Here is a 57,671-nt window from a genome sequence, read left to right as displayed (position 1 = left end):
CGGCCAGGGTCTGCTCGCCGTAGGAGTCGGCCTTGCCGTACCAGGCTCCTTCGCAGGTCACCTGCCCCATGCGACGCACCCATCCGGGCAGCCCGAGATCGGCCTCCACCGTCCCGGCCACCTCCACCCCCAGAACCCGCAACACCCCCGCCTCCGGCCGCGCCTCGGATTCCGCCTCCGCACCCGTCTCGGATTCCGCCTCCGCTCCTGTCTCGGATTCCGGAGAGGATTCCGCCCCAGGCCATCCGGTCCTGTCGACCGCGGCCAGGGCGGCGAGGGTGAGACGCGACTCAGCGCTGCCGTCCTCGGCCAGCTCGTGCAGGAACGGCCGCACCTCATCGGGCTCCAGAGCGGCGGTGAGCCGGGCCGCCCAGAGCTCGGTCCGCAGCGGCGAGCGCCAGCGAAGCAGGTCGCGGGCTTGGCCGACAGCCATGGAAAACACAGTTGTCCTCACCCTCCGACCGTATCGCCCCCACCGGAAACCCCCCGCCCAGTAGGTGGCTGGGTCAGCTTGCACGGTGGGCTGGTGCCCGAGGCGGCCTCATGGGGGCGGTGGCTGGGCCGGCTTTGGACGGTGGGCCGGTGGCGGGGCGCAGCCCTGACGGGGGGCCGGTTGTGGGGCCGGCCCGCCGTCAGGGGGTGAGGTCAGCGGTTGTCGTTGCCGAGGCCTGCCTTGCGGAGGGCTTCGGCCATCGCGCCCATGGGAGCCGGACGGTCCTGGCGGCGCTGTCCGCCACGCTGACCGTCGCCGCGGCCCTGGCCACGACCGCTGTCGCCACGACCACCCTGGCCGCGACCGCCGTCACGACCGCCGTCACGACCGCCACTGCCGCGAGCACCGTCACCCCGGCCGCCGTCGCGGCCGTCGCCGCGGGAGCCGCCGTCGCGGCTGCCCTCGCCACGGGGGGCGGAGCCGTCCCGAGTGCTGCCGTCGCGGCGGGGCTCGTTGCGGGAGCCGTCCGAGCGGGCGCCCGACTTGCGGGGCGGGCGGCCCTCCGAGGACGGCTGGGTCCCGTCGTCCTCCAGGCGGAGGGTCAGGGAGATGCGCTTGCGCGGGATGTCCACCTCAAGGACCTTGACGCGCACGATGTCGCCCGGCTTGACCACGTCGCGCGGGTCCTTGACGAACGTGTGGGACATGGCCGACACGTGGACCAGGCCGTCCTGGTGGACGCCGATGTCGACGAACGCGCCGAAGGCGGCCACGTTGGTGACCACGCCCTCCAGGATCATCCCCGCCACCAGGTCGGAGATCTTCTCCACGCCCTCCTTGAAGGCCGCCGTCTTGAACGCCGGACGCGGGTCGCGCCCAGGCTTCTCCAGCTCGCGCAGGATGTCGGTGACGGTCGGCAGGCCGAAGGTGTCGTCGGTGAAGTCCTGCGGCCGGATGGTGTGCAGGGCCGAGGTGTTGCCGATCAGCGACTTGAGGTCGGTCTGGACCGAGCTCAGGATGCGCCGGACCACCGGGTAGGCCTCCGGGTGCACGCTGGAGGCGTCGAGCGGGTCGTCGCCGCCCGGGATGCGCAGGAAGCCGGCGCACTGCTCGAACGCCTTGGGCCCGAGCCGCGAGACGTCCTTCAGCGCCGTGCGGGTGCGGAACGGACCGTTCTCGTCGCGGTGGCGCACGATGCCCTCGGCCAGCGTCGAGCCGATGCCCGACACCCGCGTGAGCAGCGGCGCGGACGCCGTGTTGACGTCGACCCCGACCGCGTTGACGCAGTCTTCGACGACGGCGTCGAGCGAGCGGGAGAGCTTGGACTCGGCCAGGTCGTGCTGGTACTGGCCGACGCCGATCGACTTGGGGTCGATCTTGACCAGCTCGGCGAGCGGGTCCTGCAGCCGGCGCGCGATGGAGACCGCGCCGCGCAGCGACACGTCGAGCTCGGGCAGCTCCTGGGAGGCGTAGGCCGAGGCCGAGTAGACCGAGGCGCCCGCCTCCGACACCACGATCTTGGTGATCGACGGCATGAGCTTGACCAGGTCGCCGGCCAGCTTGTCGGTCTCGCGCGAGGCGGTGCCGTTGCCGATGGCGATGAGCTCGACGCCGTGCTTCTGGGCCAGCGCGCCGAGCACGGCCAGCGACTGGTCCCACTGGCGCTTGGGCTCGTGGGGGTAGATGGTGGCGGTCTCGACGACCTTGCCCGTGGCGTCGACCACGGCCACCTTCACGCCGGTGCGCAGGCCGGGGTCGAGGCCCATGGTCGCGCGGGTGCCGGCCGGGGCGGCCAGCAGCAGGTCGCGCAGGTTGGCGGCGAACACGCGCACCGCTTCGTCCTCGGCGGCCTGCCACAGGCGCATGCGCAGGTCGATGCCGAGATGCACGAGGATGCGGGTGCGCCAGGCCCAGCGCACGGTCTCGGCCAGCCACGTGTCGGCCGGACGCCCCTTGTCGGAGATGCCGAACCGGGCGCCGATGCGCAGCTCGTAGTCGGCGGTCTCGTCGGGCTCCAGCGCGACGTTGAGCACTTCCTCCTTCTCGCCCCTGAACATCGCCAGGATGCGGTGGGAGGGCAGCTTGGTGAACGGCTCGGTGAAGTCGAAGTAGTCGGAGAACTTGGCCCCGGCCTCCTGCTTGCCCTCGCGCACCTTCGACACGAGCCGGCCGCGGCTCCACAGCCGCTCGCGCAGGTCGCCGATGAGGTCGGCGTCTTCGGCGAACCGCTCGATCAGGATCGCCCTGGCCCCTTCGAGGGCCGCGCCGGCGTCGGCCACGCCCTCGGTGACGAATTCCGCGGCGACCGTGGCCGGGTGGAGCGTCGGGTCGCCGAGCAGCTTCTCGGCCAGCGGCTCCAGGCCGAGCTCGCGGGCGATCTGCGCCTTGGTGCGCCGCTTGGGCTTGTAGGGCAGGTAGATGTCTTCGAGCCTGGCCTTGGTCTCGGCCGCCATGATCTGCGCGCGCAGTTCGTCGTCGAGCTTGCCCTGAGACTCGATCGACTCCAGGATCGCCGCCCTGCGCTCGTCGAGCTCGCGGAGGTAGCGCAGCCGTTCCTCGAGCGTGCGGAGCTGCGCGTCGTCGAGGGCGCCGGTGACCTCCTTGCGGTAGCGCGCGATGAACGGCACGGTGGCGCCGCCGTCGAGCAGATCGACCGCCGCCTGCACCTGCCCGTCGCGCACGCCGAGCTCTGCCGCGATCCGCTGGTGAATAGAGAGCACTTGCCTGCCTTTCGATGGTCCCGCCGGTCAATTGTGCAGGACTACGCCGTCTTTCATGACCAGAGTGCGCCGAGGGTGAACGACCACGGCCTCTCCGGGGCCGCTCGCGGGCACCACGACGAGGTCGGCGCGGTCGCCCGGAGCCAGGCCGTAGCCGGGTAACCCGAGGGCCAGCGCGCCGCCCACGGTCGCGGCCTCCAGGGCGAGCTCGATGTCCTCGTCGCGGCGGAACGCGCTGCGGTAGGCGAGGTGCATCGCGCGCTCCAGCATGTCGCCAGAGCCGTAGGGGCCCCACAGGTCGCGGACGCCGTCGTGGCCGCAGGCGACGGTGACGCCCGCGGCGTGCAGCTTCTTCACCGGCGGCACCGGGTAGCTGTAGACGGCGGCGGTGGCGATGGCCACGCCCGCGTCGACGAAGCCCTGGATCAGGCGATCCTGGGCGGCGTCGCCGAGCTCGCCCAGCGCGTACGCGTGGCTGACCGTGACCCGGCCGCCGAGCCCCAGCGCCTTGGTGCGCTCGGTGATCAGCTCCAGCTCCCAGCCGCCCAGCGAGCCGCCGTCGTGGAGGTGGATGTCGATGCGCGCGCCGAACCGGTCGGCCAGCCCGAAGATCAGGTCGAGGTGGCGCACGGGATCGCGGTCGACGCCGGCCGGGTCGAGGCCGCCGATCGCCTCGACGCCGCCTCGGAGCGCCTCGGCCAGCAGGTCGGCGGTGCCGGGGTTGGTGAGCACGCCGTGTTGCGGGAAGGCGACCTGCTGCACGTGGACGGGGGAGCGGGCGGCGGCCTCGCGCACGGCCTCCACGCCCCGCAGGCCCACGGACGGGTCGATGTCGGTGTGGGTGCGCACGTGGGTGGTGCCGGCCTCGCTCATCCGGGCCAGCAGCGCGGCGGCGCGCTCGGCGCTCGGCACCCCCAGCTCGGCGCGGCGGCCTAGGTCGTTGGCGATGCGGCCGGCCAGCGAGTCGTCGGCCGAGTGGGGGATCCAGGGGCCGCCGTAGAGCGTCTTGTCGAGATGGCAGTGGGCGTCGACGAGACCGGGCAGGACGAGCTGACCGGACACGTCGAGGACGAGGGCGCCGGGCGCGTCGAGGGACGGGCCCACCCGGTGGATGCGGCCGTCGCGGACGAGCAGGTCGGCGGGGAACGCGAGCCCCCAGGGCCGCCCGCCGCGGATCAGCACGTCGGTCATGCCCAGCACCCTAGAGGGCGGCACCGACGATTTCCGTGCCCCCGGACGTGAGGATCGTGAGCCGCCCGCGACGGCGCACGAGGCTAGTCGGGGCGGGTGGCGAACAGCTCGAGGTGGTGGCAGGAGCGGCAGCGGTAGGCATCGATCTCCCACTTGGGACGGCCCATCAGCCGGGCGCCGCCGAAGATCCCGCGTGACAGCGCCCCCTCGACCCAGCGGGCGTACCCCCGGGAGTGCTCACCCTGGTCCGCGACGAACCCGGGTTCGAGCCCCTCCGCGCCGCAATGCGTGCACCGTAAGTTGTCCATGCCGAAGAGCCTAGATCTCCGCGAGGTGCGCCACGTTGGCCACGTCGGCCGGATCGGTGCTGGGCCGCCCGCCGAACCAGGCGTCGAGGATCTCGCCGAGCACGACGTCGGAGGTCAGGCGGAGGCTGAGGGCCAGCACGTTGGCGTCGTTCCACCTGCGCGCCCCGTCGGCGGTGTAGGCGTCGGCGCAGAGCGCGGCCCGCACGCCGGGCACCTTGTTGGCCGCGATGGAGGCGCCCGTGCCCGTCCAGCAGCAGACCACCGCCTGGTCGGCCCGGCCCTCCGCGACGTCTCTGGCGGCCAGCTCGCAGGCCCACGCCCAGTCGTCGCGCTCGCCGTCGTCGAGTGCGCCGTGGGTCAGCACCTCGTGACCCCGCCCGCGCAGCTCGGCCACGATGCGCCCGGCCACCCCGTCGTTGCTGTCCGCCGCCACCGAAATCCGCATGGGCCCATCTCTACCAGCAATGTGGTGACGGGTGCGGGGATCGAACCCGCCTGGAGCGGCTTATGAAACCGCCGGGCACACCAGCGCCCCCACCCGTCTGGAACGGGCCGGGGGCCGCCGACTCAGCGGCGGGAGCCCCCGGACGGGTGCGGCATGCGCATTCGCCGGATGACGAGCCGGCTGACCAGCTGGATGACCATGGGCACGAGCATGCCGCCCGCGCCCCCGGCCCCGCAACGCGTTTTCTCAGGTGTACCGGGCGCGCATGCGCTCGCAGAAGTCGTCCGACAGCTTGGTCATCAGCCTGGACAGCTCGACCCGCTCCGGCTCCGGCCAGTCGGACAGCACCTCCTCGAACCACTCGGTGGTGACCCGGCGGCACCTGCTCGCCACCTCGGCCCCCTCCTCGGTGAGCGCGATGCGCCAGGCCCGCCGGTCGTCGGGGTCGCGTACGCGCTCGACCAGCCCGCGCTGCTCAAGGGCCGCGACGTGCCTGGTCACGTGCGGGCTCTCGACCTGCAGCCCCTCGGCGATCATGCCGATCCTGCGGGGCTCGCCCGCGTCGAGCAGGTAGACGATGATCTGCACGTCGGGCCGGTCGAGCCGGATGCCGGCCGCCTCGGTGAGCCATTCGTGGGTCTTGGCGCGGTTGAGCGTGACGACCAGCCGCCGGAAGGCCGACACCGTCCTGTTGAGATCTTCGCCCATCTGTTTGCTTACCTAACTTACGTATGTATCATCATTGCTCGGTTACTTACCTAAGTTATCTAAAGGAGCCGACATGGCGACAGCCGTCGTACCCGCGGCGCGTGAGACGTCGATGCGCAATCCCTGGCCCACGGTGGTCTCCCTGGCGTTCGCGGCCTCCATCGCCGCCCTCCAGAACACCGCGGTGGTCCCGTTGCTTCCCGTGCTGCAGCGGGAGCTGCACGCCTCGCTCTCGGCCGTGAGCTGGACGCTCACCATCAGCCTTCTGGTCGCCGCGGTCTCCACGCCGCTGCTGTCGCGCTTCGGCGACATGTACGGCCGGCGCCCGATGATCCTCGGCGCGCTGGGCCTGCTGGTGGTGGGCTCGGTCATGGCGGCGCTGGCCACGTCGCTGACCTGGTTGATCGTCGCCCGGATCCTGCAAGGGGCGGTGTCCGCGCTGGTCCCGTTGTCGATCGGGGTGGTCCGCGACCTGCTGCCCAGGCAGCAGCTCGCGACCGGCATCGGCGTGCTGAGCGCGACGATGGGGTTCGGCAGCGGCGGCGGCATGATCCTGGCCGGGCTGGCCGCCGGTGACTACCACCTGGTGTTCTGGATCACCGGCGGGATCTCGGCGGTGGCCGTCGTGATCCTGGCCTTCCTCGTGCGGGACGTGGCGCCGGCCGGCAAGGGCCGTCCCGACCTCGCCGGGGCCGCGCTGCTGACCGCCTGGCTGGTCGCGCTGCTGCTGGCGATCAGCGAGGGCGGCTCGTGGGGCTGGACGTCGCCCGGCGTGCTCGGCCTGTTCGCCGCGGCCGCCGTGCTGGCCGTGGTGTGGGTGCTGGTCGAGCGCAGGGTGGCCGAGCCGCTGGTCGAGATGTCGATGCTGGTGCACAGGGGCACGATCGGCGCGACGGTCTCCTCGATGCTGCTCGGGTTCTCGTTCTTCACGATGCTGACCGGCATGTCACAGTTCGCCCAGGTTCCGAAGGCGACCGGCTTCGGCTTCGGCGCCTCCACCCTCCAGGTCGGGCTGTTCCTGCTGCCGAGCACCCTGTTCATGCTGGTCATCTCGCTGTTCGCGGGGCGGATCATGCGCCGGTTCGCCGCCTCGTTCATGGTGGCGACGGGCGCGGGCGTGACCGGGCTCGCGGGGGTGTGGCTGGCGTTCGAACACGGCACCCCGGCCACCCTGTACGTGGCCTCGTCCCTCATGGGCATCGGCCTCGGCATCGGCTACGCCGCGCTGGGCACGATGGCCGTCGAGCACGTCGAGCCGTCCAGGACCGCGCTGGCCGCGGGGGTCAACGCGCTGGTGCGCATCGTCGGGGGCAGCGTGGCGGGCGCGGCCATCGCCGCGATTCTGGCCGCGCGCCCCGGCGTCCTGGGCTTTCAGTGGGTGTTCGGCACCGCCGCGGCGGCCGGGCTGGTCGCGGCGGTGTTCGCCACCGTCTACGGAATGCTGAACAGCCGGGCCGTCACAGCGCCTTCAGTCCACTGATCACTTCCAGCAGCACCTTGGCGTCCGGCGCGGGGGGCGGCAGCTCGACCTGGACGAGCTGCCGCGCGTGCAGGTCGCCGACCAGCACCCGAACCACGCCGATGGGCAGGTTCAGCTCGGCGGCCACGTCCACCAGCCGGGTCGGCTTGGTGCACTTCTGCATGATGATCAGGTGCTCGGGCCCGAGCCCCACCGGAGGCGTCAGCCCGCCGGCGGTGACGATGACCGCGATGAGGTCGATGGCCTCGCTCGCGGGCACCGTACGGCCCCTGGTCAGCAGGTAGGCCGGGACGATCGGACCGGCGTCCTCGTCCAGCCAGCGCTCGTCACTCACTTGGCACCACCCGCATCACAGGCCGGGCGGGCTCCTTCACGTCGGCCTCCGGTTCCGGATCGGCGACGTGCTCAGCCGGGATCAACACGATCGCGGTGGTCCCTCCATATGGTGAACCGCGTAGCGTCACGCGGATGTCGTGCCTGGCGGCCAGGCGGGAGACGACGAAAAGCCCCAGCTTGTCGCTGTCGGCCAGGTCGAACTCGGGTGGGCTGGCCAGCCGCTCGTTGAGTTCGGCCAGCTCCTGGGCACTCAGCCCGAGCCCGCGGTCCTCGACCTCGAAGGCGAAGCCGCGGGCGGTCTCCTCGCCGCGCACGATGACCTGCGTGTGCGGCGGCGAGTAGACGGTCGCGTTCTCGATGAGCTCGGCGACCAGGTGGATCACGTCGCCGACCACCGGCCCGGCCAGGCGCTGGCCGGACATCGGCTCGACGGTGACCCGGCGGTAGTCCTCCACCTCGGCCGTCGCGCCGCGGGCCACGTCGAGCAGCGGCACCGGCTTGCTCCAGCCGCGGCCCGGGGTGGCGCCCGACAGGATGATCAGGCCCTCGGCGTGGCGGCGCATGCGGGTGGTCAGGTGGTCGAGGCGGAACAGGTCGTCCAGGGCCTCGGGGTCGGTGGCGCGGTGCTGCATGTCCTCCAGCTGGATGCGCTGGCGATGCAGCAGGGCCTGCGAACGCCTGGCGAGGTTGCGGAAGACGTGCCCGACGCCCTCGCTGAGCTGCGCCTGGCCGATCGCGGCCTCGACGGCGGTCTGCTGGACGGTGGAGAAGGCCTGGCCGACGTCGCCGATCTCGACCGTGCTGGTGGCCACCGACAACTCCGGCATCTCCACCCTCTCGCCCTTGCGCAGCTTGGCCACCACGTGCGGCAGCCGCTCCTGGGCCACCTCCAGCGCGGCGAGCCGGAGCGCGCCCAGCTCCTTCGACAGCCGGTTGCCCATCCGGATCGAGAACACGATCGACACGATGACCAGCAGGAAACACGTCCCGGCCAGGATGAACGCCCGCGACAGCACCTGGTCGGCCACGGGGTCGGCGCGCGCGTTGAGCAGCGTGCTGGCCCGCATGAGCGACTCCGCGTACGTCTTGGAGATCGACTCGGTGGTGCTCAGCCAGCCGCGCGGCGGCACGGCGCCGGCGATGATCCGGTCCTCCATCAGCCGCATGCGCTGGTAGACGGGGGAGGTGACGAGGGAGACCTGGGTGTCGCGCAGGCTCGGGTCCAGCTCGCCGAGCCCCTGGTCGATGAGGAAGCGCCGGTTGCCGACGATCTGGGTGAACTGCCGGCGTTCCGACGGCGTGACCGGGCCGAGCGCGATGGCCTGCTCCCTGGTCAGCAGCTCCTTGGCGTAGCCCAGCTCGATGATCACGCGGGACTGCTCATAGATCGGGATGTCGTCGATGAGCGCGACGCGCCGGTGCAGGCCGTAGAGGGAGTCGATCACGGTGTTGTACGCCTCGCCGGCGAGCAGACGGTCGGACAGGCCGTCGTCGATCTCACCCCGGATCGCGTCGAGCCTGCCGAGCTGCGTGTACACCGCGTCCACCTGCGTACGGATCTCTTCCGATCGGTCCTTGGAGTTGCTGGAGAGCTTTCTGAACTCGTCCCTGGCGGCGTCGGTGCGGGTGCGCTGGTCGGCCACGTCCTTCTGGGAGGCGGCCCGGCGCAGCAGCTTGGCCGAGGAGAGACGCTCGTGCTGGAGCTCGCTGATCAACTTGTACGCCGGATGGCGGAGGTTCGTCCAGAGTGTCTTGTACTGGCGCAGCTCCAGGCTCTCGCCGGCGGTGACGGCGGTGATCACGCCCCACAACACGACCATGGAGGTCAGAGGCACGAGTAGTAGTCCGATGATCTTCATGCGGATCGTCCGGCTACGACCCATGGCACCTCACTCCGGTCGGTCCCCTGCTGGCAACCCCGGACGGGACAAGCCCAGAGGATAGCAATTCGATCACCCAATTGCCCAATTTTTCGGGACTTTTGGACATGTGTCCGTGATCTTGCAGTAGGTTTCCCCCAAATCGGTTACAGAGGGAGATGCGTTGCGCCGTCGTCTCGCAGCGGCCGCCGCGCTGGCGCTTCTGTCGGCCTGTTCCGGGCCCACGGAGGTCCCCCGGCCCCCCGCCGCCGAGTCGGTCTTCGTGTACGCGCAGAACCTGGACGTCATCTCCGACTGGGACCCCGCGAGCTCCTACTCCAACGAGCTCATCGCCTTCCAGAACGTCTACGAGACCCTGACCCTCTGGAACCCCTTCACCAAGAAGTCGGCCCCCCGCCTGGCCACCTCCTGGCGCTCGACGCCCGACGGCCGCACCTGGACGTTCACGCTGCGCCAGGGCGCCACCTTCCACACCGGCCGGCCGGTGGACGCCGCGGCGGTCAAGGCGTCGATCGAGCGCACGATGAAGACCGGCGCGGGCGCGTCCTACATCTGGGACGCCGTCTCCTCCATCACGGCCGAGGATCCGAACACGGTCACCTTCGCCCTGAAGTACGCCGTGCCGCTCGACCTGGTGGCCTCCTCCGGGTACGCGGCCTACATCTACGACACGCAGGCGGCGCCCGACCTGCACTCATGGCTCGGCGCGGGCAGGGACGCCGGGTCGGGGCCGTACACGGTGGCGGCCTGGCATCCGGGCCAGGAGGAGGAGCTGACGCTCAAGGCGTACCCCAAATACTGGGGCGGTTGGGACAAGCCGCACTACAGCACGGTCAAGTACCGCGTCGTGCCGGACCCCGACCGCGCGTGGCGGATGCTGGCCCGCGGCGAGGTGAGCTTCGTGGACCGGCTCAGCCCCCGGCTGTTCGCCAGGGCCGCGGTCACGCCGGGGGTGCGTACCAGCGAGCGGGACTCGTACCAGACGGCCATGCTGCTGTTCAACACCGCGAGCGGCCCGATGAAGGACGTGCGGGTGCGCCGCGCGGTGCAGAAGGCCGTCGACTACCGCGGCCTGGTCAGGGCGCTCAGGGGCGCGGTCGCGCCGGCCGGCGGCATCGTCCCGGAGGGGCTGACCGGCCACGTCGCCGGCCGCGCGCCCCGGCAGGACCTGGCGGGCGCGGCGGCCCTGCTGGGCCGCGCCGGGTACGGGCCCGCCGGCCGGCCGCTGCGGCTGCGGCTCACCTACGCGCAGGGCGACCACGACCAGCGGCTGCTGGCCACCAGCCTGGCGGCGGAGCTGAAGCGGCTGAACGTCACGCTCGACGCCCGCGCCATGTCCTGGAACGCCCAGTGGCAGCAGGGCAGGAAACGCGGCCAGGACATCTTCGTCATGTACTGGTGGCCCGACTACCCCGACGGCTACTCGTGGTTCGGCAACGTCTTCCGCGGCGGCGAGCCACCGGTGTTCAACCTGGCCTACCTGCGCGACAGGACCCTGGACGAGCTGCTCGAAGGGCTGCCCGAGCTGAGCGTGACCGACAAGGAGGCCGCGCAGGCGGCGTACGAGCAGGCCACCGGACGCGTGCTCGACGTGCGGGCCGCCGCGGCGCTGCCCTGGGTGGTGCGGTACCAGCGGGCCTACCTGGGCGGCGTCCAGGGGTACGACGACAACCCGGCCTACCCCGACGTGGTCTTCGCCTACGAGCTGCGCCCGTCCGGCTGAGCCGCCTCCGACGCCGCCTCGGACGCCGCCTCGACGCGCGCACGCAGCCGCGTCCTGATCTCCTCGGGCGTGTACGCCCGCCGCCTGCGTTCGGCGCGCGCGATCACCACCCCTGTGGCCGCGACCCCCGCGATTCCCGCCAGACCGAGCATCTTCCACCAGCGCATGTGCCTAGGCTAGCGATGTGCTGACTCTCGACGAGGCCGTCAAGGTGACCAGGACCGGCGATCTGTGGATCTTCCGCGGGAGGTCCGTGCCCGACCGGGCCATCCAGACGATGACCAACAGCCCGGTCAACCACGTGGGCATGGCGATCGTGATCGAGGACCTGCCGCCCATGATGTGGCACGCCGAGCTGGGCAAGTCGCTGCTCGACCTGTGGGCGGGCACCCACCAGCGCGGGGTCCAGCTGCACGACCTGCGCGACGCGGTCACCGTCTGGGCCGACCGCTACGGCCAGCGTCCCTGGCTGCGCCAGCTCGAACCGCAGGCCACCCCCGAGATGGAGGACGCCGCCCTGCGCGTGGTCGCCCGGCTCGACGGCACCCCGTTCCCGTCCACCGCCCGGCTGGCCGCCCGCTGGGCCAGGGGCCGGGTCCCGCGGCGGGCCAGGAAGGAGGCCACGCCGGAGAGCGCGTACTGCGCGGAGGTCGTGGCCGTCACCTACGAGGAGATGGGCCTGCTGCCCGGCGGCCGGCGTCCCAACTGGTACGACCCGGGCAGGTTCTGGAGCGGCGACGACCTGGAGCTGCTGGCCGGCCGCCGCCTCGGCCACGAGATCACCGTGGGAGTGCCGCGTACGCGGGCCTGACCCTGGCCAGCGGGATCGTCACCACGACGAGCGCGGCCGCCAGCACGAACCCCAGCCGGTAGCCGGTGTGCCCGAGCACCAGCCCGAACCCCGTCGCGCCCACGCCCATCCCGGCGTCGTAGGCCAGGTTCCACAGGGCGCTGACGCGGGCCGGCTCGCCGCGCTGGAGCATCACCGTCAGCGTCGCGTTCTGCAGCACCCCGAACCCCGCCCCGAACAGCGCCATCCCGGCCACGACCGCTACGGGAGCGGTCGTCCACGCCTGCAGCGCGGTGCCCGCGGCGGCGGCGAGCAGGCCCGGCACGAGCAACCTGGCCGGGCCGTGGCGGTCGCCGAACCGGCCCGCCCACCAGCGGGCCGCCGGCGTGGCGAGCGACTGGGCGAGCAGGGCCGCCGAGGCCAGTCCCGGCGAGCCCGCCAGCGGCAGGAACGTCACCAGCACGCCGACGGAGACCGTGACCGAGGCGAAGACCAGCATCGGCGCGGCCAGCCCGCCCGTCCGCCCGCCCGTGCCGGTCGTGACGGGCCGGCCGGCGGGCAGGCCGGTCACCGCCACGAGCCCGGCCAGGGGCAGCAGCCCGGCGACCACGAGGACGGGCGCGAACCCGAGCACGTCGGCCGCCCACAGGCCCAGCGGCAGACCGGCGACCGAAGGCACGCCGACGGCCAGGCCGTACAGGCCGAGCCCTTCACCGCGGCGCTCGGCGGGCACCAGGTCCGCGGTGAGCGCGGTGCCGGCGACCACGAGCACGCCGAGGCCCGCGCCGCGCAGCAGGGACACGGCCAGCACCACGGGCAGCTCCGCCGACAGCGGCAGCAGCAGGGCGGGCAGGCCGAGCAGGACCAGGCCGAGCGCCATCGCCGCGCGGTAGCCGTGCCGCGACAGCAACCAGGGGACGGCCAGCTCGGCGAGCACCGTGGACAGCATCATCGCGCCGGTGGCCAGGCCCGCGCCGGACGCGCCGGAGCCGCCGGTCGCCGCGTACAGGGGGACGGTGGAGAACAGCAGGAAGAAACCGAGCATCCCGGTCACCGAGGCGGCCATCATCAGGCTTAACGAACGCGTCATCACGCCTTCGACGATGACAAATCCCGTTCTGGGTGGGATCGGGCATGATGCGTAGCCGCCTCTTCATAATGAGGGGTGTGTTCGTGGGACGTGAGGCCGAACTGGGCCGGCTGGCCGCCGCGTGGGCCCGTACCCCGAGCGCGGTGCTGGTCGTGGGTGAGGCGGGGATCGGCAAGTCCAGGCTGGTCGCGCGGTTCGCCGGTGACGTGGACGCGCTGGTGGCCGAGGGCGGGGCCGATCCGGGCGGGCCGGCGTACGCGCCGTTCGTGCCCGTGCTGCGCCGCCTGGTCAGGGAGTACGGCGCCGGGCTCGTGCCGGGCGGCGGGCGCAAGGGGCTGGCCTGCCTGCTGCCCGAGCTGGGGGAGCTGGACGACACGCCCGACCTGGGCCGGGCCCGGCTGTTCGAGGAGGTGCTGCTGCTGGTCGAGCGGGCCGCCGAGCGACGTCCGCTGGTGATCGTGCTGGAGGATCTGCACTGGGCCGACCAGGCCGCCCGCGACCTGCTGGCGTACCTGCTGCGCAACCTGACGCGGCCCGGCGCGATGGTCGTCGCGACCTCGCGCGAGCCGCTGCGGCTGCCCGGCGCCGAGGTGGTCAGGGTGCCGCCGCTCGGCCGCGACGAGGTGGCCCGCCTGCTCGGCCGCGACGACGTCGACGCGATCGTGGCGCGCAGCGAGGGCAACCCGCTGTTCGCCGAGGCGCTGGCCGAGGCGGGCGACACGACCCCGGCCTCGCTGCGCGAGCTGCTGCTCGCCGGGGCCGAGAAGCTGCCGGGGCCCGGTCTCGACGTGCTGCGGATCGCCGCCGTGGCCGGGCGCAGGACGCCCCACGAGGTGCTGCGCCAGATCGCCGGGCTCGACGACCTCGCGCTCGACGAGGCGCTGCGGCCGGTCGTCCGCGCTCGGCTGCTGCTCGTGGACGGCGACGCCTACGTCTTCCGGCACGCGCTCATCCGCGAGGCCGTCTACGACGACCTGCTCCCCGGCGAACGCCGCCGCCTGCACGCCCGTTGCGCCCCCGCCCAGCCCGAGCTGGCCGCCGACCACTGGCACGCCGCCGGCGACGGCCCGCGCGCCTTCGTGGCCGCCTGGCGGGCCCGCAGATGGGACCTGGTGCTGGAGCTGTGGGCGCACGCGGACGGCCAGGACCACGCCCAGGTGCTGGAGGACGCCGCCAGGGACGCCCTGCGCGCCGGCGACGCCCACCGCGCCGACGATCTGGCCGGCCGGGCGCTCGCCGAGGTCGCCGACCCGCTGCGCGCGGCCCACCTGCTGGAGCTGCGCGTCGCCATCCGCGACCTGCACGGCGAGGAGGGCCTGGACGACCTGCGCGAGGCCGTCCGGCTGGCCCCCCGCGAGTCGCGGCTGCTCGGCGCCCTGGCCTGCACGCTGGCCTGGCACGGCCAGGACGACGAGGCCCGCGCCCGCGCCGAGGAGGCGTACGCGCTGGGCGACGCCAGGTCCCTGGTCACCCTGGCCGCGCTCGCCGCGCTCGACGACGACCTCGCCACCGCCTCCGCCCTGTACGCCCGCGCCCGGATCAGCGCGCCCGACGACGACACGCTGCTCGTCTCCTACGCCGGCGAGGCCGACGCGCTGGAGGCCGCCGGCGAGCACGCCAGGGCCGAGGCGGTCGCGCGGCGCGGCATCGCCGAGGCCGCCCGGCTGGGCCTGGCCCGCTCGCGCGGCGCCCACCTGGCCGCCAACCTGGCCGAGCCGCTCGCCTCGCTGGGCCGCTGGAAGGAGGCCCGCGAGGTCGCCGCCCCCGCGCTCGCGCTCGACCCGCCGCCGATCTACCGCGCCTGGATCCTGCTCGTGCTCGGCACGGTCGCGGTGCAGGAGGGCTCGCTGTCGGCGGCCGGCGCGCTGCTCGCGCAGGCCAGGCCGCTCATGCGCGGGCGTTCCCGCGGCTACGACTCCTGCCTGGAGCCCGACCTGCTCGAATGCCGCCTCGCCGAGGCCGGGGGCGACCTGGACCGGGCACGCCGGCTGGTCGACCACGTGCTGGCGGAGCACGACCTGAGCCGCAGCCGCCGCTACGCCTGGCCGCTGCTGGCCCTCGCGGCCCGCATCGGACGGGTGCGCGCCGCGCCCCCGGGCCTGCCCACCGTCGGACGGCTGCAGGAGGCGTACCGGGCCACGTTCGAGGCCGAGCTCGGCGGCTCGTGGGCGGACGCGGTGGCCGCCTGGCGAGCCGTGGGGCAGCCGTACGGGCTGGGGCGGGCGCTGGTCGGCGCGGCCGAGCGGGACCCGGCGCCGGCCCGCGAGCCGCTGCGCGAGGCCCTGGCCATCGCCGCCGCGCTCGGCGCGGAGCCGCTGCGGCGGCAGGCGGAGGCGGCGGCGGCCACCGCCCGGGTGACGCTGTCGGCGACGCCGGGGCTGTCGGCCCGCGAGCTGGAGGTGCTCGGCCTGGTCGCCGAGGGCCTGAGCAACCGGCAGATCGCCGAGCGGCTGTTCATCTCGGCCAGGACGTCCGGCGTGCACGTGTCGAACATCATGGCCAAGCTGGGCGCCGCCTCGCGCGTGGAGGCCGCCGCCCTCGCCCGCCGGACCGGCCTGATATGAACTCCGGCATGACCACCGTGAACGTCGCCCTCATCGGCGTGGGCAACTGCGTGTCGTCCCTCGTGCAGGGCGTCGAGTACTACCGCGACGGCGAGGCGCCCGGCCTGCTCAACCCCGTGTGCGCCGGATACGCCGTCTCCGACGTGCGGTTCACCGCCGCCTTCGACGTCGGCCGGGCCAAGCTCGGCCTGGACCTGTCACAGGCGATCTGGGCGCGGCCGAACAACTCCCGCCGCTTCGCCGACGTGCCCTGCCTGGACGTGCCGGTGCGCGAGGGCATCCTGGCCGACGGCGTCGGCGAGGGCTCGGCCGAGCTGGTCGAGCCGAGCGGCGCCGCGACCGTCGCCGACGTGGCCGCCCACCTGCGCGAGACCGGCTCCCAGGTGGTGGTGAACTTCCTGCCCACCGGCGCCCAGCGCGCCACCGAGCGGTACGCCGAGGCCGCGATCGAGGCCGGCTGCGCGTTCGTCAACTGCATGCCCGCCGTGCTCGCCCGCTCCGAACGGTGGCGCGACCGCTTCGCCGCGGCCGGGCTGCCGCTGCTCGGCGACGACCTGAAGAGCTCCTTCGGCGCCACGCTCGTGCACCGGGCGCTGGTCGACGCCCTGACCGCGAGCGGGGTGCGGCTGCGCGACGGCCACCAGCTCCTGGCCGGGGGCAACATGGACTTCGTCAACCTCCAGGACCCGGCCAGGATGGCCGGCAAGCGGGCCACCAAGGCGTCCGGCGCCGGCACCTCCACCCACGTCGGCGCCCAGTACCTGCCCTTCCTCGACGACCGCAAGATCGCCTTCATCCGGCTGGAGGGCGAGGGGTTCGGCGGCTCTCCGCTGGAGGTCGAGGTGCGCATGGTGGTGGAGGACTCGCCGAGCGCGGCGGGGAACGTCCTCGACGCCGTGCGCCAGGCCAAGGCCGCGCTCGACGCGGGCGCGGGCGGCTTCCTGCGAGACGTCTCGGCCGCCCTCATGAAGGCGGTCTGACCACGGACGACGGGACCGGCCGTGGCAGGCTAGGAGGATGCGCCTGGCGACCTGGAACGTGAACTCGGTCAAGGCACGGCTGCCGCGCCTGCTCGACTGGCTGGCCGCGACCGAGCCCGACATCGTCTGCCTGCAGGAGACGAAGTGTCCCGCGGAGTCGTTCCCCGTGGCGGAGGTGGGCGAGCTCGGCTACGCCGCCGCCGCCCACGGCGACGGCCGCTGGAACGGCGTCGCCGTGTTGTCGAGGGTCGGGCTGGAGGAGGTGACGCCGAGCTTCCCCGGCGAACCGGGCTTCGCCGAGCTCGACGGGGTGGGCGCCGCCCGTCCCGAGGCCCGCGCGCTCGGCGCGACCTGCGGCGGCCTGCGGGTCTGGTCCCTGTACGCGCCGAACGGCCGCGCGGTCGACTCCCCGCACTACGCCTACAAGCTGGAGTGGTTCGCCGCGCTGCGGGACGCGCTGGCCGAGGAGGCCGGCTCGCCGCTGGTGGCCTGCGGCGACTACAACGTGGCGCCGACCGACGCCGACGTCTGGGACCCCGCGCTGTTCGCCGGCTCCACGCACGTCACCCCCGCCGAACGCCGCGCGCTGGCCGAACTGCTCGACCTCGGCCTGCGCGACGTGGTGCCGACGCCGATGAAGGGGCCGCACCCGTACACGTACTGGGACTACCGGGCCGGGATGTTCCACCAGGACAAGGGCATGCGGATCGACCTGGTCTACGCCAGCGCCGACGTCGCGGAACGGGTGCGGGGGGCGTACGTCGACCGCGAGGCGCGCAAGGGGAAAGGCCCCTCGGATCACGCGCCCATCGTGGTGGATCTCGACCCGATAAATTAATCAACAAACAGCTGCCAGACGAGTATCGTGAGTAACCAAATGTGCGGGGGCACGCTTCTTCTTCAACATCGAAAAGGGGGCCGTGTCGTGGAACCTGCCGATGGTCGTGTCATCCTGTTCGTCCTCATCGGGCTGGCCCTGTTCGCGCTCGGACGCCGCTTCCAGAACATGATCATGCTCAGGCAGGTCTGGAAGCAGACGCAGCGGCAGGTGACGGTGCGGCGGGAGACCGCGCACCACGCGGTGAAGGGTCTGGTCGCCGTCACCGCCGTCGCCGCATTCGTCATCTGGCTGGCGATCAATCTCAATCGGATAATGAGTTAACCGCCATTTAGCTGATTACCGCGATTATCCGGAACGGCGGCGGCGCAGGCCCCATGCGGTGAGCACGGCCAGCCCCGCCGCCGCCAGTCCGACCGAGCGGGTGAGCCGGGCGGCGCGCCGGATGTCCTTCACGTCCGGCCTGGGACCGTCGCCCATCGTGGGGCGGTGTTCCGTCCTGCCGCCGTACACGTTCGTGCCGCCGAGGGTGACGCCGAGCGCGCCGGCGAAGGCGGCCTCGCACCTGCCCGCGTTCGGGCTGGGGTGGCGGTGGCCGTCCCGCCGCAACATCCGCAGCGCTCTGACGGGGTCGTCGGCCAGCGCCGCCGTCAGCAGTCCCGTCACGCGTGCCGGTACGTAGTTCGCCACGTCGTCGAGCCGGGCCGCGGCCCAGCCGAACCGTTCGTAGCGGGGGGAGTGGTGGCCGATCATGGCGTCCAGCGTGTTGACCGCCCGGTAGGCCAGCAGCCCCGGCACGCCCGCCACCGCGCCCCAGAACAGCGGGGCGACCACGGCGTCGGAGGTGTTCTCCGCCAGCGACTCCACCGTCGCCCTGGCCAGCTCGGGCGCCTCCAGCCTCGCGGGGTCGCGGCCGCACAGGTGGGGGAGCCTGGCCCGGGCCCGCCGGAGATCGTCCTGCTCCAGGGCCTCGGCCATGTGCACGCCTTCGCGGGCGAGTGTCGTGCCGCCGAGCACGGCCCACGTGGCGAACGCCGTCACCGCCGTGCGGACGGCCCGGTCGCCGCTCCTCTGGGCCAGCACGCCCAGGGCGGCCGCGCCCCCGACGCAGATCCCGACATGGACCACCCCGCGCCACCTCGTGTCGCCGTACGACGACTCCTCCAGCTTCGCCGCCGCCCGTCCGAACAGGGCGACGGGGTGGGCCGAGCTGCGCGGATCACCGAGAACCTGGTCGAGTGCGACACCGAGCGCGAGACCTAGCGGGTCATACCAAATGGGCATGAAGTTCATCTTCGTGCACATCCAGCCACGCTGCCGCCCGGCGGATGCGTTCCCCGGCGCCGCCCGTCCACATCTTGGCCCAGTTCCCGCCGGCCCGGGCGCGGGTGCGCATGACGTCGTAGGAGCGGTGGAAGCGGAGCCTGGACAGTTCGAGCAGCCGCCGGCGTTCGCGGGGCGCGAGGCCGTAGGCGTCGCAGAACAGGCGGATCCTGGCCCCGACGTCAGCGTCGCGCTGGAGGGGGTGGCGGTCGACCGGGTCGGCGATCGGGGCCCAGTGGCGGAGGGTGGTGACGATGTCGAACAGCCGGGTGGTGGGCCGGGCGAGGTCGAAGTCGATCAGCGCGACGGGGGTGACTGCGGCGGTGTCGGTGTCGTGACGGAAGATCACGTTGTCCGGCGTCAGGTCGCAATGTCCGATGACCTCCGGCGCGCGGTCGTCGTTCGACCCGCCTTCCCATCCGCCGGCGTCGAGCGGGAACCCGGCGGTCGCGTCGTGGAACTCCCTGACCAGTCGCGCCAGGTCGACCAGGAACGCGTCCGTCGAACCGGACCGGCACAACCCGCTCCGCCCAGGGACGTACGTGAGGATCTCGCGCCCTAAGCCGTCCGTTCCCAGGACTCGCGGCGCACCCCCGAACCCGGCTGCCTCAAGGTGTCTGAGCAGGGCGTGCACGGCGGGCGTGGCCGGACCGACCGGCCTGCGCACCGTGTCACCGACGCGCACCACCCCGTCTGTCACGTCCCCGCCCTGCAGGGGAATCTCATGCAGGAGCGTCGCGACCATGCCACAACAGCTTAGCCCCATTTGCCCCACGGCCGCCTGCCCTTTACCCCCGCCCCCTCCCTCCCAGCCCTGCTCCTCTTCCCCTCCTTCCGGCAGGTCCTCCTTCCGGCAGGTCCTTCTCCCGGCTTCGGGCCGCCCTGCCCCGCCGTACCGGTCTCCTCACCCTCGCCCTCGTCCCGAACCCACCACCCGACACCTTGGCGACCGACGGACGCTGACCGCGCAGGATCCCGAACCCGTGCCTTTCGCGAGCCTGTGCAGTGTCGCGAGCCTGTCCCGAACCCGTGCCTTTTCGCGAGCGTGTGCAGTGTCGCGAGCCTGTCCCGAACCCGTGCCTTTTCGCGAACCCGCGCCCTTTCCCGAACCTGGGCTGTGTCGCGAGCCTGTGCCCTTTCCCGAACCTGGGCTGCGTCGCGAGCCTGTCCTCGAAGTCGCCGGGTCCCTCGAATTCCGCGGCCGAGTGTCGTACCGCCCCCGCCCCCCAGCCACCCCCTAGCCTGAGGAACCGTGCCCATCCTGCTTTCCTTGGCGGCCTTCCTCATGACGCTGCTGGGCGGGCTGGTCGCCGACCGCGTCAGGAACAACCGCCACCTCGTGCTCGGCGCCGCAGCAGGCGTGATGCTCGGCGTGGTGGCCTTCGACCTCCTCCCAGAAGCCCTCACCCGGGACGTCGTCGACGTGCTCGGCGTCCCGCTCCCGATGCTCATGTTCGCCCTGGCGTTCCTCGGCATCCACATCGTCGAACGCTCCATGGGCATGCACGACGCGCACGAAGGCGACTACGCCGCCCACCGCCACGCCCGAGCCGGCGTAGGCGTCACGGCCGGATCCGCCCTGGTCGTCCACAGCCTCCTGGACGGGGCCGCCATCGGAGCCTCCTACCAGACGGACGCCTCGCTCGCCGTCGCCGTGGCCATCGGCGTCATCGCCCACGACTTCACCGACGGCTTCAACACGTACACGATCACATCGCTGTACGGAAACGCCCGCCGCCGCGCCCTCACCCTCCTGGCCCTGGACGCCCTCGCCCCCGTGATCGGCGCCACCCTGACCTTCCTCATCGCCATCCCGGCCCACGTCCTGACCGCCTACCTGGGCCTTTTCGCCGGATTCCTCCTCTACCTGGCCATCTCCGACATCCTCCCGGAGGCCCACACAACCAGACGCGCCACCGGCTGGACCCTGGCCGTCACGGTCACGGGAACCCTCTTCATGTGGCTGGTGATCGCCCTGTCGGCCTGACACGACCAGAACGTGTGCGTGACAAGTCGCCGGATCATGCACAATAAGGCAGGAGCGCCCTTAGCTCAGCTGGATAGAGCACCGGACTTCTAATCCGACGGTCGCAGGTTCGAATCCTGCAGGGCGCGCTTTGATCATGGCCTGACCTGCGATAACGCGGCGTCGGATGCGTTCTAGAATTTTCGTCTAGCGGTTGCGTGCTCCGTGCGTGCTCGGTTGCACCAACCCTGCACACACCATGATCATCCGCCATCCGGGGCCGGCCCGGGAAGAGTAGCGGCCCCGCCTGGCCGCGAGCAGGCGGCGCATGCGGGGCCGGATGCTTAATCCGACTGTCAGCTCCTCAATGAGACGACTCTCCCGGTCTCGGTCTGCTCTTCCTTGCCGAACAGCAGGGCCGCGGTCTTCTCGGCCGCCGCGGTGGCCACCTGCGGGTAGACAGAGGTGTAGGTGTCGGCGGTGAACGCGCTGGAGGTGTGGCCCAGCGTTTCCTGCACCACTTTCATGTCCACTCCGGCCGCCAGCATCAGCGAGGCGGCCCCATGGCGGAGGTCGTGCAGCCGGATGGGGGGCAGGCCGGCCAGATAAGCCAGCCACAGGAACTGGTCGGAGACGTGCTGGGGGTGCAGGCGAGTGCCGTCAGGCTGGGTGAAAACGAACCCGCTGTCGACCCATGCCTCGCCCATGGCCAGGCGTTCCTGCCGTTGCTGCTGCCGGTGGGCGCGCAGGACTTGGGCTGTGTCGCTGTCCAGGGCGATGGTGCGTACTGAGGCGTCGGTCTTCGGGGTGCCTTCGTGGACCTGCCAGGCCAGCTGCACCAGCTGCCAGTTCACCGTCAGACTGTGGCCGTTGAGATCGACCTCCTTCCAACGCAGCCCGCATGCTTCGCCCCGCCGTAGCCCGCGCAGCGCGACCAGCTGATACAAGGCGAACAGCCGGTGCTGTCGTGCTTCTTCGAGGAACAGCCGGGTCTGGGCGGGTGTCCAGACCATGACCGGGGAGGGGCGCGGCACGCTGGTGTAGGCGTCGATGGGATCGACCCGCCGTCCGCCCCGGCGCTGCTTCTCCGCCCGGCGGTAGGCGGAGAAGTCCTGCTGCCAGGCGTGGACCCGGTCCTCGGTCCACACCAGTGGCTTGGGCCGGACGTGGGCGGGCATCTCCAGTACGGCGGCGGGGTTGAAGTCGATCAGCCGGTCCTGGCGCATGGCCATGTTGAGCGCGTGGCGGAGGGTGGCGCGGATGCGGTGCATGGTGGCGATGCTGATCGGCCGCCGGAACTTGACGCTCTCACGCACCTTCGGGTCGGGGTCGGCGCGGCGTTCGGCGATGGCGTCGTTGAACTCCTCGATCTGCTCGAACATCAACGCGATGTCGCTGACCTTGAGCTGATCCAACCGCAGCCGCCCCAGATACGGGGTGAGGTAGAGGCGGATGTGGCTTTCGTAGGAGCGGCGGGTGGTCTCCTCGATTCTGCGCTTGCGGTGGAGGAACTCGGTCAGCCACTGCTCGACGGTGATCTCCTGGGTCAGATGCTGTCCGGACTTGATCTTGCGGCGGACCGTCTCCAGGGTCGGAAGTGTGTCGGTCTCGGCCAGCGTGCGCTTGATCAGGTCGGCGATCTGGGTGCGAGTGGCGGGCTCGTGCGGATCGGCCAGCGCCAGCAGGTCACGCACCTGACCGAGTTCGGATTCTGCGGCGTCCTGCGAGGCGAAGCCGCCGCGGCGCAGCGGCCCGCGCCGCTTACCGTCCGCGGTGGGCGGGAGTTCGATCTGGTAGTTCCAGATGCCGTGCCGGTAGCTCCACCCACCACCAGGACGGCGCAGCTTGGGGCATTTCTGCCCAAGCACCTTGCCGTCATCGTCGCGGCACGAGCAACGTTTGAACGTACGTCCCTCAGCCATCGTGTGTCCTGTCTCCTTCTCTTCGGGTGCCGTTCGATCGAGCCGACGCTGCGGCGAGCTGGGCGCGGTCGGGCCGCGTTCGGCACGGTGCCGCTACCGACCGCACTGATCGCAGGGCGGATCCAGGTAGGTGTCCCGTATCGAGCGCTGACCCCGGGGCGATCCTGTCGGTCACGGTCGGCGCTAGCTGGATGGGGTAGCGGCACACCCTCGGTCGCGGCCGTGTGGCGTAGCACGGGGCGTGTCGCGGCCATCCGGTCCGGCACGATGCGGTGGGCATGATCACGCGAGCACGCCCGTGAGGATCGCCCCACCGCGTTCAGGACCGTGTCGGACAGGGCGTATCGACGCCCACCTGGGTGGCAATGGTCAAGCCGAATCCGACGGTTACCGCCCGCCCGGGACGCTGCCGGTCTCCCCCTTGCCGCGCGGCCATCTGGCCGCATATCGCCTCTGGCGGGCGTCTCAGAGCAGACTGCTCTGATGTGCAGGCATGCCGTCATCCGCACGGGAGAAAGGCAGCCGTCTACCCGGAACCAGCTTCGAAAGGCCGTGCGGCCGATGATGACGAGTCTTATCGGGCAGCGGTCGGGCGCCGCCCATGTGCTGAACGATGCGGGCGAGGGCGGCTGCGTTGCATGGCGGGATGACGCGGTTCGGTTGTGTGGCGCTGTGGCGAGGTATTGGTGTCATGTGAGTGCGGCCCAATCAGCCGGGCCACCTGCTCCCTGTCACCTTTCCAAATACCTATGATCGGCCCCGAGTCTGGACATCAGGCGAAGCAAAGGTCCGGCCATGATTACCGGACAAAAGCGCGCGCATCAGCGCGCTCATGCGCCGTGATCAGCAGCAAGGCGACAGCCGCATGGGCAACGGTGCTGAGGTATGCGGGGGTGCCTACAGCAATACGAGGGCACCTGACGCCTGCGGATTATGAGTCGGTTCCCTCAGTGTCGCTCAGTGTTGCGGAGTGTCATTTTGTATCGCAGTGGATGGGATTCTCCCCGCCGTCGTGTCGGGAAGTGCTGATAGACGCCGTGCTGTATCGCATACACGCGAGCAACCATCGAGCAACCATGCGTTCTTGAACATCGCCAATATGGGCTCTTTGTCCTTTCTCGCCACCGCTATTTGCCGTGACGAGGCCTCGACTATGACGGCAGCCGAACGCGGACGAGCAACCACCGAGCAGCGATGGGTATGCGATATGCCTCCTCTCGCCGGGGTGCCTTGTAGCCGCTTCGGAAGCGATGTAAGGCCTACTTGACGTGCATGAATGTGATTCTCGACAGGTGCGAGGCGGCGAACGGTGGGTAAGCGATGGACACGACGTACTCCCGCGGTCACGGCCCGTTTAGAGCACGAAATCGTATTTCGAGCGGGACAGGGGTGGGTGTGTTCAAGTAAGTTCTCGAGGTATCGGAGTGCCGGTCGCCCGTCTTCTTAATCACCACGTCCTGAGTGTCAGTCGCTCCACCAGCTACACGTAGGCATTTAAGGAGAAGCCCGACAGCGACGGGCAGATCGCAGCCGACGTACCCGCCCCACACCCCAGACTCGACTGACGTCACTACCGGTGGAGATCATGGCCTGAGACGCCGATACAGCCGGGCGATGCGGCCGTGAAGGCGTTCGCTGAAGTACTCCTGCAGGTCTCTGCGGTCGCGTGCCCGATTGTCGGCGATTTCGCGGGCGGTGTAGCGGCGGCCCCACCGAACCGCGCCGTCCCTGATCCAGTAGTGGGAGCGGCAGGGCAACCCCCAATTGCCTATCGAGGGGCACAGGGAGATGTTCTGCCCGTTGTAGGTGAGCGTCCACTGTGCTGGGGACAACGGAGTGACGACCTCCTGGCCACAACCGCAGGCACACAAGTGTCCGCAGGTGGCATAGGGGATCGAGACGTAAAGCACTCCGCGCTCCATTTCCGGGGGGAAACTCTCAACGAATTCTGGGCGCAAAAACGCGACAGCGGTCACGGGAGATCCTCGTTGGCGATCTCGTTGGTGATCAGCGAGTAGGTCGTGAAGGACTCGTCGGTTACGTCTGAGTAGATGCCGAGGTGGCGTTTCCAGCGGCCGACAGCGAGAAGCGCGTTAAGCGCGTTCAGGTCGCTGGTCTGGATGTTGCGTCCGTAGTCGTCATGTTCGGGAGCTGGGGGCGGGATCCGGCGGCGAGCTTGACTACGACGTCCCGGCAGGCTGGTGGAGACCCGCAGTAGACCTGTTAGCCGGCCGTCGATCTCCTCGACGCCCATGCCGACATCGATGAACGGCACGTCGTGAGCCTCCAGCCAGTCCATGATCGTCGCCTTGCTCGGCGCATCGTCCGAGGCGAGGAACACGAAGGTCGCCCCGGACAGAACCTCGAGGTTGTCCTCATCAAGGTAGTGCTCGTAGGCGGCGACGCCACGGTGCATCCGAGAGTAGACCGACGCGAAGTAGGCGGCCTTGTTCGGGCGTTCGCGCAGCGTCTCCAGCGACGCCGCGCCCGGCGCTCGGAAGGCGTTGTGATTGTCGAAATGGTCTCCGTCGATGAGGAGGATCGACTCGACCTCGCTCTTGGCGACCTGATCCAAGATATAGCCGCCAGTGCCGCCGAGCCCGATGATCGCAACGCGGTGGCCACGGAAGCGGCGGTGGACCGCCGCGAGCCCGGCCCGCGAGGTGGCGGTGTCACGGTAGACGAATGGCGAGTTGTCATCGACCTCCTGCCAGGCCGCGCCTGGGGTGGCCGTGACCGTCTTGTCGAGCGCCTGGGCCTGGTCGGCGATCATCCGGGTGTAGGCCGTGACCTTCGTGTACTGGTCGGGGTAGCCGGACGGCCCGGGCTTTGAGGACAGCATGAAGTCTGCCTGGATGCCGTCGGCGATCACTCGGACCTCGGGAGCAACCATCGGCAGCCTGCGGCCGTGCTCGTCGCATGGTGCCGACCCTCCGAACCAGATCCGGTGGTCGGTGTCGCTGACAACCCGGTCTCCGCTGATGATGACCGGGTAGGCCAGAAACCCGTGTTGCACTGTCCCGGCCTCTGTGACGTAGGGAATGTGCCGGACGATCAGGTGCCCCGCCTGCACCACGACCTCGTAGCCGTCGTCGAGCAGGCGGGACAGGTCCGGGTCACGAACGAGAGGTGCGGACGACATCGAAGACCATTCCGTTCTTGACGCTCACGCTGTGGCCAGCGGTCAGGCTGCCGGCCCCGTGCCCGTCGTGACCGCGACTGTACCGGACGGTGTAGGTGTCTTGGTCGGTCGGCGGCTGGCCCGGGTAGGCGAGTTCGACGGCCTGCTCAAAGGTGATTGTCTTCTCCCGCCAGGGATGCGAGCGGGTGTTGACGATGATGGTGACGGGCGGGCGCCCGTGGTCCTCCTGGGACATCGGTATCTCCTGTGGCGCGCGGCGGGCCAGCCCACATCTGCGCCAAATGTAGACCGATGCTCGAAGTTTCGAGCACTGGTACTGTAGCAGGAGTGAGCGACATGTGGAGCAGTGGAAGAAGTCAGGGGCGCCCGGGATGAGCGATAGTCCTGGTGTAGACGTCAAGGCGCTACACGCGGCCCTGGATGCCGCGCGCGCAAAGGAAGGCTTGTCGTGGCGGCAGTTGGCCAAGGAGATTGGCGTGTCAGCGTCGACGATCTCTCGTATGGCCAACGGGTTGAAACCAGACGTCACGGCATTTGCGGCGATGACGACCTGGCTGCGGATGCCAGCCGAGTCATTTTACGTGGACCCGATGCGGTCGGACGCGGAGGAGCCGGAACTGGTAGCTTCTCTCGTCCCCCTGCTGCGGGCACGTCGTGATCTCTCAGAGAAAGACGTGGCCTACCTGGAAGAGGTCATCGCCGCTGCAGCCCGACGGTTCCAGGTCGAACGAAAAGGCCAGGAGGGTTGAATGACCCGTGGTGGGTGGACGCAACTGCGGATGCGTGAGGTCGTGCTCGAAGAGCGAGAAGGACTTGGACTGAGCCCGACTGACCCGCTCGATCCATATGCGCTGGCCAAGGCCCACGGGATCCCCGTCTACGGACTTGAGGACCTGCTCGCCCACGGTGTGAGCCATGAGGCTTTCAGCCACTTCACCATGGGCAACTCGACTGTGTGGTCGGCAGCCCTGCTACCGCTGGGCACGGCGCGTGTCATCGTGGAGAACGAGTCCCACGCCCGTGTTCGACGGCGTTCGAACATCGCGCACGAGCTTGGTCATTTCCTGCTGGAGCACCCCTTCGACAACGTGATCCTGGGCGAGGACCACAAGCGGCAGTTCGACGAGAAGCAGGAGAAGGAGGCGACCTTCATGGCCGGTGAGTTGCTGATCCCGCTCGCTGCAGCCGAACGCATGGCCTTCCACGGCTGGGACAACGCGCGTGTTGCCGAGGCGTATGAGGTGAGTACTCAGTTCGCGCAGATGCAGATGAAAGGCCAACGTGTGCGGGCGGAACGAGCTGCGCACAAGTATGGCTTCGGCAAGTCGGAGACCGGTTCTTCGTCCTACTCGTAGTCTGCCGGATCCGAGGAGGGCTCGGCTCCTGCGCGAAGCTCGGGCCCTCCATCCAATTTGGGGCACATCAGGGCCTCCAAGAACCCGGACCGGTCCAATTACCTGATGGTGTTGGTTCCCAGGACCTCATCGAGAGTGGTTCTGTTCGCCACCGCTTTCACGCCTCGTTGGGCTTCAAATGGATAGAGGTGCTTTTGCTATCGCTGGCGGGGGATTGTCTGTCGGGCCTACCCAGGCCAGGTGGTCCTGTAGTCGAAACAAGCCGCGCGAGCACATGCCCTGATCCCGGTGTTCACTGCCTTCTGCCTCGAGTCTCACCCGCTGGCTGTCTCCTGTACCGTGCAAGCTGGTCGAATTGGTCCCGACGTTCATTGGCCGGCAGGCTCTCCAAGAAGCGCCTCAGAGCCTCGTATAGTTCCATAGCCTCACGGCGCTTACCCTGGCTATTCGCGCGTTTGATCATGTCGGCTAGGATGGATGCCTGATTCTCGTGGACATCCACCGCGTTCGCCTTCTTTGATGGGCGAGTTTGACTGCTGCTGGTTTGCTGGGCTTTCTTTGTCGGCTTCGGAGCCACTCTGGGCCCGTTGGTCTTTTGGCCCTTGCCCATTTGCTTGCGGGCCTGTATTTGCTGGCGTCGGGTGAGCTGGGGGATGAGTTCTTCCAACTCCGCTCGCAGCTTGGCCTCTGTCGCGTCGTTGGAGGAGAGTCGCGCCTGCTTCAGCTCTGCGAGCAGGGCGATCGCCTTATTCCAGAGGGAGTCTTGGGGGAACTGCTTCTCGACGACTTTCACTTCGGGTTCATCATGGAACAGTGGTGATAAGTCTTGGGCGTGGATCGTCCAGGTGAGGCTGCGCTCGTTCGGTTGGCTGTCGGCGATGCAAAGCGCTGGGCCCACGATCTGATAGGGGCGTCCGATGCTCAAGCTGCTCGTCGCTCTGGGAAGCCTCACCTGAACGATCTCGACTGGAAGGGTGGCGAATGGGCAGGAGATTTCAGCCTCGATGGTCTGGCCATCCGAAGTTCGGGGCGAGATCGTCAGTAGATTAGTGCTCAATGGGAAGCCTGTGAGCGGTATCTCCGCTCGGTGCTGTTCCGCTGTGACCGGAGACGGTGACTTCACGTTTGCGCTGAGGCTTTGGGAGGTTTCTCGGCGGCGGCGCATTTCGGCCAGCCGAGGGGTCCAGAGGTGTCCCTTCTCATCGATCTTGCAGTCGGCGAGATCGGCCCAGAGTGGAATTTTGCCGCCTTCCTTGAGCCCGACCTGGACGGTGCGATGAAGCCCTTCTTTTCGGCAGGACACGGTGAACGCGTAGCCTGTTCGTTTGATCATCTGCCTGGCGAGGGTGACGTGTGGGGCGAACAGCCACTCGACCCTCTTTCGGCGTCGGTGGAGCTCCTGGTCGCGTTGTAGCCAGTAAGTCTTCGGATTTTTCCGCAGATCGTCGCGGAGAGCGACCGCGATCAGCAGACCCGCGGTGGTCTCGATGGTCAGGCCTGTGCAGGCCCCGCCTTGTCGGGGCACCGTTCCTTCCAGCGTCACCGCCTTGACTCGATGACCGTGCCGTCTCAGCCATTCCATGAGTGCGCGCCTGATGTAAAGATGATCCGCACTCGCGTCGTTGTTGCTAGAGCGCCTGCAGTTGACGGGACCGTCTGAGCCTTCTGGATGATGAGCGAAGTGGGGCACCCGCGTGGACCCGATCCGGGTATAGAGCTCTCTTCCGCAACCTCCTAGCCATTCGCCGCAGAAGAACCGGCGTGTGCTGTAGTTGGATCGGAGGAGGATCGCGTCAGCTCGTTCGAAAGGCATCACGATCGGTTCGTGCGAATCGGGCGAGCCGAGCACTGCGGTTTGGACCTTGCGTTTATCCGTCATCAACACCAGTCCGGAGAAGAAGGACCTACAGTGCGAAAAGAGTACAAGACCGGGACAGTGGCCAACAGATCGCCACACATGTACTCAAGCGTAGGCCCCCTCGCCTCGTCACCCCTGCATATGACCCCTTCGATGACGAGCTCTCCATGCGGCGTTCGAAGGAATCCGGCTATTCTCTATGTGGAGGCGATGTGATGTCTTTGTACGGTCGTGACGACGAGACTTGGGAGCAGCTCACAGAAGCCGGGCTGAAGTTTCTGATCGAACGCGCACGGCTCCGAAAGACGACGTCGTACACGGAGCTGAACACCGTACTCGAGCGCCGAACCGGTATTTCTGGGTTCGACTTCAGCCGGCAGGACGACCGGGCGGCCATGGGGCATCTGCTTGGGCGAATCGTGGAGCGGAACCGTCCAGCGAGTGGCCTGATGATCTCAGCGCTGGTGATCTACCTGGATGGCAACAACGCGGGCGGTGGCTTCTACAGCCTCGCCGCCGACCTCGGACTTATTCCGCGCAAGCCGTCGGCTAGGCAGAAGGAGGAGTTCTGGGTGGGCCAGCTCAACAGACTCTACGAGTATTACGTGCCCATGGCGGGTGACGGCGGCTCTGCCTGAGCGGCCCGTCGAGCCTGGATGGCGCGGTGGCGCTTGCCTCGGCAGGGACTGCTGGTGACGATGACGACCTGCTTGCAGCTCGTGCGCCTGGCTCCGTTTACGACGTGTAAGACGAGCTCGTACGCGGTTGGCTGCGTGCCGACCAGCGCGTAACCCGCTCATGGGGAGGGGATAGTGGCGATCAAGGACTCTGCTTTGAGGGGCTATCTGCTCGAAGAGTCGCTGGCCTGGCTGCTGCGCTCAAGCGGGTACCGGCTGCTCGTCCACGAGAACCAGGACCCCGTTGAGCTGGTCACAGAGGGGGAGACACTTCGGGTACGCGGAAGGGGTGCGCTCCATCAAGTAGACGTGCTCGGGGAATTCACGTTCACCCCGGCGTTCTCTATGCCCGTGCGGCTGTTCCTCGAGGCCAAGTACTACCAGGACCGATGCGGCCTGGAGATCGTACGAAATGCCCACGGTGTGGTGCACGACGTGAACGAGAACTTCATGACCGACCAGAGAAGGGGGCCGCGCCAGCGGTACAAGTACTTGTATGCCCTGTTCTCCGCGAGTGGCTTCACCGCGGACGCCCAGAAGTACGCGCTCGCACACCAAATCTCCTTGGTGGACCTCTCCGGCGCTTCCTTCGCCTGGCTGCTCGGCCATATTGGAGCCACGGCGTCGACCTTGTGCATGGCACAAAAGCACCTGACGAAGCCAGCGCGGTTTCCGGTGACCTGGATGCGTGCGGAACTGCGGCGCGCTCTGGGGACCTCGCCGCTGGATCTGTTGCCTCCCGCCGTTGTGGCGGGCGGGATGTTCAAGCGGGCGGCGAGTGCTGCGGTTAGTGAGTTCGCCACTGTGCTGCGGCGGCGTAGCGAAGCCGAGTTGCTGCTGGGTTTTCCTTCCGCGCCGTTCATTTTGCCGTTGGCTTCGGAGGATCATCGGCGGTTTCTGGAGTACGCGGAGGAGAGGCCGGATCATGCGGTGCGGATCAGGCGGCGTGGCATGGGAGCCGCGGCGGAGTGGACCCTGTCACCTGTCGATGCCGTGGGCGCCTACGAGTTGACCTTCAAGCTGCCGGAGCATATCGAGGAGTGGATCAGCAGCATCGGGGAGCATGAGCGCCGTCGTACGGTACAGGTCAAGGAGAAGTTCCTGTCCGCGATCACGCTCTATCGGGTGAACGGCGGGGGAGTACGCACCTACCAATTGCGGTACGAGTCGAGCTCGCTGTCCCGATCCGGTATCGCGACGTAAACCAGATTGCCGGCTCCGGCGACGCATGTTCACGACGCCGGAGCGCTTGGCGGGCTCAGATGGGCAGGTACGGGCTGGGTTTGCCGTGCCAGCTGACGGTCAAGGCGTCCCGGGCGCGGGTGGCGGCGACGAAAAGGAGCGAGCGAGCCTTGCGCTGTTCGCGTTCGTATCGGACGGGGTCTTCGATGCGGTGGCGTTCGATGACGCCGGTGCGCGGGATGATGCCATCGCTGACGCCGACGACAGCGAGCCGCTGGTACTCCAGGCCTTTGAAGCGGTGCATGGTGCCTACGTGGACTTCGCCGTCCCCCTTCGGTCCGTCCTTGGTGAGTTCGGCGCAGGTGATGTTCGCCTTGGTCGCCAGGTAGTACATGGTCTGGCTGACCAGGTCGCGGTCGGCGACGCAAACGGCGATACGCCCGCTGGGATCGAGGGGAGCGCCACGGTCGTCGGTGGACAGGTCTTCGCGCCAGGCTTTCAAGGTAGCGGTGAGACCGGCGAGTTCCCCTTCCCAGGTGTCGTAACCGACGAAGTCGGGTTTGGGGCCATGAAGGATGGAGCGGTAGCCGGCCAAGGTGTCGGTGCCCTCGTTGAGGTCGTCGTAGGAGACCTTGTCGTTCTTGGTCTTGGGCTGTACGACGTGGAGAGCCTCGGTGAGGATCTCCTTGGTCGTGCGGTAGCTCAGGGTCAAGCGGGCGGCGCGGCCACGGATGTTAATGCCGAGGGCGCCGAGCGCGACTTGGTGATCGTAGATGCGCTGGTGAGTGTCGCCAGCGATGAACAGGTCGTTGGGCTGATCAGGGTCGGCCATGGCACGCAGCATCTTCCAATGAGCGGGACGCAGGTCCTGGGCCTCGTCGATGACGATGTGCCGGTAGCGGTAGTCGAGGTATCTCATGCCGGAGGTGTTGTCTTGGTGGATGGTCTCCTTTCCGCCTCGTTCCTCTATCTCCTTGCGGCGGTTGCGGACCCTTGACGCGCGTTCGATCTCGAAGCGGGCGGCGCGTTCGGCTGCCTGACCCCAGGTTTCGACTCCGAGCTGGTCGAGGCGAGCGGTGAACTGCTCGATGAGCTTCCAGATGTGGTTGCGTTCAGGGCGGGTCAGCGCCTGACCGCGGCCCGCTCTGCGGGCCTTGAAATACTCGGATCGGGTGGAGATCGACTGGCCGAGGATGACCTGCTCCCACTCTTCAAACAGGAAGTCGGCCTCCCACTGCCGATCTCCCAGCTCGGCCAGGAGCTGGCGTAGCTCGTTCAATGCCACATGGTCGTAGACGCGCTGCTTGGCACGTCCCTGGGCGGTGTTCTCGCCCAGGACGCGTGCGGCGAGCTGATCGATGTGGGCAATGTCGATGCGGGCCAGAAGCGCGGGTTCGATGAGGGAGGCGAGCCGCTGGCGAAGGTCAGTGGTGAGGTTCTTAGTGAAGGTGGTCAGCAGGATCGGCTTGCTTTGACCAGCGGGTAGTTGTTCGGCCAGATGCTTGACACGGTGCAGGGCGACAATGGTCTTGCCCGTGCCGGGGCCGCCGGAGACTCGGGCAGCGCCGTTGTAGTGGCGGTGGACGAGGCGCTCCTGCGTGGGGTGGAGGAAGACTTTCCAGGCGCGGAAGTCGCCTTCTTCGATGATGTCTTGCAGGTCCTTGTCGACCGTGGTCACCTTGGTCCGGCTGAGGGCCGTGGCGAAGTCGTCGGGGTCAGGCCGCTGGTCGAGCTCGACCGGTGCGGTGATCTCCTTGCGTACTTCCTCGATGTCCATTCCGGCGGCCAGGCCGTAGAGGACGTCTTTGGAGAGCAGCGGAGCGCCTTCGACGAGTTGGTCGAGCTCGGCACTCGTGGTCACGCTGAGCGCAAGCTCGATCAGCTGGTCGGCGACGCCGAGTTCGCGTAGTTGCTCGGCGTCGTACGTGGCCAGCAGTGCCGGTGCCTCGGGCTCGGGTTCGGGCTCCGGCGCGGGAACAGGCTCAGTGGTCGGCTTCTCCGGCTCTGAGGGAGTGAGGGTGATGTTGGCCCTGCGCAGCGCGCTGTCACCGACGACGGCGAGGTCGACGAATTCGATTTCGCCGGTTACGCGGTTGACCGCGACCTGGAGCTCTTCGTAGACATGCTTGCGGTGCCGGACGGCGATGATCAGCCAGTTCTCGGTGCCGTCCGCGTCCACGCCGATGGGAGTGAGCAGGGCTCGGTGGTCGTGATCGACCCGGGCTGACCAGATGCGGGAATCGCCCTTGAGTTTCTTCTTTTTGAGTCCTGGTTGGTCGGGGTTCTCTCGGAAGTGGTGACAGAAGTTGTAGAACTGGCCCTTGACCGAGCGGTCGAGCTTGTACAGCTCCTGTTCGGCTTTGCGGTACAGGCTGAGCCGGGCGGTCATCGAGCAGCGCCTTCTTTCACGTCGGGAAGTTTCTCCAGCAGTTCATCGAGGTGGGCGAGCCATTCGGCGGCCGTGCGCACGATCCAACCTTCCTCGATGTACGCGGCATCACGCCGCTGTGCCTCGTCGTCATCATCGCCTTGATGAGCGGAGACCACGGCGACCTTGACGCCATGGGAGATGTGCCAGGCGAACTCAGCCAGCCATCGGCCGACGCCCAGCTCATAACCAAAGACGGGGGCCTGCTTCCCGCGGTCGGCAAGCGTCTCGGCGAGACGGATCAGATCCGGTGCCTCGTTGGGCTCTTCCCGCAAGATCTCCAGAATGTCCTCGTCCCAGACGGCATCGCGGATTGCCTGGGCCGCAGCGGCTTCGGCGGCCGAGCCGAGGTCTCGGCCAGTCGGCTCGGTTGCGACGGCGGGCGCTCCGGTGAGCGAGTCAAGTTCGCCGAGTCCGCCGCATATCGCGAGCACCTCCACCTCGAAGTGGGCGGCCTGGCTGGACGCGAGTTGGACGCCGTCACCGCCGGCCAGGGACAGGAACTGAGTGAGGTTGGTCCAATACAGCCAAGCCCGCCAGCGTTCCTTGTGCTCGTCCGTGTCCAATACCGTGTCGTTGTCGTCGAGGATCGTCAGGGCGGTCCACTTCAGAGCCTCCGGATCGGCGGCGTCCACGGCGAACACGATGGGCAGCCCCGTGTCGTCCTGCGCGCGGAAGACGTGAACGGGTCCGATACCAGTCTCATCCGGTTTGTTGTGATGTGCTCCCGCTGGGGAAGCCGCCAGCTGGCCGCGCAAAGCCGCGACGAGTTCGCTGCGCCGGCCGGCCGCGGTGACCGTGGTGGTGCCCGGCTGCCGCGTGAGTCCGGTGACCAGGGCCGCCGCCAGGCGTGCCCAGCGGGTCGGGTCCGGGTTGCGTAGGTAGGCGATCAGGGTGGCGATCGGGTTGGTGAAGATGGAGCCGGCGACGTGCGCGCGCTGCCCGCCGTACTGCTCGTATGCCGACTTGGCCTGGTCCTGCGCACCAGCCGCGTACGGCGGCCAGACCGGCCTCGTGCGGGTCGGCAGCTGTTCGAATAGGTCGATGTCGGCCCAGGTGATCTGAAAAACGATGTTCCCGTCGGCGCGCAGGAGCGTGCGTTTTGCGGCGTCGGTGGCGATCCGGTTGTGCTCGCGGCTGGCATGGAACCGGAAACCCTCGAGATATACCTTGACGCTCTGCACCGGGCCGTCGACCCGGGTGAACGTGAAGTCGCTGACGCTGCCTTGGACCCGTTGCTGAGCGGTCAACCGCCAGTGCGTCACACCGGAGCTGTCGGTGAAGCGGAGATGCCCGCTGGAGTGGCCGTCCTCGTCCAAGGACGCATCTCCGGTGATCTTCACCCAGTCGCGCAGGGCTGCCAGAAAACGGGCCTCAAGATCGGACTCCACCTGCGCGTCCAAACCGACCAGCCCCGTGTGATCAACTTCGCTGGTCTCCCAGCCGGGCTCGCCGTCTTTCGCGAACAGCAAGGACTCCAGCATCGTCAGCGCCGACTGGCGCGAGACGATGTCTTGGAAGGGCTCTGGGGTGTATCGGTGCAGGCAGCGGTGACAGGCCCGGCGCTGCTCCTCCGCGCACGGGCAGTTCTTCAGCATCTCGTACGCCGCCGTCAGGGTGTCGCGGAACGCGTCACTGTCACGCAGTCGGTCCAGATAGCCGGTTCCGCCGGGCAGAGAGTCGAAGAGCACCAGGAACCAGCGACGTTCCCCGGTCTCGAGGTCGGGCATGGACGCCACCGTGGTCGCGAGGTGCTGCGGATCCCCGCCGAAATGCAGGTCCACGCCGAGCCGCAGGGCGGCCCTGAAGGAGTGGACCTTGGAATCCACGTCCGCGGTGGCCGCGGGGAGCAGCACGCGCAGGGCCTCGGTCTGCAATTGGTGAGCGAGGAGTACTCGTTCCTCCCTGGCATCGCTCTTCTTACCGCGCCGTAGCGGGCACCACGGACGGTGATGCTTGAGCCGCCCACTGCGGGCTGAAAGAGAGTCCAGTTCGTCGTTGTGGCGATTGAAGACCGGCCGCCCATCCGCACTGGCCGCCCCGCACGCCGTGCACACGTGGAACGGATTGAGCCGCACATGATGCCCGGCGAAGTCGTCGCGCGCCGGCGCGTCGTAGCGCACCGGGCCGACGTTGATCCGCCGAATCATGGTCCGCCGGCAGTAGTCGATGCCGAACGTCTGGTGAACGTGCCGCCAGGAGCCATCCTCAATGTCTTCCACCGGCATGTCCACGGCGTCCACAACCGTGTAGAAGCGGCGGTCCCGGTCGTCCTTGTCGTCGCGGATCCGGGCATCCTCCCGCTTGTCGCGCGAGGTGACGGTGGCGGGTTCGACGACCTGGAACAGGCAGGATCCGTCATCAGCGATGTTGTCGCCCTTGCAGCGCGGGCAGGCCGAGCGGTCGTCTTTGGCGTTCTCGGTCCGTACGTAACCGCAGGCCGGACAGACCCGCCAGGTCCGCCACTCCTGCCGGCCACCGGTGCCGATCTCCAGGCCGCTGATCTCGTGCTTGTAGCCGTTGACGTAGAAGGTGTTGCCGGGCGCCAGTTCCTGCAGGGCGATGCGCCGGGGGCGCTCGTACGTGTAGGTGTCGGAGGTGTAGATCGGCCTGCCGGTTGCGGGATCGGTTCCCTCTTCACCGTAAAGGGTCGCTGACAGAGTGGTCGTGGAGTCGATCAGCGCGTAGTTCGGCAGCAGGCCCAGATCGCACAGCGCGGTCTGGGCCGGGGTCTCGCCCAGGTTCATCAGGTGCCGTCCGACGCCACGCCGCTCGGCGTCCAGTTCGGCTTTCTGCCGTGCCTGGTCCGGGTCGGAGTCGTGAAGCTCGTCGTGGGCCTCGTCGATCTCGTGCAGCCGGGCGCGCAGTGCTTGCTCACCGCGGAACCACTCCCGCTCGGCCTCCTCGACTGCGGCTCGTAGGCCATGGGTGGCGTAGGCGCGCAGGTCGGCCTTGGCGGAGTCGTTGACCCCGGTGGGGAACAGCTCCAGAAACCCCTCTGCCAGTTCAGCGCCGTGCGCTAGCGCCACCTCCACCAGGTCGACCAGATAACCGGACGGGCCGAACAAATGAGGTGCCCTGCGTGGAAGCGCGCGAAGCACGATGCCATCGGGACGCACCAGTCGCCCAGCGGCGGCCAAGTCGAGCAGATGGGCCAGATATTGACGGCGCAGGATCTCGATGGCCGACAGGTAGCAGCCCGGCGGCACGATGGTGCCGGCAATCAGATCCTTGGGACGCTCCAGGAAGTACAGGTCACGACGCCTCCGGTCGGGAATCGTCAGCAAGAACGCGTTACCCGTACGACGTCCCGCCCGTCCGATCTGCTGAGCGTACGAGGCGGGGCGGCGTGGCAGTGCGGCCAGCACGACCGCCGACAGTTCGCCGATGTCGATGCCAAGCTCCAGGGTCGGCGTGCAGGACAGCACGTTGGGGTCTTTGAAGCCTCCACCCTGTTTGAATGCCTGCTCCACCCTTTCGCGCTGCGGACGTGTCAGCATGCCGGTGTGCTCGGCGGTGACAACCTGATACGTGCCGGCGACCCGGTACAGGCGCCGGTAATAGTCGCGGGTATAGTCGCGGTCGCGGTGGTGTTTTCCCAACGCGTCGGGCCGGTCGCCGGCAACCAGACGGCCGCTTCCACAGCGGTATGAGGGGCAGGGCTGCTCGCGCCACTGATCCAGTAGTGACGGGTGAACCGTCTGCTCCCAGAAGCACACGGGACAGCGCACGTATGCCTGCCGTACTTGGTCGTCGTCGAGGAGTTGAGCGTCGATATTGCCGGGTTTGAGGCCGTAGACGCGCAACGAGGTGTCGCGCGGGGTTCGCGCCGCGAGCAGACCGAGCGCGGCCAGTTCAGGCAGAAGCCTGGACCAGAACTCGGACGCCATCTCTCGCGGCAGGTTCAGGCAGCGTCCGGCCCACCGCTCGTGCCAGGACAGCCGTCCAGTGGCGAAGTCGAACTCGCTGCTGTCTTTCTTCGGGCTCAGGAGGAACACAGGTGCCGCGACCCGGTCGGGGAACGCCCTCATGCCAGGCTCACGCCCGCCCCAAATGTAGTAGCGGCTGGTGCCGGCTTCATCCACGTACTTGCTGAGCCACTTGTGGGCGACCGCACCTCGCGTTCGGAGACGCTCCAGGAAGATCCGTACGAACGCCAGATATCGCGCATCGTCTTGGGCAATTAATGGAACTTTGTCCTGTACAGACTCCTCGTGGATGCGCCTGACCAGAGCCGCCACGGCCGTCGGATTGTCGATCCGCACGTGCGCGGCGGCGGTGCGGGTCAACTCGAGAGTGCGGCCGTTGCGGGAGCGGAATCCGAACTCCATGAGAGTCTCGAAGGCGAGGCGTTGTCCGATCAGCCGCCAAGTCGCAATGGTGCCGCCACGTCCTTGACCTGACAGCAGCCGTTCGACACCCTTGTAGACGTGCAGGTCCGGCGGCACCACCGCGGCGAGGGTGTCCTTGTCCGTGGTGGCCTCCACCACGTTCGCGATGAGCTCGTTGAGCGCCGTCGGCTCGTCGTGGCTCAGGTGGTCGGCCAGCAAGGCACGAAGCGAGAACGTGTACGAGCGGTTGGCCACGAAGCCTGCTCGGTGCGCGGCGTCCTGCACCGAGTCGTTGAACATCAGGGTTCTGTCCTCGCGGAGCTTCTTGTCGAGCTCCCCGCCCGTGAACAGCTGCGTGATCGAGGCCGCTGCCATCGCTGCGGAACCCGTACCGAGGTAACGAATCGCGTTCCGCGCTCCACATGCCGGGCACCAGTCTTGCTGGGCCGCGGTGTTCGCGACCGTGCCGCCGAAGTGAACCAGCACGAACGCGGAGTCGCGCGCTGTCAGCCGCGGTTCCTTGGTGTCCGCGGAGTAGTCGTTGAGCGGGTCCGGCAGCCGCAGGCGTTTGCGTGCGCCGTCCAGGATCATCAGCACACCGCCCCCTTGAGTCGACGTGCTGGCGTTGACCTTCCGGGCATCGGCGGAGATCGGTCCCCTCCAGGCGCCTTCCCCCGCCTCTCGGTCGGTGGCCGCGATCAGGTTCCGTACCCGGGCCTTGTCCTGTCCGAGCGAAGCACGACGGATCTTGAAGGTGTTGAACTGCACATCGTGGTCGTCGCTCTCCGGTGAGAACACCGCCCAGCCCGATCGTCCGCAGTCCCGGCAGTACACGGCAGGCAGGAAGAGATTGGCACTCTGGCTTGATGTGGCCGTGGTCACCGGTGCCATACGCTCGTTGTCCGTCGCGCTGGCGTCGGCCATGCCCGCCACGTCCCAGCGGAACTCCGCCTTGGGCCACGGAAGCACGCCGCGCAGGAGCCGGGACACCGACCGGGCCCACTGATGCACTTCGACATGAACCAGAGGACGTTGCTCGTCGGGCGGTGACTTGGGGTCACGCGCATACGAGAGCAGTGCCACGAACCGGGCCAGAGCCTCCGCGGCCTTCTCCGGCTGCAGGGCCACCGCCTCCGCCCAACCGGCGGCACCCGCACGCCACATCATGTCCAGCACCTCGACGCTGGTCTTCAGCTCACCGTCCAGCGCCTGCATCGCCGCCCGAGTGAACAGGTGCTGCTTCAGGTTGCTGCCCAGCCGGATCGGGTCGCCGTCGCGGACGCCGGTCACGGCCTCGATGAGATCGAGCAGCGCTTCCTCGCTGAGGGTGGGGTCGGGTAGTGCGAGCAGTTCGTCCGGCGTCGGTAGCCGCTGCATCTTCACGCCGGTGAGCGGAATGAACTCCTCCACCGGCAGCCGATTCTCCTTGATGATCGACTCTGCGGTGAACTCCGTGCCGAAGACGTCGGTCGCCACTTCCAGGAGGCGTTTGACTCCGTCATCGTCCGTTCCTGACGCGAGAGTCGCCGATGTCGCCACCGGGCAGATGCGTCCCAGCGGACGTCCTTTCTCAGACATCCCCACCGCGGACGCGAGCCGACGCAGCAGCATCGCCACGTCGCTGCCCTGCGCGCCGTCGTAGGTGTGGAACTCGTCCACCACGACGTATTGGATGTTCGCCTCCCGCCACAGCGGGGCGTCGTCCTCTCGCTGCAGCAATAGGTCCAGCATCTTGTAGTTGGTGATCAGTATGTCCGGCGGTGACAACTGCATGTCGTGGCGTCGCGTACGTACCTTCTCGTACTGCGTCCCCGCCCGATCCCCGATGTACAGGCCGGCCCACAGCTTGCGTAGTTCGCCGTACTGCGTCAGTAAGTCGTTGATGCGGCCGGCTTGGTCGGTCGCGAGCGCGTTCATCGGGTACAGGAACACCGCCTTGACGCCGGCCTTTCCTGCCTCTCGCTCCCGGCGGCAGTGGTCGAGCACCGGGTAGAGGAACGATTCCGTCTTACCCGAACCTGTGCCGGTGGTGATCAGGGCCGGCTGGGGCGTGTGCCCGTTCGCGGAGGTCAGCCGGGCGAACGCCTCCGCCTGGTGCGCGTACGGCGTGAAGCCCTCACGTTGCCACTCCAGGTGTTCGCGCCACTCTTCGCCGCCGACCGTGAAGGGCGTGCGGATCCGCAGGTACGGCCCGCGAAACATCCCGGACGTCTCATCCCCGAGGAACCGGTGCAGCGCCTCGCGTGCGCCCTCGTCGCTGAGGGCGTACGTCGTCGACAGGTACTGCAGCAGGCTCTCCTTGAGTGCCCGCGCCTGAAGCGTCGGCCTCACGACTTCGGCACCTCCTGCTTGATGGGGTCCCATTCACCACGGGCAATCGCATCATCGAGGCGCTTCTTGAAGACCGCATGCGCTTCTCGCATTTCCGCCTCCCTGTTCGCCTTGTAGAAGGGGGCGGTGTAGCCATCGGGGACAGGACTGTCCGTTGGACCTTCCAAGTAGGCCTCGAACTGCTTCCAATGCTCCTTCTCTTGGCCATGCCCATAGGTGTACCGATCGCCAGCGATCTTCCGCTCGTTGGCATCGAACCAAGTCACGAGATCGAAGTCCTGCATGATCGGGAACCGCGCCCGGTACATGGTAATGAGAGTGTCAGCGTCGATACCGAGCCAGACTGCGACGAGTGCGTCAATCTCAATCAAGGCGGCGCGACGCGCACGTTCAGAACGGAGAGGTGTGTCGTGATGCCAGTCGGGAGTTATGGTATGAAGTTTCGTTTGCATACCTTGCCAGGTGCATGCCCACGACTCATTTTCACTCCACTTAGCGTCGTAGAGTTCCGCCCATAGATCATTGTAGGCAGTGGTAAGGCAATTCAAGCGAAGGATGCGCAATAGAAGACCGGAAGAGAGGGGATGATGGGCAGTAGGTGCAGGCAGACGTCGCGCCTGCGCGACGTCCAAGTTCGTAGTGCCAGAGATGCGGAGCAAATAGTCGATCGGTAAGGCCGCCCAGAACCCGGCTAGTAGAGCCGTAATGCGGTTATCGCCAGCCCATGCGCTACGCAGACCGTCTATGTGGGCTGGCCCAGGAGGAATGATGGAGACATAGAGTGCCCGCTCAGTGTCTGGTGCGATCATTTTTCGCCATGCTGTACGGCAAAAGGTGGTATATCGTTGAAGCGATTGCCGCTCCAGGACGGTATTGATCCTGGTCTGCGTTACGTGATGCTTGAGGATCTGTTCATCCTGTGCGATCTGTCGCCGTATGTCAGCTATTGTCTCATCGTCCGCCCGCATTAGTGCGACGATCCGATGATCGACCCAATGCTCTTGGGCGGCATGATATGAATGTCTATCTACAACACGCCGGTACTCGGACTCTGGTACTGCGTTCGATGGGATTTCTGAAAGATTGAGTCCGCGTGTCTCGCCGCCGCCCTGGCTAGGTTGTTTGAACAGCGGGTTGGCTACACCGAGCTGTGGGCCTTTGAGGATGACTTCGTCCCAGGAATCTACTTGATAGTTATTGCGATTTTCCTGGGTTTTGTTGTAGTCGAGGAGCGGAATGTTCTTGTCTGGGCCAAATTTAGGCTTCTTTGCGTCACCCTCATGGAATCCAGATGCGATCTGCGGGTTGAGAGCACTAAGCCGCAGTGGGTACATAGCCAATGCGTCGATGGCTGGGTCTTCCGCGGTGCTCACCGGCGTGAGTAGTTGAGCCTGCTCTATCGGCTGACCCTGCTTGCTTGATAGTTGCTGCCACGTGGCCAGGGTGCGTGGCGTGACATGAATGACGCGTTTCTTGTGCGGGCGCTCGTCCCAGCTGTCATGGAACTTGACCCCGGGCGCGTCCCCGCTGCCATCGTGCGTTACCGAGAGACGTAGTGAGTCAACGGAGAACAGCCAAGATAGATGGTCAAAGGAGATCTCGCCACACTCACCGTAGATATGTACGCCGAAGTGGCTAGATCGGCCGACCGGTGGTGGAAAGAAGCGGTTGCCAGCATTGACAAAGTCTGCGTGAACGCGCAGTCGCCGATACGCCGCTTCCCTCAGAGCTGAACCTTTGTCGCCGGTGAAGTGCGTGTCCGGGTGGATGAGACCGGCGCTTCCGCGAGGTGCAGTGTGGTCCCAAACCTGACACATAAACGCACGATAGAGATCCGGCTGGCTTCCCGCGATAAGTGGATAGACCTGTGGAGACGAGAGGTAGTCGGCAGTGGTGGCGGTCGAGGCCATCTCAGCCAGCAGATAATTAACCACTTTGGCTTTGCCGAGCTCGTTGTTTCGCCGATGCTTCTTCTCTGTAGCCGATGGCTTTTCTGTGAGTACGAACCATGGCTCGTACTCTGCAAGGACGGAGCTTTCCTTCCACTCCGGCCTCACCCATGGCGGGTTCCCCACCTGGAGGTCGAATCCGCCACCGCGCGCGAAGATGAGGGCGAACTCCAACTCCCAGTGCAGAAAGCCCTGCTCCTCCGCGATGTTGCGCACCGTCCTCAGCCATGGGAACCGGTCCTCCGGGTCGCCGAAGTCCATGCCCAGGAAGTGTGGGATCGTCTCTTCGAACTCCTTCAGCTCGTCAAGACTCTTGAAGGAGTCGAGAAGGGTTCCCGGCGGTACATCGGCCCGCCCGAGCATGGCCTCCAGGAACTCCAACCAGTCTTCGAGGTCCTTCAGCGGGACCTTCTTCCGCCTCTCCGGTGCCTTTGGCTTGGCTGCCTTTTTCGTCCCTGTCGACCCGACCTTCTTCAGTTCTACGACCACGTCGTCGTCCGCGGATGGTTCGATGTCCCAGATGGTGGCCTGTTCGGGCCCTATGGCGAACAAGGCCACCGCTTCCACGAAGCGTGGCTCGGACTTGGGCGCCGGAGCAGTCGGCGGCGGGGGTGTGTCCTGGACTACGCGTTCCTCGCCGAGCACTTCACGGAGATCGTCGGCATCCTCCACCACGACGCCTGCCGCGTACTCGCCGTCGGTCCCATCCAACAACCCGGCCTTGTCAGTCGGCCAGAACCACAGGGCACACCAGGCGTCCATGACCGTCTTGAGCCGCCAGTACGGGGTGTCAACGGCGTTGAAGAGGTCCTCCAGCACCTTCTCCTTCGGTACCGCCTGGTGGGGGTTCTGAAGGAAGGCATACTCGGGATCCTTTGGATCGGCCTGCCATAGCTCGATGCGACGTGCGATCTCCCTCTCGGAGAGTTCCATGCGCTTGATGACGGCCGACCAGAGGAACTCAACCCTCAGGGCGGCATCCCGCAGGCGCGTGAACTGCGAGGACGCCTCCTTCTTCGGCTGCTTGGTCTTGGAGTCGAGCTTGGGGCTACCGTCCTTGTTGAGGTGCGTGGTGCTGCGCTGGGGACGCTGGAGGAGCCCCTTCTTCCAAGCGGCGAGCCGTCCGACGTCCTCCTTGGCGAGTTCTTTGGCTTCTGCCCAGCCTGCGACCGCGGCCCAGCCGGGGTTCGGCAGCAGGAACTGGTGGACGGCGTTGTAGGGCAGAGGCGGCGGCTCACCGTCCTTGGGGAAAGATAACGGCGTCGGTGCGAGGCCACCCTTGGCCTTCAGCCACGGCTTGTCCTTGTCCGCGACGTCGTCGCCCGCGTAAATCGCCCGGCGAGCGCCGATCAGTGAGTTGCCGCGGCGCAGGTGCAGGCCGAACCATGGGGCCTGCATGCCTGGGTGCATGGTGTTGAGCCACAACGACACCTCGGCCAACTCGACACCGGTGGCGTTGAGGTCAACCCCATAGGCGTTGTGCAGAGCGATGTACGCCTTGACCTTCTGCTTCTCGGTGATGGCATCGGCCGTCGGGATGGTGATGCCGAGTTCTTTCTGGCGGCGGCGCAGGTATTCGTCGGCGACCTGATTGATGGCCTCGTTGAGGAACGCGCCCGAGCCGAGCGCCGGTTCGCAGATCTTGTACTTCAGCAGCTCCGACGCCCGCGTTTCGATGACCTCGCCGCTTTCGTCTCGCTCCTGGTCGAGGCGATTCTTGAGGGTGAGTTCGACCGTGACCTTGGTCAGGGATTCTGGGGTGTAGTACGAGGCTGATGTTTCCCGCGCGCGGCCGGCCAGCCGGTAGACGAAGGAACCCTTGTCGTACTTCTTGGGGCCGCGCAGGCCCTTGCGCGCGTCCGCCTCGTCGTAGTGGACGAGGGTCTTGTCGGGATACTGGTCCTGCTTGTGCAAAGGGACGAGCCAGGAGCCCTGATCAGGATCGCCGCCCCTGGCCACTTCGCATAGCTCTTCGTCGGCGATGATGCCGGTGTAGGACATCAAGCCCTCGTAGACGGCGCCGAGTTGGTTGATGCCGAGGTTCCGGTAGGAGATGAAGCCGCCGCGCTCGCCGCGCTTGCCCTTCTTCATGGTGAGCAGCCGGAGCACTTCGTGGAGAGCCTCGTTCCGGAGGCGTAGGTCGAGCCAGCGCGGTTCGTTGTCCTCATCGGAGCGCGGGTCCAGGAGGCCGGTGCCGATCAGCCGGATGGCGGTCGGCTCGAAGAGCTCACTGCGGAGCGGCTCGAAACGCAGACCGCGGTCCTCGCTTCGGAGGGCGGCTTTGGCCCGGCGGGTCTCCTCGTCGTCACCCGGCTGATCGTCGTCGGGCTCCGTGCCGTACGGACGGTGGCCGAAGTTGACCTTGTTGAACAGGACGTCGAGGGAGGCGTACAGGTGGAAGCCGGTCTTGGCTTCCTCTTCGACGAGTTCCTCCTCTCGCGCCACGAGTTCTCGTAGGCGGGCCATGGAGTAGCCGGCCTCGTACGATCCATCGTCAGCGGGGAGAATGCCCAGTTCGGGACGAGCTTCCGCGTACAGCAGGAACAGGATGCGGTACAGGTAGCGCAGCGCTTCGCGGGTGAGTTCCTTGGCGAAGGGAATCTTGGGGCTTTCGAGGTCAGCGGGGGTGACGTTGTTTCCCGGCTCTGCCATCCGCCGCAGGACTTCATTGGCGATGATCTCAACTGAGCGCTGCAGGCCATAGCGCAGTTCGCCGGAGACGCCGACCGCGTTGTCGCCGGAAGCCTTGAGCAGGGCATCGATCCCGCGGCTTTGGTCGTTCTCGCCAGGGCGCAGCATGTCGAGGCTGAACAGGGCAGCGATGGTGGAAAGCTCGCCGAGTTGGCTGCGGTCGTTGCGTTCCAGCGCGCCGTCGAGGTTGACGGCGAGATAGCGGCCTTCGTTCCAGGCATGGCGGTCGGCGAGCAGGACCACTCCGCCGCACAGCAGCAGGATGAAGCGCGGGTGCGGACCGCCTTCTTCCCCCAGCTCGCTCTGGAACAGCCACGAGGTCAGAGCCGCACCCGATGTGTACGACTCGCCGGCGGAGACGTGCAGGGGTGACAGCAGGCGCCCGGCGCCGTCAGCGTCGAGGGCGGCATCGTTGTCAGCGGACCAGCCGCAGTCAAGGGCGATAATTCCGTGACCGTGATAGGCGGCGGTGAGGGTGTGCTTGCGGCCGGCACGGTGAACGGTGAGCTCGGTCGGCGTGGTGTCGTATCCGAGGGCTTGCAGGACCGTTTGGTGCCACTCGGCCAGCCGCTTTGACCACTCAGGGTTGTTGTAGGTGGCAGCGCGGGTTTCGTCTTCGGCATCGGCCTCGCTGGCCTCGGCGAAGTAGCTTCGGAGCTTCTCCGTGAGATAGGGGGTACGCAAAGTGCGCAGCAGCTCGCGCGGAGTCTTGTACGGGTAATTCTGGTCACCCTCGCGCGATGCCCACGTGGCGAACAAGCCCTTCTTCAGGTCGGCACCGAGCTGCTCGGCGAAGTAGTGCGCGGAGAAGTACTCGCCGCGGTTGGTGAAGGAGTTGAAGTCGGTGCTCATCGTGCGGCGTCTCCTTCAGCGACGTTGTGGGGTTCGAGGACGGCGATCAGGCGCAGCATCGGTTCGCCTGCCGTCTCCAGTGACTTGACCAGCTTCAGCCGTCGTTCGGCTGTCTGGTCGAGTTCCGCCTTCTTCGGGCGGTTGCTGGCGAATAGAGCCTCCTGCCGCCACTGGGAAACCCGCTTGCGGTAGGGGGCGAGTGTGTCGGCGATCTGCCGGTCGTAGGTGTCTTTGAGGGAGATGAGATACCGCTGCGCGGCATCGATCGCCTCGGGCACAAGCGCATTGAGGCCGGGCAGATCTCGGGGCGTGGCGCGGCCGGGCATGTTCGGGCCGACGCCGTAGCGTTGCAGTACGTCGGCGGTCAGCGTCTCCACGCTGGCGGCATCAGGAAGGTGGGAGACGGCCATCCATTCGACGATGGTGGGCTTGCCCAGCGCGTTGGAGTAGATCCCCTGCACGAGGTAAGTCGGGCTATCCACGTTGGCGGCGAGCACGGGGGCCTGGTGCCGGCCGATCTCGACCAGGACCTTGTCGGTAAGCCAGTCCAGGACAGGGTGCACGTCGGTGACATAGGAAACGTTCGGCCATTGGGAAGCGGTGGTCTCACGAGCCGCCTTCAAACGTTCGCCGGCCAGTTTCTTGGAGAAGGTGATGCGCACCCGCCCAGGGATGTCGGGCTTGGGAGGCATGATCTGCTGCTCGTCCAGGTAGGACTTGGGGAGCGCCTTGAACCGATACAGCAGGTCCGATGGTGGCTGGAAGGCGATGGTTCCGTCATCGTCGCGTCGCAGCTTCAGCACGTCCTCGGGATTGGGACGGAAGACCTGCCGTAACGCCTCCTCGAAGTAGTCCTCCGTGGACCGGAAGAGCTTGGGCACCACGGCACGGGGCACTTCAGGATGCTCGTGAGTCGCGCCCACCTGGCTCAGCAGCCCTGCCAGGAAGGCCGTCCCGCCTTGCCTGGACTCCTTGATGGACTGCTCGACCGTACGGCCCGCGATCAGGTCCAAGGTGAGGCGGGTCTCTTCCTCCTTGGCCCGATATAGCCCGGTGACCGCCTCGGCAGAACCCTCGATCTTGTGAGCCTCCTCCTCCCGCTTGAGAAGCTTTTCGCCCACCAGACGGTCATCCAGAGTGCGCGGCTGCTCGGTCTCCTCGTCCGTGCGCCATGGGATGTCACTCGTGAGGATCAGCGCACGGAACTCAGGTGGCTGCTCCTGCCCGTAGCGGTCGATACGGCCATTGCGCTGCTCAATACGGATCAGGGACCACGGCAGGTCGTAATGGATCAGCAGGTGGCACTGCTGATGCAGGTTGACGCCCTCGGAGGCGACGTCGCCGGTGAACAGAATCCGTACGGGATCGTCGCGGAGCCCGAACTTTTCGACGATGGCCTGCTGATCCTGATCGGTGGACAGCTCGCCGTGCATGACCAGCACCGCTCCACCGAATCCCAGCCAGGGCTTCTTCTCGTCAGGACTGGCGGTCCGGGGGAATCCGAGGGCGGCGGGTACGGTCTCAGCCAGCCACTTCGAGGTGGGGATGCTCTCCGAGAACACCACCACACGGATGTCGGCCCCAGGCCCGACTCCCATGCGGCGGAGTTCCTCCACCAGTGCTGCCAGCTTCGCCGAATCTTGGTCTTCGATCTGCTCAGCGAGGTGCTGCAACTCAACCAGTGCGGTCCGCTCTGCCTTTCGTGCCGCTTCACGTGTCGCGTCGTACCGTACTTGCCGCTTCTCACTGCTCGGTGTCTTTCCGGGCGGGGAATCGAGGGTCCCGATGCGGGTTTTGATCGTCTCGAGCAGGGCCTTGTGTGAGGACAGGAACGACTTCAATAACCGGTATGGAACGAGTCGACTCTCGCTCACCGACGGGGTCAGCACATCAGCGGGTATCCACCGCGTGGCCAGTTGCTCGAAGACCGCCTTCTCCTTCTGGGTGGCCGCCGCATAGATGGGCTTCGACGGACCACGATCAGCCCAGGCTCCATGGAGCGATTCCCGGACCTCGGAGGAGGTCTTCGTACGACGGATGTAGAGATGGCTGAGGTCTTCAACTTCGTACTGGCGTGGATCCGCGATGGCCGCTTCGTCCAGCATCCTGATCAGTTCTGCGAAGGAGGGCGTGTCGCCGTTGTGCGGGGTTGCCGAGGCCAGCACGAGCGCGTCCGTCTTGCGTGCCAGCAGGCGGGCCAGCGCGTTGTTCTTCGTGCCCCGGTTGACGAGGTTGTGGGACTCGTCGATGACCACGGCGTCCCACTCGGTGTGCTCCAAGTGGTGCGCGTACACGTCCCCCTTTAGCGTGTCCATGGAAATGATCACGCGCTTGAAATATGCGAACGGATTGCGCCCTGCGGGGATCTCCTGCTGCACTCGTTGAATACCGGTGGAGTCCAGGCGCACCAGCGGGATCCCGAACCTGGTCCAAAGCTCACGCTGGAACTGCTCCAGCACATGCTGCGGCGTCACCACCAGGATCCGCTCGCCACGTCCTCGCCGGATGAGCTCCGCCAGGAGTACCCCGATCTCCAGAGTCTTGCCGAGGCCCACCACGTCGGCGATCAGGAGGCGCGGCTGCGGGTTCTTCATCGAGAGCGCCAGCTCCGCCGGCCGCAGCTGGTGCACCTGGTGGTCCATCAGGAAGTTGTCCGTCAGCGCCAGTCCGTGCTCGGTCTGTGGGAGGAACGTCTTCCTGATGATCGCTTCGAGGAAGAGCCGGGACCGGCGGTGATTCGGCGAGTCGTCAGGCACCAGCTTGGTCTCGCGAGGATCCAGCTCCTGGATGGCATCCAGCCGGTCGTAGAAGACCGCGTCCGTACCACGGACGAACGGTGAGATCCCCGAGACCTCGACCATCCACCCATCGTGCTCAGTGCCGGTGCATTGACGCACCAGCCACAACTCGTCACGAATCTGCACTTGAGTCCCCGGAGCGTATCCGCCCGTAGCAGGCAGCTTCGTCTCCGACGAGATTCCGCCAGGCTCCTCGGCATCTCTTGCCGTGCTTCGCCCGTCTACGGTTCCCGCCTCAATGCTCAACGCCTGCTCCGAATCCTTACTCACAGGGTCACGACACGCCGTCCGATGTCACCTGGCGCACGGACCGCTCCAAGCCCGTTTAATGCACTTTGTCTGTCAAATGCCCTATTTGGGACTGTCGACGGCCGTCATAGTGCGGCATCCACGGCGTACTCCGCCCGCAATTCACTCGCCACCCGCTTTGATGCTGGTAGACGCTTATTTGTTGAGCCGGGTCTCCCGTTCGCTCTCTTGGAGACGGACGGCTCCGTTGTCTTAGGCGTCTGTTCGCTTTGCGCCACGTTCACCGCATCCGGCTCGTCAGCCTCAGTGACTAGGCGAAGACCATCGAGGGGCGAGTCGGGGCCGGATCCTAAGGTCTTGCCCGGGTTATCCAGGAGTTTCTCGAAAGATGGGGACAACGGCTCTCGCGCCGCGTCGGGCACTTCGCCGGCTGTCGTGCGCGCGATGAGGGCGAGCCGTGCATCGGCTGGTCTCAATCCGGCTGCCTTCAGCAACGCCTGGCATTCGGTGGCCACGCTGGTAAGCGGAGGTCGATGCTCCGGGGCATGGGCCAGCATGGAGGAAATCAACGGTTTGAGATCCTCCGGCACATCGTCCAGGTTGGGCCGGATGTCGGGATTCGTCACCTGCATGGCGATGGCTTCCCAAGCCGTGCCGTCATACGGATAGTGGCAGGTTGCCGCGTACAGTAGGACAGTGCCGAGCGCGTACACATCCGCTGCGGCCGTTACCTTCGGGTTGCCGCCCGCCTGCTCCGGCGGCATGCAGCGCACGGTTCCGATAATCATGCCGCTGTGCGACAGGGACTCGTGTGCGGCGTCCATGAAGGCACTGAGGCCGAAGTCAATGATCATGGGGCCCTCTTTGCCCATGATGATGTTCTGGGGTTTGAGGTCCCGATGCAGCAGCTCGGCGGCATGCACTGCGGCCAGTCCCTCGGTGAGCAGCACGCCAAGACTGGCCACCAGCGGCGAGGGGAGGACACCGTCCTGGTTCACGCAGGCCAGGAGCGTGCGACCGGCTACGTATTCCATGGCCAGCCACGGCCTTTCGGCGAACGGTTCGGCGTCCAGGAAGCGCGCCACTCTGTTCGTGCCGATCACGGTACGTGCGATCAAGGCTTCCTTCTCGAAGCGAGCCCTCGTGTGGGGATCGAGCTTGTCGCTCCGGATGAGTTTCACTGCCACCGGATCGCCGCCGGGGGTGTATGCGAGGTAGACCTCTCCCATGCCGCCCGAGCCCAGTTCCTTGGCGACGGTGTATCGACCGATCCGCTCAGGTATCCCCGTCATTCGCGACTCCGCGCTCCTCCTATGCCTGCGTGATCATGGTGCGGGCAACCCGGCAAGCTTAATGGCTTTGATAAGTAGTTCATAGACTTCAGCGCCTTTTCTCAGCTGGGAGCCATCGGCCATGAACATGCCGCTTACGTTGAGTGGTGCGACATCATTCACATCGCACATCTCGTTGCTCAGCGTTACATGGCATAGCATCTGGAGTTACGTTCCTATTAGTCCGGTTTAATGCTTGCCATGCAGACGTATCCGAACGCGTGCTCTAAATCTTGTTCGGCTGTGCGGGCCTTCAGGCCGTATTCGCGAGCGATGGGGTTCCACATCTTGACGAAGGCCTTCTTGTGGCGCGTCGCCTCGTCGGAGTGGGCCAGGGCCGACCTGTAGGACGGTTCGGAGTCGTTGGTCTCCTGGCAGCCGGCATGGATGAGCCACCGCGCCCAGAGGGTGTAGTGGACGCTGGCCGTGAAGGAGGCATCAAGTGCCTCGTGGAGGCGGAGGCGGAGCTTTTCGCCACGCACCGCATGGCGTAGACGCCTGGCGTCAGCCCTTGTGCCGGCGGGCGACGGGGTCGTGCTCGGCGCTGATGCGGGCCGAGGTTTCCTCGCCCAGGTCTTCATTTCTCCGGCCATGGAAGGGGCCGCGCATCCACCGCCCGGCCAGGCAGTCCAGGGCCGACAAGATGCTGTTCCTGGTCGCGTCAATGGCCGCCTAGATGGAACGCGACCAGATCTCCGAGCGCACCATGGATGGCCTGGACGCCGTTCGCGCCGCCGGCCGGGTTGGGTGGCCGGGTCGGCGGCCGCCCGGCCACGGTGACCGACTGGCCGCCACGCGGGCCCGACGCGGACGTGGCCAGTCGGTCACCCAGATCGCCCGCGAGCTCGGCGTTGGCCGCTCGACGCTGTACGGGGCGCTGGAGAACGATGAGTCGGGCAGCGCGTGTTGAGGATTGGCGGGCATCCGAGGTTGTCGATCCCGGATCAATCGCCCAGAGTGCTGGCGGAGGCGTCCAGCGCTGAACCGGCTTGATCGGCCAAGGTGACAGCGACGAGGCCCGGCCTGGAGTGGCGGGATGTTCCCCGGAGTGGAGCTGAGCATATACCGCCCGTAGTAGCGGCCGTTGCCGATGACGCGCAGTTCGACCTCCGGGGTGGGCAGTCCCAGCCGCTCGACGTCCCAGCGTCTGCGGCCGGACACCACCGTGCCGTCCTGGCGGAGTTGTGGCGGGTGGCCGATCAGGCTGCCGTACTCGAAGCGGCAGCTCCGCAGGCCGAGGATCTCGACGAGCTGGTCGCGGACGTGCTCGACCACCGCGTGAGCTCCCGCGGAGGTCTGGGCGAGTTCGGCGGTCTCGTAGATGTGCTTGAGGTGGTCGGCGCTGGTGATGGTGACCACCCGCATGCGGCGGGCGTAGGCGGCCAGCTGGGAGACCGCCACGCCCACGACGAGCAGCAGAATCGCGGTCTGGACGTCTGCCGCCTTGGCGATGGCGAACTCCTGGTAGGGCCGGGTGAAGAAGAAGTCGAACCACACCGCCGCCGACAATGCCGCCACCGCCCCCGCCAGACGATTGCCGACCGCTGCCACGCCGACAACGACCACGACCAGGACAAGGGCCACACTCGTGTTCGGCAGGCTGTCACGCCATGGCAGCAGTACCACCGCGACGATCAGCGGCGCCACTAGCGCGGCCACCGACGCGATGAGATCCCTGCTCGGAAATCGGCGCACTCCTCCACCCCCTTAGAGCATCTCCCCAGGTCAACCTCCTACCCGGGGCCGATCCGAGGGAATCGGGCGAGCCTGATCGCCACGATAGAGGTCACCTCAACGATCGACGGCGGGGGCGCGCAACCGCGATCTCATGGCATGCGATCTCATGGCAAGGGGCCGGCACCGGTCGGGTCGTGCAGGATGAGCACGGTCAGCAGAACGATCCAGGCGATGACGGCGGCCACCAAGAGCCTGGGCGTGGAGTAGCGGCGGCGCGGTTTGTCGAAGGGGTTCACAGCCAGCCGCTCCTGCGTAGCAGCCGGTGCACGATGATCACCGCGATGACCATGACGGTCAGGCTCAACGGGTAGCCCAGCAGCCAGTGCAGCTCGGGCATGTAGTCGAAGTTCATGCCGTAGATCCCGGCGATCATCGTGGGCACCGCGATGAGGGCCGCCCACGAGGAGATCTTGCGCATGTCGGCGTTCTGCTGCATCGCCGCCTGGCTCTGCTCCCGCCCCACCAAGGCGAGGTGCGCGCTCAGCACGCTGGTCAGCAGCTCGTTACGCTCATCCACCTGAGCGTCTACCCGCAGCAGATGATCCAGCACGTCGCGAAAGCGCTCCCGGTTGGCCGAGCACAGCTCCACCCGGCCCTTGACGATCTCCTCCAGCACCGGCACCAGCGGATCCTGGGCGGTGCGGAACTCCAGCACCTCCCGCTTGAGCCGGTAGATGTCCTCGGTGACGTCGGCGGTGACGTCGGCGGTGACGTCGGCAGTGACATCTGCGGCGACGCCGGTGCGCCCACCGCTGAACACCTGGTGCTCCAGTGCGATCAGGTCGCTCTCGATCTCGTGGCTGATGCGGCCGTAGTCGTCGACGACCTCATCGCAGATCGCGTACAGCACGCCGGCGGGCCCGGAGGCCAGCAGCTCGGGATCGGCTTCCAGCCGGCGGCGCACCGAGGCCAGCGGGGCCGCCTGCCCGTGCCGGACACTGATCATGAAATCCTTGCCCAGGAACAGATTGATCTCGCCGACCTCGACATCGGAGCGGTCCTTGTCGTACAGCAGCGGCTTGAGCACCACGAACAGCGTGTCGTCGTAGCGCTCCAGCTTGGCCCGCTGATGAGCGTGGATGGCGTCCTCGACCGCCAGCGGATGCAGCTGCACCTCGCTGGTGATCAGGTCGAACTCCTCCTGCGTCGGCTCGTGCAACCCGATCCACAAGAAGCAGTCGCCCCGGGCCCGCGCGGCACCGAACGCGTCGCTGATGTCGCCGGTGATCGTCTCACGTACACCGTTGCAGTAGATCGCCTGGTCCACAATCACAGGCCGTATTGTCGCGTACCCGGACAATCGACCGCCTCCGGTCTTCGGAATTCCACCGGCCTACTGTGCCGCTTCCCTTCTTCTTTCAACGGAGCACGGCGCAGCCGCTCAGGGCGTCAGCCCCAGCTCGCGTAACCGGGTGGGCCGCAGGGCCCCCATCTCGCTCCGAAGACCGCGCCACCCTAGCGATCAGTTGCCAGCCCGCGGTGTGTTTCTGGCGTACTCCGGCCGCACCCGTGATAACACCGGTCGTCCGCGTACTCGGTGACGGGCCCCTCGCCGATGCCGTCGGCGAGGGGGCCGGTCTGGCGGGATGCGGTGCCTTCATTCAGAGCTTCATACCGGACGGGTGGAGAAGGTCTGAGCCGTCCTCAGACCCCGCCACGGCACACGCTGCGAGACGTTTCGGTGGCACGCTAAGAATCGGTGCTTGGGCTTGCGATCCCTAACTTCGGTGAAAGCGATGCCTACCAGTCGGCGACGGCTCTGAAGGCCCGAATGTCGGTGGTTCGGGCGTGCTCCCAGGAGTCCAGGTGGTACGCGTCGGGGATCTTGCTCAGCGGATGATGAGAGCGCAGGGAGCACACGATCAACTCGGTGTCTTCGAGCGAACGCGGCCAGTCCCGCGGGGCGGACACATTGCTGTCCTTCCGGAAGGGGTTCTCAGCCACGATGGCGGTGACCCACTTGCTCGGTGTATGTGGGCATTCCGGCGACTCGTCGCGACGAGAGGCGTACTCGGGCGGATCACCCGGAAACGGGTCCGCGGACACGAGGTAGCCGGTTGGCTTCAGCGGCACGTTGTTCTCTGCGCGGCGCCGGATGACGGCCCGGGCGGTAAGGGGGCGGTAGTAGCCGGTGGCGATGGCATCGAACTGCTCGAACAAGTGCCGGAGTGGCTGATTGTCTACAGGTATTCCCGGGAGTTGGAAGGACACGTTGCAGTGGCTAACCATGCGGGAAGCATGATTGGCGATATCAGCGGCCAGGGTGTAGAAGCCTCCGCCTTGGCAGACGTCGAAGTACGTCACCTGTTCTGTATGGTGGGCGTGTTGTAGGCCTTCGCAGCGCTCTCTCCACGCGCGGAGTGCGTTAAGGAATTCGCGGGCGCCTACGCCGTGCCAGTTCAAGGTGGCCTGCTGGATACTCCAATTTGGCCTGGAGGTCATCCAGCCCAAGGAGTCGAACGCGTGCAGAAGGTCGGCGAGGCCGTTCTCGTCGAGGGCCCTGACAGGCAGGTCTAAACTGACGCCGCTGCCGTCCGCAGGCACCCAGTCCACGTCGGGTAGGTCTTGAACGAAAACGAGTTCGGCGTAGCCGCCTCCCGACGTGACGTATGGCAGCGGGGTCAGGTCCGTGCTGAGTAGCGTGAGGTCGGAAGCTGACAAGTCAGTGGACGGCCGGCGCCGACGACGATGCCGGTTTCCCACAGGCAGGTGGACGCGACCGTGGGTGACTAGGGTCTCCCATTTGGTCCACAGAAGATGGGCCAACGTCTCCGGCGCTTGCAGCACCTGCATCAGCTCTTCTTCGCCAAGCAGAAGGACAGGCTCCCTGCCTCGGTATTGGGTAACCTGCTCACGGACGGTGGCGGTGAAGCCTGACACGCTGACGATCACGCCGATGACGGCGGCCGAGGCTGCCCGCTCCAGCCGAGATCGCACTGCGTCGAAGACGTCCACGCCGGCAGGGGTGTTTTCCCACTTGGCCTCGATCAGGTACCACCGATCCCCGTAGCTGGCTACCAGGTCCGTCTGCCGCGGACGGGCGATGCCAGCGTTGCGGTGGACGCGAAAGTGTGCCTGCTGGAATAGTCGCTCCAGAAGTTCTTCCAGTTGCTGCCCACGTTGGTGCGCGTTCGGACTGGACCGTAGCCGCTGGAACTCCGTCGGAAGCAGCGACTCCCATCCCATAGCAGTCCATCCTTACTGGGCCGTGCGCCGAGGCCTCGATGGGCTCAGCTGGTGAGTTTGAACAAGAACAAAGCCATGCCTCCAAGTCCTTCGACACCGACCGCAGCCAAGAGAAGGCACAGTGACATCATGGCGAGGATCTGGACTCCTGGGGGTGATTATCGGAGGCCCGCCAGTCAGAGACCGAACCTCGGGGACACCGAGCAGGTGCGGAAAGAAGTTAGGCCCGTCTCACCCGACTCCAGGCGAAGGGTGCGTTCGAGCGCCAGCGGGAGCGCATCTTGCCAGGCTAGGTGGCGTAGATGGCGGCAACGATGTCCCGGGCGAGGGCCAGGCTGGAAGCGGCCACGAACTTCTGTCGTGTGTCCATGGCCTTGTTGATATCGGCGATGCTTCCGAACTGGTAGTCCAAGGGTCTGGGATCGCCTTCGAGGTCGAGAACTACGCCGCCCGCAGCATCGAGGATGTAGTGCCCGGGGGCCAAATCCCAGACGGCGAAACCTTTGGCGAACTCAATGGTGGCGTCGGTGAGGCCCGCCGCGACGTGGCACAGGCTGATGGACCCGAAGTCGACTCCGACGCGGCCGCGAACGGCGCCGTCCGCCGAAGGCTGGTTGAGCGCGTCGAGCAGGCGGGTCTGGCGTCCGAGCGGCTGGAGTCGTTCGGCAGGCTTCATCAGGTAGTTCGTGATCAGGGCCTCGCGCAGTTCTGCGAAGCGGCGCACCTTCAGCTCGTGTGCCTTGCCGTCTTGTGTGTAGACGAACGCCTGGTCGTTGCCGTCCTCGTCGCGGGCCGCGAGATACATCTGGAGATGGTGGAAGATGTCGCCCACCACCGCGGCGATGGGCCGGGCAAGGCTGCGGGAGTACACCATCACGTGCGTGTAGCCGTAGAGGGCGCGAACGGCCAGCTCGCTGGTGTCAAGGGGATCGACCAGGACGCACAGATCCGGCTCTGGGTCGGCTCCGATGACTTGAGGGTCGGCCTCTTCCGAGGCATAGATGTACGAGGGAAGGATCGGGCTCAGAAGCTCTCGGTAGCGCTCATGCATCCACAGATCGTGGGCGGACAGGAAGTTGTCGGAGTGGCGCAGGTTGGTGGCCTCTGATCGTTCACCCGAGAGCGCGGCCTGGATCAGGCGTGGCCGGATCTCTCCGATCACCTGAGCGACCAGTTCGGCGAGACTCTGGGCGAGGCCGGGGAGGGCGGGAGAGGTTGTCACGACGGGACCTCCGTACTGTTAGCGCAGCTCCAGCGGCGGTTCGATTCCTGGTGGGCTCATCGTCGCGGCGATGAACACCGCCTTGAAGCTTGCCGCTCGCATGATGCCCGCGCCGGTCAGATCGTCGAAATCGCTGACTTCGAGCTTCCCCTTGGTCATGGCTCCGAACACCGCGAAATAGATCTGCGCGCCGGGATAGCGGTCCCGGATCTCGCGTGAGATGAATCCGACCACATCGGCATGTTTGACCTCAAAGTCGCACAACACGATCTCTGGAGCGTCTGGCAACTCCGGGAAGATGGAGGCTGTGTCGAGGCTGATGAATTCGCGGCTCTTGTTGCATTTGAGGTAGCCGATGGGGCAGCGTCCGAATTGGGCGGAGGCGAGGAAGGTAGCCATGACCAGGCCGGCCTCGTTGATCCCGAAACAGGCGTCTACATCGGTACGGCGCCCGAGGTTTTTGATCTGGTGGATGAGGCGCTCGATGCCGTAGCCGAAGGACGCCCAGGTGAGGTTGAGGAGCTGGCCGGGGGCAGGGTTGGGCAGGGAGTAGACAAGCCTGTCGGGAGTGCCGAATTCGACGGTAGGGGCCGCGATGATGAAGTCCTGGCCTATGGCGTTGGATTCGGCCGGTGTCGTTCTGGCGGTTGTGCTGCCTGTCCCTGCTGTTGCCGGCGCTGTGGCCGGTGGTGGGGGAGTGGACTGGGTGGTGGCGTACCTTTTCAGGGCGAGTTGGTCTTCCACTGCCAACCGCTCGTACGCTTCGGCGACCAGATCACTGGGAGAGATGTCCTCCTCGGCCACCCCGGTGGGGCCGCCTCCGTAGGCGGCGGCGAGGATCAGCAGGCTGGTGAAGCTGGGAGCCGATCCGGACCTGCTGCGTTCTCGGGCCCAGGTTTCCCATGCGTTGATGGATGTACCGCCCAGGCTGGTCTGGTGGCCGGTCATCTGGTTGTACCGTACAGCGGCCTGATCCTGGGAAAGACCGCAGGCATACCGGTGTGCCTGAAGGCTGCAAATGAGCGGATAGCGCCGCATTAGTTCCGTTGCTGCCTTTTTGACCGATCTCGACTCCAGCCACAACTCATTCCCGATTCGTGCCAATCTGCGGCCTCGTGCCTGTGGGCTCGAATCCTGGCCCTGTCTCGACATTTGACTTCCCTCCTCCCGGAAGCGCCATCAGATTACCCATCCGCATGGGCAATGGCTTGCGCTACCGGAAATGGGCAGGTGAGGGCCGCCCAGAGACCAGGGCGATTGCAGACTTACTCCGAGGTGTAAGGGATTCGCACCGCTGGCTACCGTCATTGTCGTCGGCAAGCAACCGCTCCGGAGATCCGCAATGACAAAGCATGACAGAGAAGCCTCGAACCCCAACCGCCTCGCCGTTCGCAGAGTAGCCCGGTCGACCACGGTCCAAATGTGCGATCTGATCGACCCTGAGGACATTGCGACGATGGGCCCCAGGTACTGGCTTGATCTCCTGCACCACATCCGGACCGACACGCTCCGCCCCAGGCTGGATGGTGAGAACCTGCTCATCGAGATCCACGACCCGGCAGGGGTCTGTCCAGTGAACGGTGTGATTCGATCTTGATTTGTTCTATCGGGTGGTCAAGGTCAGGCGGCCTTCGAAGGTGATGGCGAAGGCGTTC

General features: G+C 67.2%; 44 protein-coding genes, 2 tRNA genes and 2 pseudogenes (1 of these 48 running past the window's edge). 15 read left to right on the top strand and 33 right to left on the bottom strand.

Translation table 11 applies throughout. The features are described from left to right. The 7 genes from AB0J46_RS11640 to AB0J46_RS11610 form a co-directional block, all read right to left on the bottom strand. A protein-coding gene (locus AB0J46_RS11640; RefSeq protein WP_364329757.1) for a hypothetical protein crosses the window boundary here: on the bottom strand, positions 1-433 show its 5' end (the start). It extends 620 nt beyond the left edge of the window; the window shows 433 of its 1,053 coding nt (coding positions 1-433); it begins with the start codon at positions 431-433; the stop codon falls past the left edge of the window. 212 nt (positions 434-645) lie between these two features. Continuing rightward, a complete protein-coding gene (locus AB0J46_RS11635; RefSeq protein WP_364329754.1) occupies positions 646-3,153 on the bottom strand; it encodes a Tex family protein in 2,508 nt (835 codons plus the stop codon). Positions 3,154-3,180: 27 nt separating this feature from the next. Continuing rightward, positions 3,181-4,344: an amidohydrolase gene (locus AB0J46_RS11630; RefSeq protein ID WP_364329751.1), complete on the bottom strand. Its 1,164-nt coding sequence runs from the start codon at positions 4,342-4,344 to the stop codon at positions 3,181-3,183. An 83-nt stretch (positions 4,345-4,427) separates the two neighbouring features. Then, positions 4,428-4,652, bottom strand: coding sequence for a hypothetical protein (locus tag AB0J46_RS11625; RefSeq protein ID WP_352328727.1), 225 nt, complete (start codon positions 4,650-4,652; stop codon positions 4,428-4,430). A 10-nt stretch (positions 4,653-4,662) separates the two neighbouring features. Continuing rightward, the gene (locus AB0J46_RS11620) at positions 4,663-5,097 is read right to left on the bottom strand and encodes an RpiB/LacA/LacB family sugar-phosphate isomerase (RefSeq protein WP_357978224.1); all 435 of its coding nucleotides are present in this window, start codon (positions 5,095-5,097) and stop codon (positions 4,663-4,665) included. Positions 5,098-5,119: 22 nt separating this feature from the next. Further along, positions 5,120-5,195 (bottom strand) — tRNA-Met (locus AB0J46_RS11615). A gap of 148 nt (positions 5,196-5,343) precedes the next feature. Further along, on the bottom strand, positions 5,344-5,805 hold the full coding sequence (locus AB0J46_RS11610; protein WP_364329747.1) for a MarR family transcriptional regulator: 462 nt from the start codon (positions 5,803-5,805) through the stop codon (positions 5,344-5,346). Between the two features lie 73 nt (positions 5,806-5,878). Between AB0J46_RS11610 and AB0J46_RS11605 the strand changes: the two genes are divergently transcribed. Continuing rightward, on the top strand, positions 5,879-7,285 hold the full coding sequence (locus AB0J46_RS11605; RefSeq protein ID WP_364329744.1) for an MFS transporter: 1,407 nt from the start codon (positions 5,879-5,881) through the stop codon (positions 7,283-7,285). Here the strand turns inward: AB0J46_RS11605 and AB0J46_RS11600 are convergent. Further along, entirely contained in the window at positions 7,263-7,619 is a 357-nt protein-coding gene (locus tag AB0J46_RS11600; protein WP_352328721.1) for a DUF742 domain-containing protein, read from the bottom strand. The genes AB0J46_RS11605 and AB0J46_RS11600 overlap by 23 nt on opposite strands. Beyond that, the gene (locus AB0J46_RS11595) at positions 7,612-9,456 is read right to left on the bottom strand and encodes a nitrate- and nitrite sensing domain-containing protein (protein ID WP_364329741.1); all 1,845 of its coding nucleotides are present in this window, start codon (positions 9,454-9,456) and stop codon (positions 7,612-7,614) included. Before AB0J46_RS11595 ends, AB0J46_RS11600 begins: the two co-directional genes overlap by 8 nt. A gap of 208 nt (positions 9,457-9,664) precedes the next feature. Between AB0J46_RS11595 and AB0J46_RS11590 the strand changes: the two genes are divergently transcribed. Then, positions 9,665-11,224: an ABC transporter substrate-binding protein gene (locus AB0J46_RS11590; RefSeq protein ID WP_364329738.1), complete on the top strand. Its 1,560-nt coding sequence runs from the start codon at positions 9,665-9,667 to the stop codon at positions 11,222-11,224. Here the strand turns inward: AB0J46_RS11590 and AB0J46_RS11585 are convergent. Continuing rightward, positions 11,200-11,391: a hypothetical protein gene (locus AB0J46_RS11585; protein ID WP_364329735.1), complete on the bottom strand. Its 192-nt coding sequence runs from the start codon at positions 11,389-11,391 to the stop codon at positions 11,200-11,202. The two genes, AB0J46_RS11590 and AB0J46_RS11585, sit on opposite strands and share 25 nt — an antisense overlap. A gap of 20 nt (positions 11,392-11,411) precedes the next feature. On the opposite strand from AB0J46_RS11585, the gene AB0J46_RS11580 reads away from it, so the two are divergent. Further along, positions 11,412-12,035, top strand: coding sequence for a hypothetical protein (locus tag AB0J46_RS11580; RefSeq protein WP_364330940.1), 624 nt, complete (start codon positions 11,412-11,414; stop codon positions 12,033-12,035). Here AB0J46_RS11580 and AB0J46_RS11575 read toward each other — a convergent pair. Beyond that, positions 12,004-13,104 (bottom strand): MFS transporter, encoded by a 1,101-nt coding sequence (locus AB0J46_RS11575; protein ID WP_364329732.1) that lies wholly within the window; start codon positions 13,102-13,104, stop codon positions 12,004-12,006. The genes AB0J46_RS11580 and AB0J46_RS11575 overlap by 32 nt on opposite strands. A 77-nt stretch (positions 13,105-13,181) precedes the next feature. On the opposite strand from AB0J46_RS11575, the gene AB0J46_RS11570 reads away from it, so the two are divergent. From AB0J46_RS11570 to AB0J46_RS11555, 4 genes are all read left to right on the top strand, one after another. Beyond that, the gene (locus AB0J46_RS11570) at positions 13,182-15,668 is read left to right on the top strand and encodes an AAA family ATPase (RefSeq protein ID WP_364329730.1); all 2,487 of its coding nucleotides are present in this window, start codon (positions 13,182-13,184) and stop codon (positions 15,666-15,668) included. Positions 15,669-15,676: 8 nt separating this feature from the next. After that, the gene (locus AB0J46_RS11565) at positions 15,677-16,648 is read left to right on the top strand and encodes an inositol-3-phosphate synthase (protein ID WP_364329727.1); all 972 of its coding nucleotides are present in this window, start codon (positions 15,677-15,679) and stop codon (positions 16,646-16,648) included. Positions 16,649-16,685: 37 nt separating this feature from the next. Then, entirely contained in the window at positions 16,686-17,486 is an 801-nt protein-coding gene (locus AB0J46_RS11560; RefSeq protein WP_364329724.1) for an exodeoxyribonuclease III, read from the top strand. 87 nt (positions 17,487-17,573) lie between these two features. Beyond that, positions 17,574-17,810, top strand: a complete 237-nt coding sequence (locus AB0J46_RS11555; RefSeq protein WP_357978197.1) for a hypothetical protein — start codon at positions 17,574-17,576, stop codon at positions 17,808-17,810. 24 nt (positions 17,811-17,834) lie between these two features. On the opposite strand, the gene AB0J46_RS11550 is transcribed toward AB0J46_RS11555, so the two are convergent. Together AB0J46_RS11550 and AB0J46_RS11545 are read right to left on the bottom strand one after the other, a co-directional pair. After that, complete coding sequence (locus AB0J46_RS11550) at positions 17,835-18,770, bottom strand: cobalamin biosynthesis protein (RefSeq protein WP_364329720.1); 936 nt, start codon at positions 18,768-18,770, stop codon at positions 17,835-17,837. Next, positions 18,754-19,554 carry a phosphotransferase gene (locus AB0J46_RS11545; protein WP_364329717.1) on the bottom strand — a complete coding sequence of 267 codons (801 nt, stop codon included), beginning with the start codon at positions 19,552-19,554 and terminating at the stop codon, positions 18,754-18,756. The genes AB0J46_RS11550 and AB0J46_RS11545 overlap by 17 nt, the downstream gene beginning before the upstream one ends. Positions 19,555-20,061: 507 nt before the next feature. Here AB0J46_RS11545 and AB0J46_RS11540 point away from each other — a divergent pair. Continuing rightward, entirely contained in the window at positions 20,062-20,796 is a 735-nt protein-coding gene (locus AB0J46_RS11540; RefSeq protein ID WP_364329714.1) for a ZIP family metal transporter, read from the top strand. A 54-nt stretch (positions 20,797-20,850) separates the two neighbouring features. After that, positions 20,851-20,924, top strand: a tRNA-Arg gene (locus AB0J46_RS11535). 207 nt (positions 20,925-21,131) lie between these two features. Here AB0J46_RS11535 and AB0J46_RS11530 read toward each other — a convergent pair. The 4 genes from AB0J46_RS11530 to AB0J46_RS11515 form a co-directional block, all read right to left on the bottom strand. Next, positions 21,132-22,697, bottom strand: a complete 1,566-nt coding sequence (locus AB0J46_RS11530) for a tyrosine-type recombinase/integrase (protein ID WP_364329711.1) — start codon at positions 22,695-22,697, stop codon at positions 21,132-21,134. 1,583 nt (positions 22,698-24,280) lie between these two features. Then, positions 24,281-24,673, bottom strand: coding sequence for a DUF6527 family protein (locus AB0J46_RS11525; RefSeq protein ID WP_364329708.1), 393 nt, complete (start codon positions 24,671-24,673; stop codon positions 24,281-24,283). Further along, entirely contained in the window at positions 24,670-25,839 is a 1,170-nt protein-coding gene (locus AB0J46_RS11520; RefSeq protein ID WP_364329705.1) for a ThiF family adenylyltransferase, read from the bottom strand. The genes AB0J46_RS11525 and AB0J46_RS11520 overlap by 4 nt, the downstream gene beginning before the upstream one ends. Beyond that, positions 25,814-26,074 carry a multiubiquitin domain-containing protein gene (locus AB0J46_RS11515; RefSeq protein ID WP_364329702.1) on the bottom strand — a complete coding sequence of 87 codons (261 nt, stop codon included), beginning with the start codon at positions 26,072-26,074 and terminating at the stop codon, positions 25,814-25,816. Before AB0J46_RS11515 ends, AB0J46_RS11520 begins: the two co-directional genes overlap by 26 nt. A 103-nt stretch (positions 26,075-26,177) precedes the next feature. On the opposite strand from AB0J46_RS11515, the gene AB0J46_RS11510 reads away from it, so the two are divergent. Next, a complete protein-coding gene (locus AB0J46_RS11510; RefSeq protein WP_364329699.1) occupies positions 26,178-26,588 on the top strand; it encodes a helix-turn-helix domain-containing protein in 411 nt (136 codons plus the stop codon). A gap of 30 nt (positions 26,589-26,618) precedes the next feature. Then, entirely contained in the window at positions 26,619-27,194 is a 576-nt protein-coding gene (locus AB0J46_RS11505; protein WP_364329696.1) for an ImmA/IrrE family metallo-endopeptidase, read from the top strand. A gap of 292 nt (positions 27,195-27,486) precedes the next feature. Here AB0J46_RS11505 and AB0J46_RS11500 read toward each other — a convergent pair whose 3' ends face one another. Together AB0J46_RS11500 and AB0J46_RS11495 are read right to left on the bottom strand one after the other, a co-directional pair. Then, the gene (locus AB0J46_RS11500) at positions 27,487-28,737 is read right to left on the bottom strand and encodes a hypothetical protein (protein WP_364330964.1); all 1,251 of its coding nucleotides are present in this window, start codon (positions 28,735-28,737) and stop codon (positions 27,487-27,489) included. A 30-nt stretch (positions 28,738-28,767) separates the two neighbouring features. Next, positions 28,768-29,007 (bottom strand): annotated as a pseudogene (locus tag AB0J46_RS11495) (competence protein CoiA family protein); the annotation flags it as partial. Positions 29,008-29,219: 212 nt separating this feature from the next. Here AB0J46_RS11495 and AB0J46_RS11490 point away from each other — a divergent pair. Next, entirely contained in the window at positions 29,220-29,690 is a 471-nt protein-coding gene (locus tag AB0J46_RS11490; RefSeq protein ID WP_364329693.1) for a hypothetical protein, read from the top strand. Between the two features lie 174 nt (positions 29,691-29,864). Continuing rightward, positions 29,865-30,932, top strand: a complete 1,068-nt coding sequence (locus AB0J46_RS11485; protein ID WP_364329690.1) for a hypothetical protein — start codon at positions 29,865-29,867, stop codon at positions 30,930-30,932. 55 nt (positions 30,933-30,987) lie between these two features. Here the strand turns inward: AB0J46_RS11485 and AB0J46_RS11480 are convergent, their stop codons facing one another. From AB0J46_RS11480 to AB0J46_RS11445, 8 genes are all read right to left on the bottom strand, one after another. Next, the gene (locus tag AB0J46_RS11480; RefSeq protein ID WP_364329687.1) at positions 30,988-33,300 is read right to left on the bottom strand and encodes a UvrD-helicase domain-containing protein; all 2,313 of its coding nucleotides are present in this window, start codon (positions 33,298-33,300) and stop codon (positions 30,988-30,990) included. Continuing rightward, the gene (locus tag AB0J46_RS11475) at positions 33,297-40,001 is read right to left on the bottom strand and encodes a DEAD/DEAH box helicase (RefSeq protein WP_364329684.1); all 6,705 of its coding nucleotides are present in this window, start codon (positions 39,999-40,001) and stop codon (positions 33,297-33,299) included. Before AB0J46_RS11475 ends, AB0J46_RS11480 begins: the two co-directional genes overlap by 4 nt. Further along, the gene (locus AB0J46_RS11470) at positions 39,998-45,493 is read right to left on the bottom strand and encodes a class I SAM-dependent DNA methyltransferase (protein ID WP_364329681.1); all 5,496 of its coding nucleotides are present in this window, start codon (positions 45,491-45,493) and stop codon (positions 39,998-40,000) included. Before AB0J46_RS11470 ends, AB0J46_RS11475 begins: the two co-directional genes overlap by 4 nt. After that, positions 45,490-48,417: a DEAD/DEAH box helicase gene (locus AB0J46_RS11465; protein WP_364329678.1), complete on the bottom strand. Its 2,928-nt coding sequence runs from the start codon at positions 48,415-48,417 to the stop codon at positions 45,490-45,492. Before AB0J46_RS11465 ends, AB0J46_RS11470 begins: the two co-directional genes overlap by 4 nt. Positions 48,418-48,665: 248 nt before the next feature. Beyond that, positions 48,666-49,832 carry a serine/threonine-protein kinase gene (locus AB0J46_RS11460; RefSeq protein WP_364329675.1) on the bottom strand — a complete coding sequence of 389 codons (1,167 nt, stop codon included), beginning with the start codon at positions 49,830-49,832 and terminating at the stop codon, positions 48,666-48,668. Positions 49,833-49,865: 33 nt separating this feature from the next. Beyond that, positions 49,866-49,994 (bottom strand): hypothetical protein, encoded by a 129-nt coding sequence (locus AB0J46_RS11455; RefSeq protein WP_364329672.1) that lies wholly within the window; start codon positions 49,992-49,994, stop codon positions 49,866-49,868. Between the two features lie 56 nt (positions 49,995-50,050). Then, positions 50,051-50,353 carry a hypothetical protein gene (locus tag AB0J46_RS11450; protein ID WP_364329669.1) on the bottom strand — a complete coding sequence of 101 codons (303 nt, stop codon included), beginning with the start codon at positions 50,351-50,353 and terminating at the stop codon, positions 50,051-50,053. 22 nt (positions 50,354-50,375) lie between these two features. Next, positions 50,376-50,513 (bottom strand): hypothetical protein, encoded by a 138-nt coding sequence (locus AB0J46_RS11445; protein WP_364329666.1) that lies wholly within the window; start codon positions 50,511-50,513, stop codon positions 50,376-50,378. Positions 50,514-50,547: 34 nt separating this feature from the next. Between AB0J46_RS11445 and AB0J46_RS11440 the strand changes: the two genes are divergently transcribed. Continuing rightward, positions 50,548-50,781 (top strand): helix-turn-helix domain-containing protein, encoded by a 234-nt coding sequence (locus tag AB0J46_RS11440; protein WP_364330937.1) that lies wholly within the window; start codon positions 50,548-50,550, stop codon positions 50,779-50,781. 512 nt (positions 50,782-51,293) lie between these two features. Here AB0J46_RS11440 and AB0J46_RS11435 read toward each other — a convergent pair. From AB0J46_RS11435 to AB0J46_RS11410, 6 genes and pseudogenes are all read right to left on the bottom strand, one after another. After that, positions 51,294-51,497 (bottom strand): annotated as a pseudogene (locus AB0J46_RS11435) (DUF4118 domain-containing protein); the annotation flags it as partial. 215 nt (positions 51,498-51,712) lie between these two features. Beyond that, positions 51,713-51,844, bottom strand: a complete 132-nt coding sequence (locus AB0J46_RS11430; RefSeq protein WP_364329663.1) for a hypothetical protein — start codon at positions 51,842-51,844, stop codon at positions 51,713-51,715. Beyond that, positions 51,841-52,881 (bottom strand): magnesium and cobalt transport protein CorA, encoded by a 1,041-nt coding sequence (locus AB0J46_RS11425; RefSeq protein WP_364329660.1) that lies wholly within the window; start codon positions 52,879-52,881, stop codon positions 51,841-51,843. The genes AB0J46_RS11430 and AB0J46_RS11425 overlap by 4 nt, the downstream gene beginning before the upstream one ends. Positions 52,882-53,348: 467 nt before the next feature. Further along, positions 53,349-54,794: a restriction endonuclease gene (locus AB0J46_RS11420; protein ID WP_364329657.1), complete on the bottom strand. Its 1,446-nt coding sequence runs from the start codon at positions 54,792-54,794 to the stop codon at positions 53,349-53,351. A 289-nt stretch (positions 54,795-55,083) separates the two neighbouring features. Beyond that, positions 55,084-56,016, bottom strand: a complete 933-nt coding sequence (locus tag AB0J46_RS11415) for an inositol monophosphatase family protein (protein WP_364329654.1) — start codon at positions 56,014-56,016, stop codon at positions 55,084-55,086. Positions 56,017-56,034: 18 nt separating this feature from the next. After that, entirely contained in the window at positions 56,035-56,964 is a 930-nt protein-coding gene (locus AB0J46_RS11410) for a hypothetical protein (RefSeq protein WP_364329652.1), read from the bottom strand. Positions 56,965-57,358: 394 nt separating this feature from the next. On the opposite strand from AB0J46_RS11410, the gene AB0J46_RS11405 reads away from it, so the two are divergent. Continuing rightward, positions 57,359-57,613 carry a hypothetical protein gene (locus AB0J46_RS11405; protein ID WP_364329649.1) on the top strand — a complete coding sequence of 85 codons (255 nt, stop codon included), beginning with the start codon at positions 57,359-57,361 and terminating at the stop codon, positions 57,611-57,613. Positions 57,614-57,671 lie beyond the last annotated feature (58 nt).

The sequence above is a fragment of the Nonomuraea sp. NPDC049758 genome, assembly GCF_040674635.1.
In the GTDB taxonomy this organism is placed as follows: Bacteria; Actinomycetota; Actinomycetes; order Streptosporangiales; family Streptosporangiaceae; genus Nonomuraea.
The sequence above is the reverse complement of the archived record's forward strand: the minus strand, read 5'-3'. Positions and strand labels throughout refer to the sequence as shown.

Excerpts from the sequence above, each read along its gene's own strand:
- AB0J46_RS11630 (WP_364329751.1), bottom strand. The coding sequence starts at position 4,344 with ATGACCGACGTGCTGATCCGCGGCGGGCGGCCCTGGGGGCTCGCGTTC.
- AB0J46_RS11625 (WP_352328727.1), bottom strand. The coding sequence starts at position 4,652 with ATGGACAACTTACGGTGCACGCATTGCGGCGCGGAGGGGCTCGAACCC.
- AB0J46_RS11620 (WP_357978224.1), bottom strand. The coding sequence starts at position 5,097 with ATGCGGATTTCGGTGGCGGCGGACAGCAACGACGGGGTGGCCGGGCGC.
- AB0J46_RS11610 (WP_364329747.1), bottom strand. The coding sequence starts at position 5,805 with ATGGGCGAAGATCTCAACAGGACGGTGTCGGCCTTCCGGCGGCTGGTC.
- AB0J46_RS11605 (WP_364329744.1), top strand. The coding sequence starts at position 5,879 with ATGGCGACAGCCGTCGTACCCGCGGCGCGTGAGACGTCGATGCGCAAT.
- AB0J46_RS11585 (WP_364329735.1), bottom strand. The coding sequence starts at position 11,391 with ATGCGCTGGTGGAAGATGCTCGGTCTGGCGGGAATCGCGGGGGTCGCG.
- AB0J46_RS11575 (WP_364329732.1), bottom strand. The coding sequence starts at position 13,104 with ATGACGCGTTCGTTAAGCCTGATGATGGCCGCCTCGGTGACCGGGATG.
- AB0J46_RS11565 (WP_364329727.1), top strand. The coding sequence starts at position 15,677 with ATGACCACCGTGAACGTCGCCCTCATCGGCGTGGGCAACTGCGTGTCG.
- AB0J46_RS11560 (WP_364329724.1), top strand. The coding sequence starts at position 16,686 with ATGCGCCTGGCGACCTGGAACGTGAACTCGGTCAAGGCACGGCTGCCG.
- AB0J46_RS11550 (WP_364329720.1), bottom strand. The coding sequence starts at position 18,770 with ATGCCCATTTGGTATGACCCGCTAGGTCTCGCGCTCGGTGTCGCACTC.
- AB0J46_RS11545 (WP_364329717.1), bottom strand. The coding sequence starts at position 19,554 with ATGGTCGCGACGCTCCTGCATGAGATTCCCCTGCAGGGCGGGGACGTG.
- AB0J46_RS11530 (WP_364329711.1), bottom strand. The coding sequence starts at position 22,697 with ATGGCTGAGGGACGTACGTTCAAACGTTGCTCGTGCCGCGACGATGAC.
- AB0J46_RS11520 (WP_364329705.1), bottom strand. The coding sequence starts at position 25,839 with ATGTCGTCCGCACCTCTCGTTCGTGACCCGGACCTGTCCCGCCTGCTC.
- AB0J46_RS11515 (WP_364329702.1), bottom strand. The coding sequence starts at position 26,074 with ATGTCCCAGGAGGACCACGGGCGCCCGCCCGTCACCATCATCGTCAAC.
- AB0J46_RS11505 (WP_364329696.1), top strand. The coding sequence starts at position 26,619 with ATGCGTGAGGTCGTGCTCGAAGAGCGAGAAGGACTTGGACTGAGCCCG.
- AB0J46_RS11490 (WP_364329693.1), top strand. The coding sequence starts at position 29,220 with ATGCGGCGTTCGAAGGAATCCGGCTATTCTCTATGTGGAGGCGATGTG.
- AB0J46_RS11480 (WP_364329687.1), bottom strand. The coding sequence starts at position 33,300 with ATGACCGCCCGGCTCAGCCTGTACCGCAAAGCCGAACAGGAGCTGTAC.
- AB0J46_RS11470 (WP_364329681.1), bottom strand. The coding sequence starts at position 45,493 with ATGAGCACCGACTTCAACTCCTTCACCAACCGCGGCGAGTACTTCTCC.
- AB0J46_RS11460 (WP_364329675.1), bottom strand. The coding sequence starts at position 49,832 with ATGACGGGGATACCTGAGCGGATCGGTCGATACACCGTCGCCAAGGAA.
- AB0J46_RS11440 (WP_364330937.1), top strand. The coding sequence starts at position 50,548 with ATGGAACGCGACCAGATCTCCGAGCGCACCATGGATGGCCTGGACGCC.
- AB0J46_RS11420 (WP_364329657.1), bottom strand. The coding sequence starts at position 54,794 with ATGGGATGGGAGTCGCTGCTTCCGACGGAGTTCCAGCGGCTACGGTCC.
- AB0J46_RS11410 (WP_364329652.1), bottom strand. The coding sequence starts at position 56,964 with ATGACCGGCCACCAGACCAGCCTGGGCGGTACATCCATCAACGCATGG.
- AB0J46_RS11405 (WP_364329649.1), top strand. The coding sequence starts at position 57,359 with ATGACAAAGCATGACAGAGAAGCCTCGAACCCCAACCGCCTCGCCGTT.